Origin of the sequence: Microcoleus sp. T3_A4 (genome assembly GCF_036700465.1) — a bacterium.
In the GTDB taxonomy this organism is placed as follows: Bacteria; Cyanobacteriota; Cyanobacteriia; order Cyanobacteriales; family Microcoleaceae; genus Microcoleus.
Genome location: NZ_JAUBOY010000005.1, coordinates 1 through 54,645 on the forward strand (window position 1 = coordinate 1; position 54,645 = coordinate 54,645).

64 protein-coding genes and 4 pseudogenes are annotated in these 54,645 nt (G+C 46.7%); 17 read left to right on the top strand and 51 right to left on the bottom strand.

Features of this window, described 5'->3' with window-relative positions; genetic code table 11:
- The first annotated feature begins 231 nt into the window (after window positions 1-231).
- Window positions 232-1,459, top strand: a pseudogene (locus QUA07_RS03980) (ISAs1 family transposase).
- A gap of 107 nt (window positions 1,460-1,566) precedes the next feature.
- Entirely contained in the window at window positions 1,567-1,935 is a 369-nt protein-coding gene (locus QUA07_RS03985; protein ID WP_333322831.1) for a GUN4 domain-containing protein, read from the top strand.
- Between the two features lie 291 nt (window positions 1,936-2,226).
- On the opposite strand, the gene QUA07_RS03990 is transcribed toward QUA07_RS03985, so the two are convergent.
- The 3 genes and pseudogenes from QUA07_RS03990 to QUA07_RS04000 form a co-directional block, all read right to left on the bottom strand.
- Window positions 2,227-2,463 carry an element excision factor XisI family protein gene (locus QUA07_RS03990; protein ID WP_333322832.1) on the bottom strand — a complete coding sequence of 79 codons (237 nt, stop codon included), beginning with the start codon at window positions 2,461-2,463 and terminating at the stop codon, window positions 2,227-2,229.
- Window positions 2,464-2,640: 177 nt separating this feature from the next.
- A pseudogene (locus QUA07_RS03995) lies at window positions 2,641-2,993 on the bottom strand (element excision factor XisH family protein).
- Between the two features lie 166 nt (window positions 2,994-3,159).
- Window positions 3,160-4,176: pseudogene (locus QUA07_RS04000) on the bottom strand (IS701 family transposase).
- Between the two features lie 524 nt (window positions 4,177-4,700).
- Between QUA07_RS04000 and QUA07_RS04005 the strand changes: the two are divergent.
- The gene (locus tag QUA07_RS04005) at window positions 4,701-6,401 is read left to right on the top strand and encodes an ABC-F family ATP-binding cassette domain-containing protein (RefSeq protein ID WP_333322835.1); all 1,701 of its coding nucleotides are present in this window, start codon (window positions 4,701-4,703) and stop codon (window positions 6,399-6,401) included.
- Window positions 6,402-6,514: 113 nt separating this feature from the next.
- Here QUA07_RS04005 and QUA07_RS04010 read toward each other — a convergent pair whose 3' ends face one another.
- Both QUA07_RS04010 and QUA07_RS04015 read right to left on the bottom strand, forming a co-directional pair.
- A complete protein-coding gene (locus QUA07_RS04010; RefSeq protein ID WP_445305867.1) occupies window positions 6,515-6,781 on the bottom strand; it encodes a transposase in 267 nt (88 codons plus the stop codon).
- Between the two features lie 34 nt (window positions 6,782-6,815).
- Window positions 6,816-7,955 carry a transposase gene (locus QUA07_RS04015; protein WP_333322837.1) on the bottom strand — a complete coding sequence of 380 codons (1,140 nt, stop codon included), beginning with the start codon at window positions 7,953-7,955 and terminating at the stop codon, window positions 6,816-6,818.
- A gap of 328 nt (window positions 7,956-8,283) precedes the next feature.
- Between QUA07_RS04015 and QUA07_RS04020 the strand changes: the two are divergent.
- A pseudogene (locus QUA07_RS04020) lies at window positions 8,284-9,356 on the top strand (IS630 family transposase).
- On the opposite strand, the gene QUA07_RS04025 reads toward QUA07_RS04020, so the two are convergent.
- From QUA07_RS04025 to QUA07_RS04045, 5 genes are all read right to left on the bottom strand, one after another.
- On the bottom strand, window positions 9,353-9,934 hold the full coding sequence (locus tag QUA07_RS04025) for a hypothetical protein (RefSeq protein ID WP_333322838.1): 582 nt from the start codon (window positions 9,932-9,934) through the stop codon (window positions 9,353-9,355). The pseudogene QUA07_RS04020 and the gene QUA07_RS04025 sit on opposite strands and share 4 nt — an antisense overlap.
- A 102-nt stretch (window positions 9,935-10,036) precedes the next feature.
- Complete coding sequence (locus QUA07_RS04030; RefSeq protein WP_333322839.1) at window positions 10,037-10,225, bottom strand: type II toxin-antitoxin system RelE/ParE family toxin; 189 nt, start codon at window positions 10,223-10,225, stop codon at window positions 10,037-10,039.
- A complete protein-coding gene (locus QUA07_RS04035) occupies window positions 10,222-10,473 on the bottom strand; it encodes a hypothetical protein (RefSeq protein ID WP_333322840.1) in 252 nt (83 codons plus the stop codon). The genes QUA07_RS04030 and QUA07_RS04035 overlap by 4 nt, the downstream gene beginning before the upstream one ends.
- A gap of 204 nt (window positions 10,474-10,677) precedes the next feature.
- Window positions 10,678-10,818: a hypothetical protein gene (locus QUA07_RS04040; RefSeq protein WP_333322841.1), complete on the bottom strand. Its 141-nt coding sequence runs from the start codon at window positions 10,816-10,818 to the stop codon at window positions 10,678-10,680.
- Window positions 10,819-10,860: 42 nt separating this feature from the next.
- Window positions 10,861-11,226, bottom strand: a complete 366-nt coding sequence (locus QUA07_RS04045; protein ID WP_333121186.1) for a helix-turn-helix transcriptional regulator — start codon at window positions 11,224-11,226, stop codon at window positions 10,861-10,863.
- A gap of 138 nt (window positions 11,227-11,364) precedes the next feature.
- Here QUA07_RS04045 and QUA07_RS04050 point away from each other — a divergent pair, with 138 nt between their 5' ends.
- Window positions 11,365-11,802 carry a hypothetical protein gene (locus QUA07_RS04050; RefSeq protein ID WP_333322843.1) on the top strand — a complete coding sequence of 146 codons (438 nt, stop codon included), beginning with the start codon at window positions 11,365-11,367 and terminating at the stop codon, window positions 11,800-11,802.
- Between the two features lie 15 nt (window positions 11,803-11,817).
- Here QUA07_RS04050 and prfA read toward each other — a convergent pair whose 3' ends face one another.
- The 31 genes from prfA to rplC form a co-directional block, all read right to left on the bottom strand.
- The gene (prfA, locus tag QUA07_RS04055; protein ID WP_333039635.1) at window positions 11,818-12,912 is read right to left on the bottom strand and encodes a peptide chain release factor 1; all 1,095 of its coding nucleotides are present in this window, start codon (window positions 12,910-12,912) and stop codon (window positions 11,818-11,820) included.
- A gap of 346 nt (window positions 12,913-13,258) precedes the next feature.
- Window positions 13,259-13,567 carry a 50S ribosomal protein L31 gene (gene rpmE, locus QUA07_RS04060; protein WP_333059812.1) on the bottom strand — a complete coding sequence of 103 codons (309 nt, stop codon included), beginning with the start codon at window positions 13,565-13,567 and terminating at the stop codon, window positions 13,259-13,261.
- A gap of 211 nt (window positions 13,568-13,778) precedes the next feature.
- A complete protein-coding gene (gene rpsI, locus QUA07_RS04065; protein ID WP_194067224.1) occupies window positions 13,779-14,192 on the bottom strand; it encodes a 30S ribosomal protein S9 in 414 nt (137 codons plus the stop codon).
- Complete coding sequence (rplM, locus tag QUA07_RS04070) at window positions 14,192-14,647, bottom strand: 50S ribosomal protein L13 (protein ID WP_015178725.1); 456 nt, start codon at window positions 14,645-14,647, stop codon at window positions 14,192-14,194. The genes rpsI and rplM overlap by 1 nt, the downstream gene beginning before the upstream one ends.
- A gap of 153 nt (window positions 14,648-14,800) precedes the next feature.
- The gene (gene truA, locus QUA07_RS04075) at window positions 14,801-15,643 is read right to left on the bottom strand and encodes a tRNA pseudouridine(38-40) synthase TruA (RefSeq protein ID WP_190745434.1); all 843 of its coding nucleotides are present in this window, start codon (window positions 15,641-15,643) and stop codon (window positions 14,801-14,803) included.
- 29 nt (window positions 15,644-15,672) lie between these two features.
- Window positions 15,673-16,023: a 50S ribosomal protein L17 gene (rplQ, locus tag QUA07_RS04080; protein WP_242719721.1), complete on the bottom strand. Its 351-nt coding sequence runs from the start codon at window positions 16,021-16,023 to the stop codon at window positions 15,673-15,675.
- A gap of 125 nt (window positions 16,024-16,148) precedes the next feature.
- Window positions 16,149-17,093 (bottom strand): DNA-directed RNA polymerase subunit alpha, encoded by a 945-nt coding sequence (locus QUA07_RS04085; RefSeq protein ID WP_202798589.1) that lies wholly within the window; start codon window positions 17,091-17,093, stop codon window positions 16,149-16,151.
- A 174-nt stretch (window positions 17,094-17,267) separates the two neighbouring features.
- A complete protein-coding gene (rpsK, locus tag QUA07_RS04090) occupies window positions 17,268-17,666 on the bottom strand; it encodes a 30S ribosomal protein S11 (RefSeq protein ID WP_006634980.1) in 399 nt (132 codons plus the stop codon).
- Window positions 17,667-17,750: 84 nt separating this feature from the next.
- Entirely contained in the window at window positions 17,751-18,134 is a 384-nt protein-coding gene (gene rpsM / locus QUA07_RS04095; protein ID WP_006634981.1) for a 30S ribosomal protein S13, read from the bottom strand.
- A gap of 83 nt (window positions 18,135-18,217) precedes the next feature.
- On the bottom strand, window positions 18,218-18,331 hold the full coding sequence (rpmJ, locus tag QUA07_RS04100; RefSeq protein WP_015178722.1) for a 50S ribosomal protein L36: 114 nt from the start codon (window positions 18,329-18,331) through the stop codon (window positions 18,218-18,220).
- 367 nt (window positions 18,332-18,698) lie between these two features.
- Window positions 18,699-18,923: a translation initiation factor IF-1 gene (gene infA / locus QUA07_RS04105; RefSeq protein ID WP_006276978.1), complete on the bottom strand. Its 225-nt coding sequence runs from the start codon at window positions 18,921-18,923 to the stop codon at window positions 18,699-18,701.
- Between the two features lie 293 nt (window positions 18,924-19,216).
- Window positions 19,217-19,801, bottom strand: a complete 585-nt coding sequence (locus QUA07_RS04110) for an adenylate kinase (protein WP_333322845.1) — start codon at window positions 19,799-19,801, stop codon at window positions 19,217-19,219.
- A 5-nt stretch (window positions 19,802-19,806) separates the two neighbouring features.
- Window positions 19,807-21,111: a preprotein translocase subunit SecY gene (gene secY, locus QUA07_RS04115; RefSeq protein ID WP_333082087.1), complete on the bottom strand. Its 1,305-nt coding sequence runs from the start codon at window positions 21,109-21,111 to the stop codon at window positions 19,807-19,809.
- A 102-nt stretch (window positions 21,112-21,213) separates the two neighbouring features.
- Window positions 21,214-21,660: a 50S ribosomal protein L15 gene (gene rplO, locus QUA07_RS04120; RefSeq protein ID WP_006634984.1), complete on the bottom strand. Its 447-nt coding sequence runs from the start codon at window positions 21,658-21,660 to the stop codon at window positions 21,214-21,216.
- Window positions 21,661-21,806: 146 nt separating this feature from the next.
- On the bottom strand, window positions 21,807-22,355 hold the full coding sequence (gene rpsE / locus QUA07_RS04125) for a 30S ribosomal protein S5 (protein WP_190745441.1): 549 nt from the start codon (window positions 22,353-22,355) through the stop codon (window positions 21,807-21,809).
- Window positions 22,356-22,517: 162 nt separating this feature from the next.
- Complete coding sequence (rplR, locus tag QUA07_RS04130; protein ID WP_006634986.1) at window positions 22,518-22,880, bottom strand: 50S ribosomal protein L18; 363 nt, start codon at window positions 22,878-22,880, stop codon at window positions 22,518-22,520.
- Between the two features lie 2 nt (window positions 22,881-22,882).
- Window positions 22,883-23,431, bottom strand: coding sequence for a 50S ribosomal protein L6 (gene rplF / locus QUA07_RS04135; RefSeq protein ID WP_333322847.1), 549 nt, complete (start codon window positions 23,429-23,431; stop codon window positions 22,883-22,885).
- 123 nt (window positions 23,432-23,554) lie between these two features.
- Window positions 23,555-23,959: a 30S ribosomal protein S8 gene (rpsH, locus tag QUA07_RS04140; RefSeq protein ID WP_332978141.1), complete on the bottom strand. Its 405-nt coding sequence runs from the start codon at window positions 23,957-23,959 to the stop codon at window positions 23,555-23,557.
- A gap of 22 nt (window positions 23,960-23,981) precedes the next feature.
- Window positions 23,982-24,527: a 50S ribosomal protein L5 gene (gene rplE, locus QUA07_RS04145; RefSeq protein ID WP_333082089.1), complete on the bottom strand. Its 546-nt coding sequence runs from the start codon at window positions 24,525-24,527 to the stop codon at window positions 23,982-23,984.
- Between the two features lie 160 nt (window positions 24,528-24,687).
- A complete protein-coding gene (gene rplX, locus QUA07_RS04150) occupies window positions 24,688-25,050 on the bottom strand; it encodes a 50S ribosomal protein L24 (RefSeq protein ID WP_333212630.1) in 363 nt (120 codons plus the stop codon).
- Window position 25,051: 1 nt separating this feature from the next.
- Window positions 25,052-25,420, bottom strand: a complete 369-nt coding sequence (gene rplN / locus QUA07_RS04155) for a 50S ribosomal protein L14 (protein ID WP_006634991.1) — start codon at window positions 25,418-25,420, stop codon at window positions 25,052-25,054.
- A gap of 116 nt (window positions 25,421-25,536) precedes the next feature.
- Complete coding sequence (rpsQ, locus tag QUA07_RS04160; RefSeq protein ID WP_006634992.1) at window positions 25,537-25,785, bottom strand: 30S ribosomal protein S17; 249 nt, start codon at window positions 25,783-25,785, stop codon at window positions 25,537-25,539.
- A gap of 37 nt (window positions 25,786-25,822) precedes the next feature.
- On the bottom strand, window positions 25,823-26,134 hold the full coding sequence (gene rpmC, locus QUA07_RS04165) for a 50S ribosomal protein L29 (protein WP_333082090.1): 312 nt from the start codon (window positions 26,132-26,134) through the stop codon (window positions 25,823-25,825).
- A gap of 160 nt (window positions 26,135-26,294) precedes the next feature.
- Window positions 26,295-26,714: a 50S ribosomal protein L16 gene (gene rplP, locus QUA07_RS04170; RefSeq protein ID WP_333082091.1), complete on the bottom strand. Its 420-nt coding sequence runs from the start codon at window positions 26,712-26,714 to the stop codon at window positions 26,295-26,297.
- A gap of 115 nt (window positions 26,715-26,829) precedes the next feature.
- Window positions 26,830-27,558, bottom strand: coding sequence for a 30S ribosomal protein S3 (gene rpsC / locus QUA07_RS04175; RefSeq protein WP_242719701.1), 729 nt, complete (start codon window positions 27,556-27,558; stop codon window positions 26,830-26,832).
- 114 nt (window positions 27,559-27,672) lie between these two features.
- Window positions 27,673-28,032, bottom strand: coding sequence for a 50S ribosomal protein L22 (gene rplV / locus QUA07_RS04180; RefSeq protein WP_190657986.1), 360 nt, complete (start codon window positions 28,030-28,032; stop codon window positions 27,673-27,675).
- A gap of 96 nt (window positions 28,033-28,128) precedes the next feature.
- A complete protein-coding gene (gene rpsS, locus QUA07_RS04185) occupies window positions 28,129-28,410 on the bottom strand; it encodes a 30S ribosomal protein S19 (protein WP_006634997.1) in 282 nt (93 codons plus the stop codon).
- 114 nt (window positions 28,411-28,524) lie between these two features.
- The gene (rplB, locus tag QUA07_RS04190) at window positions 28,525-29,388 is read right to left on the bottom strand and encodes a 50S ribosomal protein L2 (protein WP_333057787.1); all 864 of its coding nucleotides are present in this window, start codon (window positions 29,386-29,388) and stop codon (window positions 28,525-28,527) included.
- Window positions 29,389-29,563: 175 nt separating this feature from the next.
- Entirely contained in the window at window positions 29,564-29,872 is a 309-nt protein-coding gene (locus QUA07_RS04195; protein WP_006634999.1) for a 50S ribosomal protein L23, read from the bottom strand.
- Entirely contained in the window at window positions 29,865-30,497 is a 633-nt protein-coding gene (rplD, locus tag QUA07_RS04200; protein ID WP_190657994.1) for a 50S ribosomal protein L4, read from the bottom strand. Before rplD ends, QUA07_RS04195 begins: the two co-directional genes overlap by 8 nt.
- Before the next feature lie 190 nt (window positions 30,498-30,687).
- On the bottom strand, window positions 30,688-31,323 hold the full coding sequence (gene rplC, locus QUA07_RS04205; protein WP_333322851.1) for a 50S ribosomal protein L3: 636 nt from the start codon (window positions 31,321-31,323) through the stop codon (window positions 30,688-30,690).
- Window positions 31,324-31,754: 431 nt separating this feature from the next.
- Here rplC and QUA07_RS04210 point away from each other — a divergent pair, with 431 nt between their 5' ends.
- From QUA07_RS04210 to QUA07_RS04220, 3 genes are all read left to right on the top strand, one after another.
- A complete protein-coding gene (locus tag QUA07_RS04210; protein ID WP_333290963.1) occupies window positions 31,755-32,231 on the top strand; it encodes an NAD(P)H-quinone oxidoreductase subunit N in 477 nt (158 codons plus the stop codon).
- A 118-nt stretch (window positions 32,232-32,349) separates the two neighbouring features.
- Window positions 32,350-32,955: a VWA domain-containing protein gene (locus QUA07_RS04215; protein WP_333322852.1), complete on the top strand. Its 606-nt coding sequence runs from the start codon at window positions 32,350-32,352 to the stop codon at window positions 32,953-32,955.
- 72 nt (window positions 32,956-33,027) lie between these two features.
- Complete coding sequence (locus QUA07_RS04220; RefSeq protein ID WP_333322853.1) at window positions 33,028-33,534, top strand: salt stress protein, Slr1339 family; 507 nt, start codon at window positions 33,028-33,030, stop codon at window positions 33,532-33,534.
- 243 nt (window positions 33,535-33,777) lie between these two features.
- Here the strand turns inward: QUA07_RS04220 and QUA07_RS04225 are convergent, their stop codons facing one another.
- The 3 genes from QUA07_RS04225 to QUA07_RS04235 all read right to left on the bottom strand — a co-directional run bounded on the left by QUA07_RS04225 (window position 33,778) and on the right by QUA07_RS04235 (window position 36,564).
- Complete coding sequence (locus QUA07_RS04225; RefSeq protein WP_333322855.1) at window positions 33,778-34,317, bottom strand: dCMP deaminase family protein; 540 nt, start codon at window positions 34,315-34,317, stop codon at window positions 33,778-33,780.
- Window positions 34,314-35,864 (bottom strand): thymidylate synthase, encoded by a 1,551-nt coding sequence (locus QUA07_RS04230; RefSeq protein ID WP_333322857.1) that lies wholly within the window; start codon window positions 35,862-35,864, stop codon window positions 34,314-34,316. The genes QUA07_RS04225 and QUA07_RS04230 overlap by 4 nt, the downstream gene beginning before the upstream one ends.
- A 76-nt stretch (window positions 35,865-35,940) precedes the next feature.
- Window positions 35,941-36,564 (bottom strand): Uma2 family endonuclease, encoded by a 624-nt coding sequence (locus tag QUA07_RS04235; RefSeq protein WP_333322859.1) that lies wholly within the window; start codon window positions 36,562-36,564, stop codon window positions 35,941-35,943.
- A gap of 145 nt (window positions 36,565-36,709) precedes the next feature.
- Here QUA07_RS04235 and QUA07_RS04240 point away from each other — a divergent pair, with 145 nt between their 5' ends.
- The 3 genes from QUA07_RS04240 to QUA07_RS04250 all read left to right on the top strand — a co-directional run bounded on the left by QUA07_RS04240 (window position 36,710) and on the right by QUA07_RS04250 (window position 39,222).
- Window positions 36,710-37,279, top strand: a complete 570-nt coding sequence (locus QUA07_RS04240; RefSeq protein ID WP_333322861.1) for an HD domain-containing protein — start codon at window positions 36,710-36,712, stop codon at window positions 37,277-37,279.
- A gap of 50 nt (window positions 37,280-37,329) precedes the next feature.
- Window positions 37,330-38,463: an ABC transporter ATP-binding protein gene (locus QUA07_RS04245; RefSeq protein WP_333322863.1), complete on the top strand. Its 1,134-nt coding sequence runs from the start codon at window positions 37,330-37,332 to the stop codon at window positions 38,461-38,463.
- A gap of 354 nt (window positions 38,464-38,817) precedes the next feature.
- Window positions 38,818-39,222 carry a hypothetical protein gene (locus tag QUA07_RS04250; RefSeq protein ID WP_333322865.1) on the top strand — a complete coding sequence of 135 codons (405 nt, stop codon included), beginning with the start codon at window positions 38,818-38,820 and terminating at the stop codon, window positions 39,220-39,222.
- A gap of 86 nt (window positions 39,223-39,308) precedes the next feature.
- Here QUA07_RS04250 and QUA07_RS04255 read toward each other — a convergent pair whose 3' ends face one another.
- The 3 genes from QUA07_RS04255 to rbfA form a co-directional block, all read right to left on the bottom strand.
- Window positions 39,309-39,542 (bottom strand): DUF4327 family protein, encoded by a 234-nt coding sequence (locus QUA07_RS04255; RefSeq protein ID WP_333057778.1) that lies wholly within the window; start codon window positions 39,540-39,542, stop codon window positions 39,309-39,311.
- Between the two features lie 365 nt (window positions 39,543-39,907).
- Window positions 39,908-41,530, bottom strand: a complete 1,623-nt coding sequence (locus QUA07_RS04260; RefSeq protein WP_333322867.1) for a glycoside hydrolase family 3 N-terminal domain-containing protein — start codon at window positions 41,528-41,530, stop codon at window positions 39,908-39,910.
- Between the two features lie 92 nt (window positions 41,531-41,622).
- Complete coding sequence (rbfA, locus tag QUA07_RS04265) at window positions 41,623-42,060, bottom strand: 30S ribosome-binding factor RbfA (RefSeq protein WP_333322869.1); 438 nt, start codon at window positions 42,058-42,060, stop codon at window positions 41,623-41,625.
- 535 nt (window positions 42,061-42,595) lie between these two features.
- Between rbfA and sipA the strand changes: the two genes are divergently transcribed.
- On the top strand, window positions 42,596-42,835 hold the full coding sequence (gene sipA, locus QUA07_RS04270) for a regulatory protein SipA (RefSeq protein WP_333058291.1): 240 nt from the start codon (window positions 42,596-42,598) through the stop codon (window positions 42,833-42,835).
- Between the two features lie 122 nt (window positions 42,836-42,957).
- On the opposite strand, the gene QUA07_RS04275 is transcribed toward sipA, so the two are convergent.
- Window positions 42,958-46,323, bottom strand: coding sequence for an EAL domain-containing protein (locus QUA07_RS04275; protein ID WP_333322870.1), 3,366 nt, complete (start codon window positions 46,321-46,323; stop codon window positions 42,958-42,960).
- A 531-nt stretch (window positions 46,324-46,854) separates the two neighbouring features.
- Here QUA07_RS04275 and QUA07_RS04280 point away from each other — a divergent pair.
- Entirely contained in the window at window positions 46,855-47,295 is a 441-nt protein-coding gene (locus QUA07_RS04280; RefSeq protein WP_333322872.1) for a pentapeptide repeat-containing protein, read from the top strand.
- Between the two features lie 152 nt (window positions 47,296-47,447).
- Here QUA07_RS04280 and crtH read toward each other — a convergent pair whose 3' ends face one another.
- Complete coding sequence (gene crtH / locus QUA07_RS04285; protein WP_333322873.1) at window positions 47,448-48,992, bottom strand: carotenoid isomerase; 1,545 nt, start codon at window positions 48,990-48,992, stop codon at window positions 47,448-47,450.
- Between the two features lie 485 nt (window positions 48,993-49,477).
- Here crtH and upp point away from each other — a divergent pair, with 485 nt between their 5' ends.
- The 3 genes from upp (at window position 49,478) to QUA07_RS04300 (ending at window position 51,175) form a co-directional block, all read left to right on the top strand.
- Window positions 49,478-50,128 (top strand): uracil phosphoribosyltransferase, encoded by a 651-nt coding sequence (gene upp / locus QUA07_RS04290; protein ID WP_333323037.1) that lies wholly within the window; start codon window positions 49,478-49,480, stop codon window positions 50,126-50,128.
- A 225-nt stretch (window positions 50,129-50,353) separates the two neighbouring features.
- Window positions 50,354-50,821 carry a TMEM165/GDT1 family protein gene (locus tag QUA07_RS04295; RefSeq protein WP_333322875.1) on the top strand — a complete coding sequence of 156 codons (468 nt, stop codon included), beginning with the start codon at window positions 50,354-50,356 and terminating at the stop codon, window positions 50,819-50,821.
- Window positions 50,822-50,881: 60 nt separating this feature from the next.
- A complete protein-coding gene (locus tag QUA07_RS04300; protein WP_333082112.1) occupies window positions 50,882-51,175 on the top strand; it encodes a TMEM165/GDT1 family protein in 294 nt (97 codons plus the stop codon).
- 435 nt (window positions 51,176-51,610) lie between these two features.
- Here QUA07_RS04300 and QUA07_RS04305 read toward each other — a convergent pair whose 3' ends face one another.
- Window positions 51,611-52,117: a hypothetical protein gene (locus QUA07_RS04305; protein WP_333082113.1), complete on the bottom strand. Its 507-nt coding sequence runs from the start codon at window positions 52,115-52,117 to the stop codon at window positions 51,611-51,613.
- Window positions 52,118-52,437: 320 nt separating this feature from the next.
- Here QUA07_RS04305 and QUA07_RS04310 point away from each other — a divergent pair, with 320 nt between their 5' ends.
- Window positions 52,438-53,697: an MFS transporter gene (locus QUA07_RS04310; protein ID WP_333322877.1), complete on the top strand. Its 1,260-nt coding sequence runs from the start codon at window positions 52,438-52,440 to the stop codon at window positions 53,695-53,697.
- A gap of 217 nt (window positions 53,698-53,914) precedes the next feature.
- On the opposite strand, the gene hisIE is transcribed toward QUA07_RS04310, so the two are convergent.
- The gene (hisIE, locus tag QUA07_RS04315) at window positions 53,915-54,565 is read right to left on the bottom strand and encodes a bifunctional phosphoribosyl-AMP cyclohydrolase/phosphoribosyl-ATP diphosphatase HisIE (RefSeq protein WP_333322879.1); all 651 of its coding nucleotides are present in this window, start codon (window positions 54,563-54,565) and stop codon (window positions 53,915-53,917) included.
- Between the last annotated feature and the right edge of the window lie 80 nt (window positions 54,566-54,645).

The following is a 54,645-nucleotide window of genomic DNA, read 5'->3' on the forward strand; positions in this document are numbered from 1 at the left end:
TTTTGAAAAGAGCTTTTACTGACGGAAAATATCGCTGCTGTTTTTCTGATCGACAGCTTCTGATCTTGATGAGCTGCCAGGGTAAGCGCACGTTAAATAGTAGCTCAGGATACAGATTAATAAGCCAGATCCTGAAATTAAAGGTGCAATGCTAAAGGTTTGTGAGATTTCCCCGCTTGGAGGCTGACACAAGGTGACACTGGAGGATGTTCCCACATCTTGGTTCCCGTTATGTCTCAAGGATTTGCGCCCGCTGTTGAACTGACCACACCTCGTGCGGTTCCCTTAGAAATATCAGCCTTAAGCCAAGGCTTAGTAGATTGTTTCAAATCAGTCGCAGATCCCGCCCGTCGAACGGGGACAATGGCATCATTTATCCGATATTCTCATCATTGCGATTCTCTCCACAATTGCAGGCGGACAAGGCTGGGAAGCGATGGAACTCTATGGCAGCGGCAAACAAGCTTGGCTTTGGACCTTCTTGGCACTACCCAATGGCATCCCCAGCCCAGATACCTTTCGGCGGGTGATGGAACGTCTTCACCCCAAACAGATGGAAGCCACGTTCGAGAACTGGGTTCGCACCTTAGTCACGGACCTCGGCGTTCAAGTCATTGCCATTGATGGCAAGCAACTGAGGGGTTCCTATGATCGCCACAATCGAAAAAAGTGCTTATATTTGGTCAGTGCCTGGGCCGCAGACCATCGCTTGGTCTTAGGTCAAACGAAAGTCCGGCATAAATCCAATGAAATCACGGCTATTCCCGCCTTGCTCGAACTGCTGGATATTACAGGCTGCATTGTCACCCTGGATGCCATGGGCACTCAAAAAACGATTGCAGCGCAGATTCAAGGGGCAAACGCCGACTACATCCTCTGTTTAAAAAAGAATCATCCGACCCTCTTCCAGCAAGTTCAGACCTGGTTTGAGACGGCCCAGATTGAGAACACCTTACCCAAAAGTGCAGACTACACGGTGGAATCCGGCCATCACCGCATCGAAAAGCGGCAGGTGTGGACCATTCCCCTGAACGCCTTTGCCTCAGTGCATGAAGCCGATGGCTGGGTAGGATTGCGGACCATTGTCATCGTTGAACGAACCCGTCAGTTGTGGCATAAAACCACCCATGAGATCCAGTTTTACCTCACGAGTCTGGACGCCGATAACCCGCGCATTGGCGGTGCCATTCGACAGCACTGGGGCATTGAGAACTCCCAACATTGGGTTCTCGATGTCACCTTTGGTGAAGATGCCTGTCGGGTGCGGTCGATGCACGGTCCCCAGAACCTGGCGGTTTTACGACGGTTCGCCCTCAATGCCCTCAATCGAGAATCCACAGGCAAAAAACGCAGTTTAGTCCAGAAAACGAGACTGGCTGCGATGAGCGATGACTATATGGTGAAGGTATTAGTCGCAGCACTCCCTGAACTCTCTCAAAGTAGCAGTCCTACAACCTAGATGGCAACTGCGTTTGAGGTGCGCTTACCCTGGATGAGCTGCTACTATTTTTGTTCGCAAATCTACTGAATATGCTTTCATTGGTGTATTATTTTTAGTTGATTCTATTGTACCTCATAACATCCGGAAGTGCTGTAACTGCTAAACACACCCCCTGTGAAGACATTTGTACTATAGATCGACTTTGGCTTAAATATAGCAATGGTCGCTTTGGGTTGAGTGTACAAAGGCGAATTCTGTTAGGAATACGAGAGGATGCACTATTTATTCTGCTTCGTCTACAAGGAAATTACTATGAAGAGATGAAGAAAGAAATGGAATTAGAAAGTAACTTTAATAAACTCATAGGATGGTTCGCTCCTTACGATGACGGCAGTAGTGGTCTAAAAAGTAGTTATAACATCTTACTTTTTCAATCCAGGCTCCATATGGACATCTTCCCACAGCGAACCCGGCAGGAGGATATCCTGGGTTAAGGGAAAATAAAATCAATAATCTTATTGTACTAAATTTATTAAAGCGTTTGTCAGATTGCGGTATTGCTGTGTAGTCAAAATCCTGGTCACATAAACTTATTGACACACTTGTAGAAAACAGGAGATTGAATTATGATCGCCCTTTCACTCCTAAAAGCTAGCACCTTCTCACCCTCACTTTTCTACAACCTTCTCCTATCGCCTGCTTTAAAAGTTTTTGAAGTACGTGAAGCGAAGCTATCCCGTAGGGACTCGCCTTCCCACTCAAATCGCTTCCACTCCATCATACTTTCAAAGATTCTCGCTGCTGCTCCCTAGTAGCACTCCATAAGCAGTATGAGGTCTAACATCAGGCGGTTGAAGCCCCAAAACAATTGATTTGGCCGGAATTCCCGCTGCAACTAGCTCCTCAGCAATCAGGCGATCGGTATTATTTGCTTGAATCCACACCTGACCGTCAATAATATCAATATAAATCACGAAATGGTAAATACGCTGCTCATTCAACCAACCTATATTTATTAACATATAACGGTCATTTCCCAAATCAAAAATTATTTAATTTTGAGTCCCACTGTCACAAACGGGAATCTCAGCGTATTCAGTCAGAAGCTGATTAACAAATTTGCGATAATTATTTAAGGTACCCATTGTACTATTTACTCTATTTTTTGGTTGAAAACCACCAATCTAGGCGGTTATTATCTAGCAATATCTGAGAGATTTTTCTCCTTCAAAAAGCTCTGTAAAAGCATTTAGTGGCATAGCAAGATACAGTTGTCTTTCGGATTCCGTCCGTTTTAAGATGTCATAGTAAAGAGTATATTGACCCAAAGCTTGCTCTAAATCTGCAATTCTCGACTCTCTGATAAAACTTTTAACTTCAACGGCTATCTTGCGCTCGTTGTTCTCAGCAGCTAATAGCTGTTCGGCACCAATATCGATAGGTTTCTCTTCGCCCAAGCCAAGGGATACGGATCATGGGTAATTGTCCAGCCAGCCTTAATGAGAGCCTGTTTGACAACTTGATGATAAATGCCTCTTGCTGGCACGATCACTCTCTTTTGTGATCGAGGTTGACACTGACTATTATAATGTCAGGACTTACGCATGAACGCTATATGTAGGGTTTGGCTTAAGAGAGAAGGCTAAGCCTTTCGGACTGGATACAGCTTTAAAACCCACGCTCATCAACCCCAGGAAATTGAAATATAAAAGCCCAAACTAGACCAAGGTCATCTTAAGAGTGGGGGTTTGTAGTTCCCGACTTAAATAGTCTGATAACAGTCCAAGTTTATCGTTGATAGATAGTCAAATTCATCTGATTGGCGAGGTATTTTAACCTCAGCCAGACTAGAATAGCGCACCCAATATGATTTCTTTGAATCCGGGCTTTTCTACACTGGCACTTGTCAACTCCAGTCAGTTGTTTCAGTTCTCTGTGAAACTCCTCAATTTTCCATCGATTGGCGCATAAATCTTTAACGTCATCCGTAGAAAACTGAGACATATCGTTGGTAGCAACATATTCCGTGTCACCGTTTGAGGCAACTACCCGAAATAATTTCACTTTTTTAAGCTTGGCAAATCCTTTAATTTTTACAATTTTACCTGACTCATTTTCAGCATTACTCCACGTTAAATCTTCAATTCGTTTGTACTTTTCTACCCCTCCTGTATCATCAACTAATCGATTTCTTTTAAGCGGACAGTAGTAAAACTTACCCAAGCTATCAATCAACAGCATTAAATCTTTTGTAGCATACCAACTATCCATGGCTGACGCTCCCAAAAGGCAATTGCTTGTGATAGACTATACCTTTGAGCATATCTTCTACATGGTCTAGTTTAGTCTTTCCGTCTCCATCAGGGTCATAAATGCGGTAATCCACTATCCAAAAAAGCCCTTTTTTGGGATTGACATAGATGCAAGTAACTAGACCAATCCCCCGAATTACCCGTTTTTCGTTTCCACTATATTGTCGGCGAGTCAGCTCGATTTTAGTGGCAAATCTTTTATCAATAACTGTGTCGTCAAATAAAAGATAACCTCCTTCATCAGTTTGGATAATCAGCTTAACTTGCTTCCAAAGCATCCGGGAAGTAATTTTTTCAGTTTTTAATAATAAATTAATAGTATCGTGGCTGCACCGCTTGAGATGGTCAGCCAGATTGGTCACCGTATAATTAATTTGACTGCGAGCGTAAATATTGACAGTAGTCAAGCGTAGTAAATTTCATACGCAATAGATTTTTTTGCTCGTCTGCTATTTTACAGCCAAGCTTTTCTCTTAAGTCCCCTCCATCCAGAAAAAAATCTTATAAAAAAAATAAAAAATATAAAATCTAGCAATAGTTCAAGCGATTTTCTAGCCCGGGGTAGCGTCAGGAATCGCTCTAGTTAGTCTGGGAAGAGGGTACGCTATATATAGCGTTCGTGCGTAAGTCCTGAATGTGCAGAAGTCTCAACCATTATGCGAGAAATTCAATCTGAAACAACACGATCGCCCGTTAGCGAAGCCCTCGAAGAGGATCGCCCCACCCAAATAGTCCTGAACCCACATCGAGGCCAGAAACCGGGTTTCTTCCTATATCTCTAGCCCAGAATCTGCGATTTTTCAGAGAACCCCGTTTCTTCGCGTAACTCCTACCAAATCAAAATATGGCAATACACTAAATATAATTAAAATTTGTTAAGATTAACTCGACCTCAGCGCCGGCATCCCATCCGCCGCTAAACCTGCCCTTCCCCAGTCCCCACAACAATGCTGCGACTCGAACACATCAGTAAAATTTACCCCACAGGCGTCGTACTCAAAGATGTCACCTGGGAAGTCAAGCCAGGCGATCGCATCGGCTTAGTAGGCGTCAACGGTGCCGGCAAATCCACCCAACTCAAAATCATCGCCGGCGAAATCGAACCCACCGCAGGCGAAGTCATTCGCCCCGCCAGCCTCCACATCGCCTACCTCTCCCAAGAATTTGAAGTAGATCCGACTCGCACCGTCAGAGAAGAATTTTGGCGCGCCTTCAGCGAAGCCAACGAAGTCCACGAAACCCTGATGCAAGTGCATCGAGACTTGGAAGCCTCCACCCCAGAAAATCTCGACGAACTGATCCACAAAATGGATCGGCTGCAACGGCAATTTGAAGGCTTAAACGGCTACGGTTTAGAAGCCCAAATCGAGAAAATTCTGCCCGAAATCGGATTTGAACCCGAAGACGGCGATCGATTAGTCAGCGCCTTCAGCGGTGGCTGGCAAATGCGGATGAGTTTAGGCAAAATTCTCCTGCAAAAACCCGACATCCTGCTGCTAGACGAACCTACTAACCACCTCGACTTAGAAACCATCGAATGGCTGGAAGTTTACCTGAAAGGGCTAATAACCCCGATGGTAATCGTATCCCATGACCGGGAATTTCTTGATCGGCTCTGCACGCAAATCGTCGAAACCGAACGCGGTGTTTCCAGCACCTACCTCGGCAACTACTCCTCCTACCTGCTGCAAAAAGCAGAAGCCAGAGAAGCCCAACTCAGCGCCTACGAAAGCCAGCAAAAAGAACTCGAAAAACAGCAAGCATTCGTTGAAAAATTCCGCGCCAGCGCCACTCGCAGCACCCAAGCCAAAAGCCGCGAGAAACAGTTAGACAAAATCGAACGCATCGAAGCCCCCACCGGCGGATTAAAAACTTTGCATTTCCGCTTTCCCCCCGCACCCCGCAGCGGTCGCGAAGTAGCAATAATTGAAGATTTGGTACACACCTACGGCGAAAAAATCCTATTTTTGGGAGCCGACTTATTAATTGAAAGGGGCGATCGCATTGCCTTTCTCGGCCCCAACGGCGCGGGCAAATCCACCCTGCTGCGGATGATTATGGGCTTGGAAAAGCCGACTGAAGGTACGGTCAAATTGGGAGGTCACAACGTCATCCCCGGTTACTTTGAACAGAATCAGGCAGAGGCCTTAGATTTGAATAAAACCGTGATGCAAACCATTCACGACGAAGTTCCCGACTGGAAAAATGAAGAAGTTCGGACTTTGTTGGGCCGTTTCTTATTTACGGGCGAGACAGTATTCAAACAGGTTGGCGCTTTAAGCGGCGGCGAAAAAGCCCGCCTAGCTTTGGCAAAAATGCTGTTGACTCCCGTGAATTTGCTGATTTTGGACGAACCGACAAATCACCTCGACATTCCGGCGAAAGAGATGATGGAAGAGGCGATTCAGAATTATGACGGTACCGTAATTATCGTTTCGCACGATCGCTATTTCATCTCCCAAGTCGCTAACAAAATAGTCGAGATTCGAGACGGAGAGTTTCGCCCTTATTTGGGAGATTACCACTACTATCTCGATAAAATAGCTGAAGAAAAAGAGCTAGCCAAGTTAGCCAAACTTGAAGCAGAAAAAGCAGCTAAAAAAGCAGAAAAAGAAGCCAAGAAAAAAGCTGCGGCTAAGCAAAAATAAACTTGCGTCCCTCGCAGATAAACCTTAAATCCGCGTTTATCTGCGTGCATCTGCGGTGAAACAAGAATCTGATTCTTAACTAGGGCTTGCTGAACAGGGTAAGAGCATCTCAATCAGTCTTGACAAAAGGATTTGAGAAGAAGCATGATGTATTCATCATTCATTGCAGCCCGTTTCCTTTTCTGTCGCAAGCTACGCTTGAGAGTGGTTTCTTGATTGACAGCATTCAGGGACATCCGTCTGATCACAGTCCAGTTCCGAGGGCTATTCAACGACCGAATGCGACATAGATCTTCATTGAAAGTGACATCTAAAACCCCATGTTCTTGATTTTCAATACTCCAATGTTGGCGAATAGCGCGACCATTCCGCTTTAGCATCTACGGGTAAAGAACCTGATTGACTGACAAAAGTTTAATTAGCCCAAACTACAGTGGTAGCTTGAAACTCAATTCGGTAAGTTCTTTGCTGATGTTGTAAACGAGAAGCCTTGACTGGTTCGGGGTCAATATTAGTAGAAAAAGAGATAACAGAAATTAAATTCCAGCCCTTGTTCAGAGCTTGTTTGACCCAACTCCAGCCAATTTTCAAGTAGCTAGCACCCCGATACCAATGTGGCTCTACACAGCGACGCTGACCTAAAATGACAACTTCAACACCTTGAGCAGTCAAGAACAAAGTAGTCATCGCTAACACCAAGCACAGTCGAGAAAGAGCTGGAGCGGAACGGAGTTTAGAGTCTTCGAGATTGAATCCAGAGGATTTATCATCCAGAAAATTTTCCTCAATGGTAAAGCGTTGGCCATATTCCCGAAAAGTTTGGAGATTAGTAGGTTCAGTACTAATAATGTACCAGTGTTCACCATTCGTAGATTCCCACGCAATTGCTAGATGGACATCTGTGAGCGAGTTACATTTGTGAATTTGAACGTTGTGGATCAGTTTTGCCTCGCCGATGGCTACCGGAAATTGACTCACTCGCTGCCACCCCTGCCGTGGATGACGCAGCCAAAAATTGCCTTTAATCCGGATTCGACAGTGCCAGCCTAATTTTCTGACATAACGGACTAATTCGGCATTGGCAAACCCCCTGTCAGCCAAGAGAATGACTTTGACATCGACTGGTAGGAGCCTAGAGACACGCTTGAGGAGGTCCTGATAAGTATCGATTTTGACACTACTACTTTTGTGTTTGAGTACTCGCCAGCCCACCGGAATCGCTCTGCCCAAATGTACAACACAGATCCGAATTATGCAATATTTATCCCATAACATACTGGTATCAAAACTCAGATAAATTTCTGAGTCTTTCCAGTTGGCAAAGGAGGCCTTCACTACAGGACTATAAAGTTTTGCTGGGTTGATGCGAGGATTATTTACCCATCGAGACAATCTTCGTTGTGTGCTTTGGGCTATTTGTGCTTTGGTGCAAACATGGTCGAGCCATTTGGTTAGATTTACCTTGCCTTCTACAATCAAACCAACCATCATCCAACACATCACTCCTAGATGTCTTAAATCTGACCACTGACTGTATTGACCTGCGAATTTCATTAGTTTATGATGAAGATGAGAGGGGCGATCGATCATTTCGATTCATACTGGTTTTTTGGTTAAAAACAGTTTATCCCTCTTTTTCTCTTTAATCCAGTCTGGGTCAGCTTTTATCCCGATCTTGACTGACTTTTGTCAGTCAACCAGGCTTTTACACTCTTGGGCACATCCATACTCGCTATCAAATAAAGCGATTGGTCGATGTTGAAGCTTTTGACACACTTGTGCCAATTGTTCAGCACCTTTAGCGATCGGATTTTCCCAACTCGTAATACCATTTTTTTAAAGATGTGATAGACTTGTGTTAAAAGTAAAGGAGACAATTACAATGTCTGGTCGTCCTCATATAAAGATTACCGAATCTGTAGAAAATTTACGAGAAATCCTCAAACAGCAAAAAAGAATCCTAGCTTATAACAAAGTTCAAATGCTTTATTTATTTCAGTCAAAACAAGTAAAAACTGTGCGGGAAGTATCCGCACTTTTAGGTAAAAGTGAGGCAACAATTCATCGCTGGCTCTCTCAATATAAAGAGGGCGGTCTGGAAAATTTGTTAAAAACTCGGCAGGTTTTTGGCCGCCCAAAAAAGTTTTCAGTTGAAATAGCAGCGACCTTGCAACAAGAGTTGAGAGACCCCGAAGGATTTCGGAGTTACCAAGAAGTTCATCTCTGGCTCTGGTTGATTAAAGGAATAGCCAGTAGTTACCAGGCTGTATATTCTTTAGTTAGGGGTGAATTAAAAAGTAAATTAAAAATTCCCAGACCTCGCAGTATTTCTCAGAAATCTACGGCAATTAATTAATTTAAAAATAACTTACATCAACAGATAAAAGCTTTACTAGACAAAGCTTTACCTCAAGTAAACAAATATAAAAAAGTCAATTATTGGTGAGCGTGATGAAACTCGTTTAGGGCTGCATACAATTCGTCGGCGTAAGCTGACGCTTTCAGGCGTAAAGCCAATCGGAAAGCATCAATGGAAGTTTGAGTGCTTTTGGCTGTATGGAGCCGTATTGATCGCTAATGGAAAAAGTTTTTTTTGGGAGTTTTCGCATTTAGACAAAGTTTGTTTTGAAGCATATTTACAACTTTTGTCAAGACAATATCCTGCGGAATGACACATCATTCAAGTTGATAACGCACCCGCTCATAATTTAGGCTCATCTGAATTACCAGACAATGTTATTTTACTATTTCAGCCTCCGGCTTGTCCCGAAGTAAATCCCACAGAAAGAGTGTGGGAATATCTCAAAGATTCTTTAGCGAAAGTCGGTGTTTAGTAATCTTGACGAACTCCGCACAAAAGTCCAGGAAATTTTGGCATCTTTCACCGATCGCGTCATTGGTTTTCTCACCGGATGGTCTTGGATTTTACATTCTTTATCTCTATCACATCTTTAAAAAAATGGTATAATACGTTCGTGTCTCAAAGGAAGTGCCCAACTGCCGATGCTCGAAGGTATCCACGCGAGCGTACTATATCCCTGACCGATACCGACAGGTATGCCGTAAGGCAAAGCGGTGGGTTGATGTTCGTAAGTACGCTCTTTGAGGGTAGGTGCATAGGGTCTCAACCATGCTGTATGATCGATCACCAATACTGGGCGTTCCACTTCTGACATCTGTTGGATGTATAGTTGCATCAATTTTTCTGGGTCTGGTCTACAATCTTGCATAGCTTCATAGACACTCGACCACTCACGCCGAAATAAAGGACTGAGAGCAAAATCTCCTAAACATGAGACGTGGCGCGTCGTCATTACGGCATCTGCCAGTTCAAAGGTGGCATCTTTAGCGTTGCCAAGGTATTCATAAGCAAGTTGACGAAATTCGTATAATTGTTCAAACTTCCTTGCAGGTAGATTTGAGATTTTTTGCTGAATTCTCAATCTTCTACCCTTACGCTGTCTGTTGAAACTATCGCAGACAGTTTTTTTCTCTTGTTGGCAGTCAAAGAGAACGTCAACGGTCGCTGGCATCTATCTTATGGTTGAACCTGATAGCTTGTCGCCAGCGACCGTTGCCGTTCTTGATAAAAGTTCGTCAGTCTCACAGCGAGCGCACTTTTTGACCTGCTGAGTCTAAACTCCAAAAGAAACCAATCGCACGACTTTTCCCATTCCCGGTATCGTGGCTAATTGGGCAAAAGTGGCTTCGGCTAACTCCAGAAATCGCACGGGGGCACGAGCATTTCCATTGACCAGAATATAGTTTGCCTGTTGTCTGAGATCCTGCGTGGCACGATTTTTGACAATTAATCGATCGCTCATACTGGTTGTGAATCGCCACCCAAAACCGATTCCCGCAAATTCTGCCAGTACGCAGCCGTAACGGGTTCCCCATCCGAGTCTAAACCCTCTTGCAGTAAACCTTCTAGTTTGGCTTGCGCCTGTTTTCGCTGGCGATCTTGCTGCACCAAATGTAGAAAATACTCTACCGCACTGGCATAAGCCCCTGCCTGAATTTGAGCCTCAATATAGGTTTGCAGCTCTTCTGGTATGGCAAGAATAACGTTCATCGTCTACACAGATTTAGGATATCTATCATTGTATCGATCGCCGATCGGGCAGCACCATAAAAATTAAAATTTGCAGCTTGAACATCGGTATAAAGTTAAACATCCGATCGCATTGTCCAAGAGTTTTTAGACATATTGAGTCAGGGATAGGGCGAGTGGTTTTCTGATAAGGGCGATCGCATAGGGGCCCAGAAACCGGGTTTTTTAGGATAATACTTCGTTGTATCCCGCAGATTCGGTAAAAAACCAGGTTTCTTTGTCGGAGTGCGTCAGTCGATAAGGGCGATCGCACTCCGTAACAAAGTAGATTTGACCTTGACAAATTCCTCGGTTTGTGATATGCACGAGTGGTGGAAATTTTTAAGGGCGATCGGGATTTGTACCAGATCAACCATACTTCCCAGAAGCTACAGCAGCAGCAGCCAGTCGCTCCATACCAGCTCGAACAATCACTGCTAAGTCACTCAGTGGCATACATTGGATTTTCTTAAGCAGCTCGTTGGTATCCAGAGGTTCCTGCACCGGCTTGCCTTCGAGGTGAGCCATGAGCTCTTCCATCGTAAAGCCTGCTCTTGTCGCAATCTGAGTCAAATTTTTCGTATCTGGAATTACCTGCCCCTTTTCCCAATACAAGACAGAAGCAGCAGAAACTCCCAACAGCTTGCCAAAAGCAGTCAGACTCATCGAGCCCCGCGCTAATTTAACAACCTCACTCAGTTTTTTCTTAGCTTCTGCGTCCACGGTATCAGCCACGAGATAACCACAATTCCTAGTTTACTTGTGTACCAACAAATTTACCTGTCTTGCTTGACAGGAGAAGATTTAACAGATATTCTTTTAATTAGATTTAATTTTTTAATTTTAATGAAAACGGATTTAGGAGAAATAGCAATGACCAAGAGACGGACTCAAAAAACTCACAAGCCCAGCCACACCCGTCAAAGCCTCACAGCCTCCGGTTGGCTAAAACCCCAGCGCTGGCAAATCTCCAAAATAGAAGCAGCCGAAGCCCTGAGAATGCCCGTAAAACACATAGTCAAAGTTTACCCCAAACAACATCAAGTAATAGTCGTTTACCTGAACAAGAAAGGACAAAAATGCAGTTCCTTTTTCAGCTACAGACTATTTGCCAGATGGGAACAAGAGGCGAACGCAGCAATTGCCAGTTGTCGAAACCAGCAAATCCTAGCACCCCTAGAAGTCATTGTACAATACGACCTCGAACATTTCAAATATCCAGTGGCAATCGCCGATGCAATTTGGGAAGCCCTACTCAACCAGATCTCCCGCGTAACAAGGGAACTGAGGCTGAGCAAACAATGCGCCTAGCCCCCCACCACTCCATCAATTAGTAGAAGCAGCCAACTCAGCCAAACGTTCCTGCTGATCCTGAGAAATGCAAGTTTGAATAATCCCCTCAATATCCCCTTCCAAAACACTATTGAGCGAGAAATTCTCCCCCAAACGGTGGTCCGTAGCCCGATTGTCCTTATAGTTGTAAGTGCGAATCTTCTCCGATCGCGAACCAGTACCAACCTGAGCCAAACGCCGCGACTTCACCTCATCCTGCTGCTCCCGCAACTTCATCTCATAGAGCTTAGCCCGCAAAATCTGCATCGCCCGCTCCTTATTCTGCAACTGACTGCGCTCCTCAGTACAGAAAATCCGAATTCCCGTCGGCTTGTGAAACAAATCCGCAGCAGTTTCCACCTTGTTCACATTTTGACCGCCAGCGCCGCCCGATCGAGCCGTACTCATCTCAATATCCTTCGGATCGATGTGAATCTCCACATCATCAACCTCCGGCATCACAGCCACCGTCGCCGTCGAAGTATGCACCCGGCCGCCAGCTTCAGTCACAGGCACTCGCTGCACCCGGTGTACCCCAGCCTCAAACTTCAGCTTGCTGTAAACGCTGTCGCCTGTAACTTCCAGAATCACTTCTTTAAACCCGCCCATTTCCGCCAGCGACTCGCTCACCAACTTCACCTGCCAGCCTTGAGTTTGAGCGTAACGGGAATACAGCCGCAGCAAATCTCCCGCCCAAATACTAGCCTCATCACCGCCAGTACCGGCCCGAATTTCCAGCATAATATTCTTGTCATCGTTCGGGTCGCGGGGGAGCAGCAAAACCTTCAAACGACTTTCCAAACTCTCCAGCTTCGCCTCAAGTTCCTGAACTTCCAGCGCAGCCATTTCTTGCATATCTCGATCGCCCGCGGCTTCCTTGAGAACCTGTCGGGCACCTACTAAATCTTCCTGAGTGGTTTTCCACAAAGCAAAAGTATCGACCACTTCCTCCAAGGACGATCGAGCTTTCGCTACCCGTTGAAACTCTTGATTGTCCCTAGCCACATCCGGGTCAGCCATGCGGCGAGTCAACTCATTAAAAGTTTGCTCTACCGACTTCAATTTATCCAGCAAATAAGATTCAGCCATTGTCAGTTGTCCTTTGTCAATCGATTTTAGATTTTAGATTTTAGATTTTAGATTTTAGATTTGAAGAACAGTTGGGATAGAATCTCGATAGAACTCAACTGCCTGCATAGCGAAGTCTTCGATCTAAACTCTCCCATCCGAGGGCGGATCGATTTTAGATTTTAGATTTTAGATTTTAGATTTTAGAACTCAAGAGCAGTTAGGATAGAATGTCGATCAAACTCTACGCGATCAAACTCTACTGCCTGCATAGCGAAGTCTTCAATCTAAAATCTAAAATCCGAGGGCGGTAAGTTGCCAGTAGAAAGAACTACTCTCAACAAACAGCGGACAAATGACAATCCGGCTACTTCTTCTTTTTGCCTTTACCAGCAGCCTTAGCAGCATCTGCTTTCGGATCTTCCATTTTCAGCGGTCCAGAGGAAGCATCTGCCTTCGGCATTTCTACCTCGGTCATGCCGTATTTCCGCATAAAGCGCTCCACACGACCTTCAGTATCAATAATCTTCTGAGTGCCAGTATAAAAAGGATGATTTCCCGACCAGACATCAACTTGAAGCTTTGGTCTAGTTGAGCCCACAGTCATCACAAGTTCCCCGTTGCAATAAACCTGAGATTCGGGATACCACTCAGGGTGAATGCCATCTTTTGCCATTGTTTTTACTCTCTAGTTTTTGACTTTACAACCATTTTAGCTGCCGCAGGACTTGTACACCAACAACTGCACGAATTTTGCCTTATATCTGTTGGAACCAGGAATCAGGAATGGGAAATAAACTTCAAAAAAAGGCCAATAAAATCTGGATAGATAATTTTTGCCTTTTCCTTCTTCCTTCTTCCTTCTTCCTTCTTCCTTCTTCCCTCGATTACCGCTTCGAGTATTGAGGAGCTTTGCGAGCTTTCCGCAAACCGTACTTTTTCCGTTCTTTTGCCCGCGGGTCGCGAGTCAAATAGCCCTCAGTCTTCAGAGGCTTGCGGTTGTCCGGGTCTAATTGACAAAGTGCTCTAGCGACACCCAAGCGAATCGAGTCAGCCTGACCTGTTAAGCCACCGCCTTCGACTTTCACCAAAATGTCGTACTCATTTTCCAGACCCAAAGTTTCCAGAGGGGCCTTAGCCAGAGCCAAATAAGTAGGGTTGAATTGCAGGTACAAATCCCCCTCTTTACCATTGACTGTCAGTATGCCAGTGCCGGGAACCAAGCGCACCCGCGCTACGGAACACTTGCGGCGGCCGGTACCCCAGTACACAGCGCGACCGGATGTATCTGTTGCTTGCATTACTCATTTCCTCCCGGAATCGTGTGAACAATTAATTCTTCTGGTTTTTGAGCTTGGTGCGGGTGGTTGGGGCCAGCGTACACCTTCAGTTTAGTAAACAATTGTCTGCCAAGAGAAGTGTGAGGCAGCATTCCTCGTATCGCTTCTTCGACAATTCTTTCGGGCAAACGTGCTTGCAATTTGGCAAAAGTTTCTGTTTTCATGCCGCCCGGTCTTCCAGAATGGCGGCGGTAGATTTTCTGGGTGCGTTTTTTGCCAGTAACAGCGATTTTGTCAGCATTGATGACTATTACGAAGTCGCCGGTATCCATAGAAGGGGTGTAAGTCGGTTTGTGTTTCCCCCGGAGGTACATGGCAACTTCAGTTGCCAGACGGCCCAGCCGCTGGTCGGCGGCATCGACCACGTACCACTTGTGCTCTAGGGAGTCTTGAGTAGGGACGTAAGTTTTGTTCATTGTTTGTTGTTAGTTGTCTATTAACTGTTAACTGTTGTTAGTTGTCAGTTGTCAGTTGTCAGTTGTCAGTTTTTAATTGTTAGTTGTCCTTAGTTTTTTATTAGTAGTTACCTAATGACTAATGACTAATGACTAATGACTAATGACTAATGACTAATGACTAATGACTAATTTTGGCTGAGTGTCGTACCACACATCTGGGGGGAAGGGAAATTCTGAATAGCCAACCCGCAGCAGGCACAAACCTTGAGCGGGAGCGGCATATTTTACCATTTCTCGGCGTTCGTTGACCCAGATATCTGTGAAATTGTCGATCGGCCTTTCCCCGCGACCCACCTGCACCAGCAACCCCACCAGCAGCCGCATCATCCCGTACAGAAACCCGCTCGCCTGAACCTCAATATAGATAAGAGGCCCAGAACGCTGACACTCGGCCGCTTGCACGTCCACCCAGGAATGGGGGCGGGCAGATCCCGCGCGGTGGAAAGCAGCCAGGTGATGCCGCCCGATGAGCGGTGTCAAAGCTGTCTGAATCAAAGATTCATCCACAGGGGCGTGATAGCAGTGCCAAGCAAAAGGACGCACAAACAAATTAGGGGTCGGGTCTGTATAAAGGGTGTAGCGATAGCGCCGCCAACTGGCTGAGAACCGAGCGTGCCAGGTAGGTTCCACCTTTGCCGAAGCTCGAATTAAAATATCTTTTGCCAGTCGAGAGTTGAGAACGCTTGCCCAGCGGTGAGCCGGAATTGGGCCGTGGGCATCAAAATGCGCTACTTGAGCAGCGGCGTGAACTCCCGCATCGGTTCTCCCAGCAGCGTGCAGCGTTACCGGGCGTTCCAGAACAGTCGATATTGCTGTTTCAATTTCTTCTTGTACTGTACGCTGGTTCGGCTGTCGCTGCCAACCGTGAAAGTTAGTGCCGAGGTATTGGATTACTAGAGCAACGCGCTGTATCGATTGGGGATTTTCGATTGGGGATTTTGGATTGTCAGTCATAAATCACAAATCTCCAACCCAAAATTGAATTAAACCAGTTCAACGATCGCCATTTCGGAATTGTCTCCCTGACGGGGGACTGTTCGCACGACGCGGGTGTAGCCGCCGTTGCGCGATCCGTACCGTTCTTGTGCCGCCTCAAACAGGGCGTGTACTAACTGTTTATCGTAGATATAGCCCATAGCTTGGCGGCGAGCGGCCAATGAGCCATCTTTGGCCAGGGTAATCATCCTGTCCGCCTCTGAGCGTAGCGCTTTGGCGCGGGCTAGAGTGGTAGTGATTTTACCGTGGCGGATTAATTCGGTGGTCAGCGAGCGCAGTAGGGCGCGGCGCTGGTCAGCCGGTTTGCTGAGTTGGGGAACGCGACAGCGGTGACGCATAGCAGTTGGTAATTGGTAATTGGTAATTGGGTGCCGGGATAGTCCGCGAGTTTTGAGCGGTGATTTCTTTAACTTAAAAACTCACCTACTTAAAATTCAGAACTTTTTTACCCGTTACCCGTTGATTAACTTTTAGCTGATTTTTCCTGTGGCAAGGTAATGCCCAAGCGTTTTTGTAAAGCTTCAATCACTTCTTCGGCAGACTTCTGCCCGAAGTTCTTGATCTCGAGCAAGTCTTCTTGGGTATAATCCAATAAGTCTGCGACTGAGTTGATCTGAGCCCGCTTGAGACAGTTGTAAGCCCGGACGGACAACTGCAATTCTTCGATCGGAATTTGGCTAGTAGGATCGGCTTCACCTGGATACTCTGGTTTGAGAGAATCTTGGGTGATGTCTTTGAGAGGTGCAAATAAATCTACCAGGATGTTGGCAGATTGACTCAAAGCTTCTTGAGGAGTCACGCTGCCATCAGTCCAGATTTCCATAATCAGCCGGTCTTTTTCGACCGTACCGCCTACCCGAGCATCTTCAACGCTGTAGTTGACTCGGCGAATCGGCATAAATATGGCGTCAATTTGGAGAAAATCCAAAGCCGATCCATCATCCCGACTGCGGTCTACTGCTCTGTATCCGATGCCTTTTTCAATTCTGAATTCCATTTCCAGAACTGAACCTGGGGAGAGAGTTGCAATGTACTGGGATCGATCGATCAATTCCACCTCTGAGGGCAAATCGAATCGATCGGCCGTAACTGTTACAGGCCCCTCAATCCGCAACCTGCCGATTTGCGGCTGCTGAGAATGAGTTTTGAGGACCACCTCTTTCATGTTCAGGAGAATTTCTAGAACATCCTCACGTACCCCTTCGATCGTGGCAAACTCGTGATTGACGCCCGCGATTCGGACTGAAGTTACTGCCGTTCCTTCTAAGTTTGACAGCAGAACTCGCCTCAGCGCATTCCCAACAGTTGTTCCCTGACCGCGATCGAGCGGTTCCAGGACAAATTTTCCGTACTGACTGCGGTCTTTGTCAGTGTTAGACTCTATACATTCAATTTGAAACTGCGCCACGGAGTGACCTCCCTTTTCCACTTTGGATTTTTGATTTTGGATTTTAGATTGCAGAGCATACCCCTGAACGGATTTCGGATTTTGGATGGACGGGGCAACAGTTAGAACCATTAGTTTTTGACTTTAAGCAGTTAGCCATTATCCAAAATCTAAAATCTAAAATCTCAAATCGTTTTAGACTCTACGCCGCTTGGGAGGGCGACAGCCGTTGTGAGGAATTGGGGTAACATCTCTAATCAGGGTGATTTCCAGTCCCGCCCCTTGCAGCGCCCGGATTGCAGTTTCTCTACCTGCTCCAGGCCCGCTCACCATTACTTCTATTTGGCGCATTCCTTGGTCGTTGGCTCTGCGGGCAGCACTTTCTGCTGCTGTTTGAGCTGCAAAGGGAGTTCCCTTTTTAGCTCCTTTAAAACCGCTGGAACCTGCCGATGCCCAGGATATCACTTCGCCGTTGAGGTCGGTAATAGTTACTATCGTGTTGTTAAAGGTAGACTGGATGTAGCCTACCCCATTGGGTACATTCCGTTTCTGCTTTTTTGCACCAGATTTCTTGCCTGTTTGTTGTCGCGCCATATTAGTCTCTTTAACGTTTCTCTCAACTAATGTCCCGAAGCGCTAGGAGCCAGCAGCCCCCAGCGTATTTTTCCCAAAAAGATGTTACTTCTTGGAAGGTGCCTTTTTCTTGCCCGCAACTGTTCGGCGGACGCCACGACGGGTTCTGGCGTTGGTACGGGTTCGTTGTCCCCGCACCGGCAGACCCAAACGGTGACGCCGACCGCGATAAGTTCCGATGTCCATCAGGCGCTTGATGTTCATTGACTCCCAGCGCCGGAGGTCTCCTTCGATTTGGTATGTTGTTTCTACATGAGCCCGCAGAGCTGTCACGTCGGCCTCTGTTAAATCCTTGACGCGAGTGTCAGGATTTACGCCTGTTGCAGCGATAATTTTTTGGGCCCGCGACAAGCCTATTCCGTAAATGTATGTCAGACCTATTTCGACGCGCTTATCGCGTGGAAGGTCTACCCCGGCAATCCGTGCCACACTTTTTGTCTCCCTAGTTTTCCTGTTTGGCTACAATGTTCAATTAGGATGCACCTGCGTGCATTGCCCAATCTTGCTTTTTTCTAACCTTGGCGCTGTTTGTGTTTCGGGTTAGTGCATATCACCATCACTCGACCGCGACGGCGGATGACGCGACATTTCTCACAAATTTTTTTGACAGATGCTCGAACTTTCATCTTTCTTCCTGCCTGGAGAACCCCGCTCTAGCGGAGAACAGGCACGCTGGGACTGCCCGTAGAGCGGTGGGAGGAGAGGCTGGGCAAGGTGTAGGCCTCTCCTCGATTAAATTGTATAAAGTGCGGGTTGTTTCATGAAGGAGCCCGCTTGCACCCACTCCCATTGCTGGGTAAAGTTCGCCTGCGCCAAAGTGTTGGCGAGCGATACTTTTACGGTGTAACAATGACTTAACCCGGTACACCGGTGGGTTGTTGACGCCCTTCTCGGCAACACTACAAACGTAGCATTATAGCATAAATTTGAAGCTTTTTACCAAATTCTCTCTAATTAAACTTAGAATTAGTTTTTAGAAAGTTTTATCTAAGCCTATTTTTTCCGAAGGCGATAAGTAATCCTGCCTTTGGTCAAGTCATAGGGAGTCAATTCGACTTTGACGCGATCGCCAGGCAGAATTTTGATGTAGTTGCGGCGGATCTTGCCGGAAATGTGAGCCAGCACGTTAAACCCATTATCTAGGTCAACGCGAAACATCGCATTGGGCAGGGATTCCGTCACTGTCCCTTCCATTTCAATTAAATCTTGCTTAGACAATTTGGTATTTACCTCAACTCTACATTTGATTAACTAGGAGTGTCCCGGCGTTGGCCTCAAAACCTATTTACTGGTAGGAGTCAAACGGGAACGGGGGGCAATAATTAGGGCGACTCGATCAACTTAAAGACTCAATTAACCGCTCACTTTGGCTTTACTTGAGTAAAGTTCTGGCAATTAGTATCGAGTTCAATCCGGTCTCTAGCAACCCTCACAAAACCTGATAGCACAAAAAGCTCCTAGTTAACATATCTTAGCAAAAGCTTGTGAGTAACAAGCTGTCTTGAGAGGGTTCAAGAGTCGATCGAGAGAGCTTGCTGCAGTTCTGCGGTGATTAATTCCATGTCGCGATCGCCATCAACCGCAACTAACTGTTGGCGGGCGCTGTAAAACTCAATCAAAGGCTCAGTTTGCTCGCGATAAACTTGCAACCTGCGGCGGATCGTCTCCTCATTGTCATCGAGGCGGCCCCGCGACAGCAGGCGTGCCACCAAAATGTTGTCAGGCACCTCCAAATTGACAGCTCTGAGATCGCAGTCCTTACCAGACGTACTTCCCCCAGCACCCCTAACATCACAAAGGAGTTTGTCAAAAAACGCTGCCTGTGCCACAGTGCGCGGAAAGCCGTCCAGAATCCAACCAGCACTAGCATCTGGTTGATTCATGCGTTCTTGCACGATATCCATCAATAACTCGTCGGGAACCAACTCACCAGCATCCATGTAGGCTTTCGCCTTTAGACCCAGGGCAGTTTTGGCAACCACGCAGGCGCGCAGGATATCGCCCGTAGAAATGTGGGGTATTTTCCAGTGAGCGGCTAATATCTGAGCCTGAGTTCCTTTTCCCGCCCCTGGAGGCCCCATAAAAATCAATTTCATTGCGATTACTTCACCATTCCTTCATATCGCTGGGAGATGACGTAAGTTTGAATTTGCTTAGCAGTTTCGATCGCCACACCTACTAGAATCAGTAGGGAAGTTGCGCCAAAACCTCTAAAAGTTTGCACACCGATCGCGCTTTCTACAGCAGTTGGTACAATGGCCACCAGACCGAGAAATATCGCTCCCAAGAAAGTCAAACGGTTCAAAACCTTCTCCACATAATCACTCGTTTTCTGACCCGGACGAATTCCAGGAATGCTAGCGCCCATTTTCTTCAAGTTCTGAGACATATCTACGGGGTTGACAATCAACGAAGCGTAGAAATAGCTGAAGAACAGAATCAAAGTTAGATAAAACAGCGCGTAAGCCCAAGGGGCAGGGCCGTTCGGACTCAAAACATTAGCAACTTGAACCAAAAACGGGTTATTGAGAGACTGAGCGAGGAAAGAAGGCACAATCAAGACCGAAGATGCAAAAATAATCGGCATCACTCCACCTTGATTCAAGCGCAGGGGCAGATAACTCCGGCTCTCCCGATAAACTTTGCGGCCGACTTGGCGACGTGCCGAAATAATCGGAATGCGGCGAGTACCTTCCTGAACAAAAACAATCCCAACAATCGTTACCAAAAAGACCAGCAGCAGAACGACTACGCGGCCGACAACTTGCGTGTCCCCGCTTTGAGCCAATTCAAAAGTTTGTCCCAAAGAGCGGGGCAATACCGACACAATATTGATAAAAATCAGGAGCGACGCTCCGTTCCCGATACCTCGTTCCGTCACCACTTCCGATATCCACATCACAAACATTGAGCCGGCTGTCAGAGCCAAAGCAGTTTGTGCTATGAATAAAGGCGCTGGAGATTGAGCAAAAGGGCTGACCCAAATCGCAATGCCAATACTTTGCAGAATTGCCCAGCCCAATGAAACGTAGCGAGTAATTTGAGAAATTTTGCGTCGCCCTGCTTCTCCTTCATTTTTCTGCAAGTCTTCTAAGCTTGGCAGAGCCGCAGTTAGAAGTTGCACAATAATTGAAGCATTAATGTAGGGCAAAATCCCCAACGCGAAAATCCCCAACGCTGACAAGCCGCCTCCTGAAAACAAGTCCAGAAAGCCAATTAAAGGGCTATTTTGGACGTTTTGGGCAAAGGCGACTCGATCGATGCCGGGGACTGGCAAGTGGACACCCAGGCGTACTAAAATCAGTAAACCAACTGTTACGAGGATGCGGCCTCGCAAACCAGCAGCTTGAGCCATCTGCATGAACGTCTCTTGTGCAGTTGGCGCTTTCTCTCTACTAACGTCCATAGTTACGATTTTGGATTTTAGATTTGGGATTTTCGACTAAATCATTTTCTGATAGCAAGCTTGAGGATTTGAGATTTGGACAGACTCTCAAACCTCAAATCTTCACGCAACTAATTCGCAACTTCCGCCTGCAGCTTCAATTTTGGTGCGAGCACCTGCGGTAAAAGCCGAGGCGCGCACTTGCAAAGGTACATTCAGTTCGCCATCTCCTAAGATTTTCAGCGGCCCGTCGTCTGTGGTGACAATTTTTGCTTGGATCAGAGAGGTGAGAGTAACTTCGGTGTTTGCTGGCAGCGATGCTAATTTACTCACATTAATGGTAGTGTACTCTTTCCGGTTCACTAGAGGGAAGCTTTTCAACTTGGGGAGACGGCGGTAGAGAGGATTTTGACCTCCTTCAAAACCGGGTCTAGTGCCGCTACCGGCTCTAGATTTTTGACCGCGCATCCCTTTGCCGGAGCTCGCGCCTTGACCGGCAGAAATACCTCTGCCCAAGCGTCGGGGGCGCTTTTGGGAGCCTGCTTTGGGTCGGGCGTCTTGCAATCTCATAGTTTTAGTAATTGGTAATTGGTAGTTGGTATTTACAGAGGGGGTACGCAGTAGTTTTGAGTGCGTGAGTTTTAAGTTGCGGATTTTTTTATTTTCACCGCAAGCACTTAACACTCAAAACTTACAGTTTCCCATCCTCGCGTGCCCTAACCGTAGAGATTTTCTACTGGAATTCCGCGCTCTTGAGCAACTTCGGACAAGGTGCGGAGGGTGGAGAGGGCATTGACTGCGGCTCTGGCGTTGTTTAAGGGATTTCCAGAACCTAGCTGTTTGGCTAAGATGTTGCGGACTCCTGCTAGTTCGAGAACTGTTCGCACTGCTCCCCCTGCAATTACCCCGGTTCCGGGTGCGGCCGGCCGCATCATCACTTTAGCTCCGCCACCGTCACCGTTGATGGGGTGAGGGATGGAGTTAGATTTGGTGAGGGGGACTTCAATTAGGTGCTTTTTGCCGTCAGCGACGCCTTTTTTAACGGCACCGATTACGTCGCTCGCTTTTCCGACTCCTACTCCAACTTGACCGCGTTCGTTGCCAATAATGACTATGGCGCGGAAGCTGAGTTTTTTACCACCTTTGACTACTTTGGTAACGCGCCGAATCTGAACAACCCGTTCTTGCCATTCGGATTCTTTTTCGCGCCCTTTGTTGTTGCTGCTGCTTTTTTTCTTGTTGCGCTGTTCTTTTTGTTCTGCCATAGTTTTGTCCTGTGGGAATTAGTAATTGGTGAAAGGCGATCGGCAAGTGGTAATTGTTTGAGTAAAAAGTAAAAATAGAAGAAATCTGGATTTTGCCTTTTAACTTTCAACTTTTGACTTTTTACTTTTTAATTACTCATTACCCGCTACCCATTACCCCCTCTAGAAGTCTAACCCCGCTTCGCGAGCTGCTTCTGCGAGGGCTTTGACACGACCGTGATAGAGGTTGCCCCCCCGATCGAATACGACTTTGACTATGCCAGCGCTGGAACAGCGTTTGGCAATCAACTGACCGACTTGCACGCTCGCGGAGCAGTTGCCGCCAGAACTGAGAGTTGACTTCAATTCGGGATCGAGGGTTGACGCGGCGGCCAAAGTGTGCTGGGCGGTGTCGTCGATTACTTGAGCGTAGATGTGCTGCTCTGAGCGAAATACCGCTAGTCTGGGACGTTCGGAGGTGCCGAACACCTTGCGCCGAACGCGGCGGTGTCTGCGCTGGACTGATTCTTTGCGAGTAAGCTTCATTGTTACTTCTTACCTGTTTTGCCTGTTTTACCAGCTTTGCGCCGGACGACTTCGCCGCTGTAGCGAATGCCTTTGCCCTTGTAGACTTCGGGCGGACGCACCGCGCGGATGCGGGCTGCTGTATTGCCTACGAGTTCTTTGTCAATGCCGGAGACAATGACGTTGGTGTTGCCTTCAACTGCCATTGTGATGCCTTCTGGAGGGGGCATTTCAACGGGTTTGCTGTAACCGACGTTTAAAATCAGGTTCCGTCCTTGAACCTGTGCCCGATAACCTGTGCCGATAATTTCGAGACGCCGCTGAAAACCTTGAGATACACCTTCGACCATGTTGGCGACTAGGGTGCGGCACAAGCCGTGCAGTTGTCTGGCGACGCGAGATTCGTCTCGGCGGGTAACGAGTAAAGTCTCGCCTTCAATTCCCATGACGATTTCGGCTGGGATAACTCGGGAAAGTTCACCTTTAGGGCCTTTGACGGCTACTTTTTGACCGTCTAGGGTGACGGTGACTTTCGTGGGGATGCTAATCGGACGCTTGCCAATTCGCGACATAGTTTTTTTGTCCTTTGTTTTTAGTTATTAGTCCTTGATTATTAGTGCTTAGTTATTAGTCCTTAGTTATTGATTTTTGAGTCTCTTGCCAACGACCAGTGACTAATGACTAATGACTAATGACTACCAAACATAACAAAGCACTTCACCGCCCAAACCTTGGCGTCGAGCTTCTCTATCCGTCATAATGCCACTGGAGGTGGAAATAATGGCTATGCCAATTCCGCCTAATACTCTGGGCAATTCTTTACGGTTCGAGTAAACGCGCAGTCCTGGTTTGCTGACTCGCTTAAGTGCCGTGATAATGGGCTTGCGAGTTTTACCTTTGTACTTTAGAGAAAGCACTAAATGTCGCTTGATCCCTTCTGGTTCTGCTTCTTCAAATTCGCTGATAAAGCCTTCACTTTTGAGGACTTGGGCGATGCTGCGGGTCATTTTTGTAGCTGGAATTTGCGTTGTTTGGTGGCGCGCCATGCAAGAATTGCGAATGCGCGTCAACATATCTGCTATGGTATCGTTAGCTGCCATCTTTTGCTTCTTACTCTAGTGCTTAGTTGTCCCGGAACGGCATTCCCATTTCTTTAAGCAAGGCGCGTCCTTCTTCGTCGGTGTTTGCTGTGGTGATAATTGAAATGTCCATGCCTCGAATTTGATCGATGCGGTCATATTCTATTTCTGGAAAAATTAGCTGTTCTCTCAGACCCAAGCTGTAGTTGCCGCGCCCGTCGAAGCTTTTGGGGCTGATGCCGCGGAAGTCGCGAATTCGGGGGAGTGCGAGGTTGATCAGCCGATCGAGAAAATCGTACATCCGATCGCCGCGCAGCGTCACCATAACGCCGACGGGTACTCCTTTGCGGATTTTGAAGCCTGCGATCGCTTTTTTCGCCCGCGTTACCACTGGTTTTTGCCCGGTGATGATGCTAATTTCGTTGATCGACGAATCCAGTGCCTTAGCGTTTTGAGATGCTTCTCCCAAACCTCGGTTCACTGTGACTTTGACCAGTTTGGGCACCTGATGGATATTAGTATATTTAAACTGATCCATCAGTGTGGGAACGATTTTTCCTTGATAAAGAACTTTGAGTTTGTCCGGCATAGTTTTTGTGTTTCGTTAACTGTCCCTGGGCTTGGTCAGGGAATTATTAGTAGTCAGTTGTCCGTTGTCAGTTGTCCGTTGTCAGTTGTCCGTTGACTGTTGTCAGGAAAGCATTTGTCTAATGACTGATGACTGATGACTAATGACTGATGACTAATGACTAATTATCGAGGATTTCTCCAGTTTTTTTGAGCTGTCGCAGTTTCCGGCCATCTTCGCTAAATGTATAGCAAACGCGGCTAGCTATTTTTTCTTTTTCGGAATAGTGCATGACATTTGAGCTGTGAATGGGAGCCTCAAATGTGAGTATTTTCCCGGACTCTCCCTCTTGCTGGGGCTTGACGTGCTTTGTTCTGATGTTTACACCTTTAACAATTACTTTGCTGACTTTAGGATATGTCTTTAAGATTTCTCCGACTTTTCCTTTCTCTTTGCCAGTAATTATTTGCACGGTATCGCCTGCTTTGACGTGCATTCTGTAGCGCTGCGGCTCGCTAGTTGGTTTACCCTTTTTTCCGTACATTTTAAAGTACCTCCGGGGCTAAGGAAACGATTTTAGTAAAGTTTTTGTCGCGCAATTCGCGGGCGACGGGGCCGAAGACGCGAGTGCCTTTGGGGTTGCCGTCTACGTTGATAATAACGGCGGCGTTATCGTCAAAACGAATGCTCATGCCACTGTCGCGGCGCAAACCTTTGCGGGTTCTGACAATGACAGCCCGAACGACATCGGATTTTTTGACGGCCATATTGGGGATGGCGTCTTTGACGACGGCAATGATGACATCGCCGACTCCGCCGTAGCGACGGTTGCCGCCTCCCAATACGCGGATGCACATCAGTTTGCGGGCTCCGCTATTGTCGGCGACATTGAGGTATGTCTGGGGTTGAATCATGGTGATTGTTGACTGTTAACTGTTGACTGTTAACTGTTGACTGTTAACTGTTGACTGTTGACGGCTAATTGATTAATCAAGTACCGATCGGGCGAGCGCGAGATCGCAATTAACTGTTAGCCGTTTTTTGTCCCGAAAATCTCAGCAACCGTCCAACGTTTGGTTTTGCTCAGTGGGCGAGTTTCAGTGATGCGGACACGATCGCCCGATTTGCACTGATTTTCTTCGTCATGAGCTTTGTACCGCTTGGTGCGGACTACGATTTTGCCGTATTTGGTGTGGGAGGAGCGGTTTTCGATTGCTACCACGACGGTTTTATCCATTTTGTCGCTGACTACTACGCCAACTCGTTCTTTAATTGCCATAGCTACCTATTTTTGTTGTGCAATTGACTGTTTTTAGCTACTGTGCGATCGTCGGCTCGGCTGCTTCTGACTCTTGGCTGACTGCTGCGGTTGCAGCAGGCTGTGCTACCTGTTTAGATGCGGCTAATTTTTCTGCCACTTCTTTCTCAGCAACGATTTGGCGCTCGCGTTCAACTGTCATCAATTGAGCTAGCCGATGTTTGGCGTGCTTGAACAGGTGAGGCTTTTCCATGCGGCCGGTAGCTTGCTGGAGCCGCAATTCCATTAGTTGGCGCTTGACGGCTAAAATTTGCTCTGCTACGGCAGCATCGCTTAATTCTCTAGCTTCTTTAATCTTGGTCAAAGACATAATTGTGTGCTTTCTCGTTAGCGAGCGGTATGACAGAAGACAGAATTGTCTCGCTTGGCTGAAGGTCGAAGGAAAGAAAAGTTATGAAAGCCAGATTTTAAATTGCTGTAGCCGTTTAAAATGCTGATTAAGACAGACCTAATTCTACCTTCGCTCTTCGCTATGACTGGTCTTCTTCGCGAGTGATGAACTTGGTTTTAATTGGTAATTTGAAAGATGCCAAACGCATTGCTTCGCGGGCAGTTTCTTCACTTACGCCGCCAATTTCAAACATTACCCGGCCGGGTTTGACCACAGCAACCCAAAACTCAGGATTACCTTTACCGGAACCCATCCGGGTTTCTGCTGCGCGCTGGGTGACTGGTTTGTCGGGAAAAATGCGAATCCAGATTTTGCCGCCCCGGCGGATATAGCGGGTCATGGCGCGCCGTCCGGCTTCTATTTGGCGAGAAGTGATCCAGGCGGGTTCGACGGCTTGGAGCGCGAAGTCGCCAAAGCTAACTGTATTGCCGCGGGTGGCAATACCGCTCATTCGCCCGCGCTGTTGTTTGCGGAATTTGGTTCTTTTGGGGCTTAACATGGCGAAAGGGAGTTGGGTAATTGGTAATTGGTAATTGGTAATTGGTGATTGCTAATTGCTAATTGGTTTGGAACAACTGACAATTAACAAGTGACAACTAACAGTTAACAATTAGCTAGCCTTCGTTCGATCGATCTTCAAAGTTCTGGCGGCGGCGCTTTTGTTTGGTGCGGGGCACTGCTGCATTTGGTGCAGCCTCTTGTTCCTGTCCGGGAATAATTTCGCCTTTGAAAACCCAAACTTTAATGCCCAGAATACCGTAGATGGTTTGAGCAGTGCAGTAGGAGTAGTCGATGTCTGCCCGCAGCGTGTGCAAGGGGACTCTTCCTTCCCGTGTCCATTCGGTACGGGCAATTTCTGCACCGTTGAGGCGTCCACTGACTTGAATTTTGATGCCTTGGATGCCGACTTTTTGGGCGCGGGTGATTGCTTGGCGGACGACTCGGCGGAAGGATACGCGCCGTTCTAGTTGCTGAGCGATGTATTCCGCGATGAGTGTGGCATCGGCGTCTACTCGCTGGACTTCGACGACGTTGATGCGGATTTGGCGGTTGCTACCGAGTTGCTGCTGCAAACCGACGCGCAAGGTTTCGATGCCTGCTCCGCCGCGGCCTACGACAACGCCTGGTCTGGCGGTGAACACTTCTAGGTCGATTTGATCGGCTTTCCGCTCAATTCTGACCGAGGAAATCCCAGCATTGCTGAGGGTTTTACGAACGTACTTGCGAATTTTATAGTCTTCTTGCAAGAGTTCTGGATAGTTTTTAGGATCGGCAAACCAGCGAGAGCGGTGCTCTTGGGTAATGCCGAGGCGAAAACCAATTGGATGTATTTTTTGGCCCATAATAGTTGATGAGTTAATTGGTAATTGGTAATTGGTAATTGGTAATTGGTAATTGGTGATTACCCATTTTTTTCAACTTTAAGCTGTTTATTACCTCTTACGTTTTTCCCTGGTTTAGTTTTCTACGAGCGGAGCTACTACTACGGTAATGTGACAGGTTGGCTTGCGGATTTGGTAGGCGCGACCTTGAGCGCGGGGTCTAAAGCGTTTGAGGACTGGGCCTTGGTCTGCGTAAGCTTGAGACACTACTAGCTTGGATTTATCCAATCCTGCGTTGTGTTCGGCGTTGGCTACTGCCGATCGCAAAACTTTGACGATTGGTTCGCAGGCGCGGTAGGGCATGAATTCGAGTAAAATCAGCGCTTCTTGGTAGCTTTTGCCACGAATTTGGTCGAGGACTCGGCGCACTTTGAAGGGGGATGTCCGGATGTAACGGGCGATCGCCTTAATTTCGGATGTGGTATCTATAGCCATTTCGATTTCGGTAATTGGTAATTGGTAATTGGGCAAAAGGTAATTGGTAATTGGTAATTTTTTTTCCTACTACCTATTACCTGTCACCTAATTCGGCTATCTTTTCGCCTTTTTATCACCACTTTTCGCGTGACCTCTAAAGGTGCGAGTGGGGGAAAATTCTCCGAGTTTGTGACCTACCATTTGGTCGGTGAGGTAGACGGGTACGTGCTGTCTGCCGTTGTGAACGGCGATCGTGTGACCTACCATTTGGGGCAGGATTGTGGAAGATCGCGACCAAGTTTTAATTACTTGTTTTTGGCCGGCGGCGTTGAGTTTTTCGATTTTTGTCATCAGAGCATCTGCGACAAAAGGCCCTTTTTTTAGCGATCGAGACATGATTTTTTTAGTAATTCAGGAGTCATTAGTCAGAATTAAGCAGTCATTGGTCATCAGTCCTCAGTCATTAGTTAGCAGTTAATAACTAAGCACTGAAGACTGCTGACTGATAGACTAGCTTTGTCTGCCGCCCTTGCCGCGCTTGGAAGCTTTGCGGCGGCGCCGGACGATTAAAGCGTCGCTGCGCTTGTTTTTGCGTCGAGTTTTTGCACCCAATGCTGGTTTACCCCAAGGAGTGACAGGCCCCGGACGTCCGATGGGAGCTCTGCCTTCGCCACCGCCGTGCGGGTGGTCTACCGGGTTCATGACGCTACCGCGAACGGTCGGTCTGCGACCTTTCCAGCGGGTGCGACCTGCTTTGCCGAGGCTGATGTTTCTGGCGTCGGTGTTGCCGACTTGACCGATGGTGGCGTAGCAGTCGGCGCGGACTTTGCGCTGTTCACCGGATGGCAGTTTGAGGGTGACGTAGCTACCTTCTTTTGCCATTAGCTGAGCGCTGGAGCCGGCGGAGCGAACGATTTGTCCGCCTTTTCCAGGTACTAGCTCGACGTTGTGGATGCTGGTACCAAGGGGAATGTTTTTCAGGGGTAAGGCGTTACCGATTTCGATCGGCGCGTCTGGGCCTGAGACAATTACTGTACCGACGTTTAAGTTGAGCGGGTGCAGGATGTACCGTTTTTCGCCGTCTTTGTAGAACAGGAGGGCGATGCGTGCGTTGCGATTGGGGTCGTATTCGATCGCCTTGACGGTAGCGGGAATGCTGTGTTTGTCGCGGCGGAAGTCGATGTCTCTATACAGCCGTTTGTGACCGCCTCCCCGGTGGCGACAGGTGATGACGCCTCGGTTGTTGCGGCCTTGTTTGGTGTGCTTATTGCTGGTTAGAGACTTTTCTGGCTCTGATCTGGTAATTTCAGCAAAGTCCGAGACGGTTTGTTCTCGGGTGCTGGAGGTATAAGGTCGGTAAGAACGGATGCCCATAATCGATCTATTTTAGATTTTGGATTTTGGATTTTGGATTTGACGTTTATCGATTTTAGATTTTAGGTTGAAGATTGGCGATGTTTGGTTAACTTACGAGTTTTCTGGTTCTAGAATTTCCACCAGTTAACCGCAATTTAAAATCTAAAATCTAAAATCTAAAATCCAAAATCGTCTAGACTTCTGGGAATAGGAGTTTGCGGATCGAGTCTCCGTCGGTCAGAGTTACGGTTGCTCGCTTGTAACAAGGTTTAAAGCCGACGAATTTGCCAACTCGACGCTTTTTACGCGGCGGGTTTTGGGTGTTGACGCCGATGACTTTGACCTTAAATAGTTCTTCGATTGCAGCTTTGATTTGAGGCTTCGTCGCTTTGGGGGCTACGTCGAATGTGAATTGATTTAATTCCATCATTCGGGTAGCTTTCTCGGTGAGAATCGGACGCTGGATCAAATCTGCGTAGTCGCGGGGGTCGATTTTACTCACCGTAAATCTCCTGAATTTTAGCTATGGCTGTAGATGTGACGATAATTTTGTCAGCCGCGAGAACGTCGTAAACATTCAGGGATGTTGCCAAGATGACGTTTACTAATTCGATGTTGCGTCCGGATAAGTAGACGTTTGGTTGCGGTTCTGGCAAGATTAACAGAACTTTTGTATCGGGTTCGATGCCCCAGCGGGCGATCGCACTCAGCAATTCTTTGCTTTTCGGTCTCGGAAATTGCTCTGCAAATTCTTCAACCACAATGATGTCTTCGGTGCGACTTTGGAATGCTGTCCGCAAAGCGAGACGGCGTTCCTTTTTGTTCATTTTGACTTCAAAGTCTCTCGGTTTTGGCCCGAAGATGACACCGCCGCCCCGCCACAGCGGAGAACGGATAGAACCTGCTCTGGCTCGACCCGTGCCTTTTTGACGCCAAGGTTTGCGGCCACCGCCTCTGACTTCCGATCGAGTTTTGGTGCAAGCATTTCCTTGACGAGCGTTATTCAGTTGCCGCGTCAATGCTCTGTGAACGATGTGAGACGCATTTTCTTCTTTGGCTACGCGCAGTTCTAAAGTTGTTTCTCCAACTTCTTCACCTTGCCAATTTCGCACTACACAGTTAACCATATCTTTTGTCCTTTGTCTTTTGTTAGTTGTCTGTTGTTAGTTGTCTGTTGTCTGTTGTCTGTCGTCTGTTGTCTGTTCTCAGGTCTTAGTTTTCAGCTCTTAGTTTTCAGCTTTTAGTTCTTAGTTATTGCTTGCTACTAACGGCCAACCACTATCTACTGACTGCTGACTACTGACTACTTACTACTGACTAACGTCCTACTTTTTTCTCAGGTACAACATTGACTAAGGCGCCAGCTTTGCCGGGAACTGCTCCCTTAATTAGCAGCAAATTCTGCTCTTTATCCACCCGGACAATTGTTAGTTTGCGGACGGTGACTTGAACGTTGCCCATACGTCCTGCCATTCTTTTCCCAGGATAAACGCGACCGGGAGTAGTTCCAGGTCCGATCGATCCAGGCTCGCGGTGGTTCTTGGAACCGTGAGACATTGGGCCTCGTTTAAAGTTGTGGCGCTTTTGAAAACCTGCAAAACCTTTACCGATGCTGGTACCGATGACATCTACTATTTGTCCCGGTGTAAAAGTATCTGCTTTTAGTTGTTGACCTAATTCAAAGGAACTGGTGTCTTCCAATCGGTATTCCTGCAAGTGGCGCAATGGATTCGCCCCCGACTTGGCAAGGTGTCCTAGTTCTGGCTTGTTGAGAGCCTTTGGTTTGACTTCGTTGTATCCAACTTGAACGGCACCGTAGCCGTCAGTTTGTTTTGTTTTGATTTGAGTTACTGTACAAGGCCCTGCTTGTATGACGGTGACGGGGATGGCTCTCCCTTCGGCGTCAAACACTTGAGTCATGCCTAGTTTAGTGCCAAGAATGCCTACAGACACGGATTTTCTTCCTTTTATTTACGCAAGAGGTTTCGGATTGCGAAATTTACGTCAATCCGCTTGCTCTTGTGCAGAAACATTTATTTCAATGTTCCTGCAATTAACTGTTATCAACCAACAGCCTTCCTCGGTGTTTAAAATTTGAGTTTTAAATTTGGGAGCGAGCTTGTGGAAGTCTTGCAAGGGTTGAGATTCGCGGCTTTTTACCGGCTAGATCTCCGAGTTTTGTCTCGGTCTTGCTTGTTTGTGCCAGGACTTGAGCAGCAAACCACTCAGTATCCTTTACGGCGACAATTCACAATAGTACATGAAGTGTTTGCCGTTTGTCAAGGCCGGGATGAGAATTTTTAGGCTCAACTTTAAGATTTATAATATTTCCAGCTCGCAAGCAGCGATCGACCAAATTTTGATACAGCAGGAAACACAAATTTATGGGACTGATTACGACGGGATCTGATCTGATTCGGGATTTGGAAAAGTCGGGGTCGCTGGCCCTGTACGTTCCTTTAGAGGGCGGATTTGAGGGGCGCTACCTCCGCAGGCTGAGGGCTGCGGGCTACGGTGCGTACACGATTTCGGCGCGGGGCTTGGGTGATTTGGCGATGTATTTAACGGGGGTTCACGGCGTGCGACCGCCGCATTTGGGCAAGAAAACTACTGGCAACGAAGCGGCTGTGGGTTATACATACTACGTGCCGCCGATGTTGAAGACTCAATTAGACAATTTGCCACCTAAAGCAAAAGGACTGGTGCTGTGGATTATTGAAGGGCAGATTTTGTCGAGTCAGGAGATTGAGTATTTGACTGTTTTGCCGACGTTAGAACCGCGAGTTAAAATAGCAGTGGAGATGGGGGGCGATCGAGCTTTTAGCTGGAAGCCACTTAAAGATGCTTTAGTTGCAGCTTAAATTCCGGTATTTGCGATCGCAAATCAACTAAAAAACGCAGCGAGCAACTAAAGCTCAACAGCTTCTGCTCGCTGGTTTTGATATTTTTGGGAAAAACTTAATTAACAGGAAAAATCTTATGCTTCAGAACCGCGATTATACCATCATTATTGACAAAAGCGGCAGTATGTACACAAAAGACCAAATGGGCGGTAAAACTCGGTGGGCGCTCATGCAAGAATCGACGATCGCATTAGCGAATAAATGCGAAGAACTTGATCCTGATGGCATAACAGTTTATGTGTTTTCCGGTCGCTTCAAGCGCTATGACAACGTAACATCAGCTAAAGTCGTGCAAATTTTCCAAGAAAACGAACCTTCGGGAACTACGAATTTAGCGGCTGTTCTGCAAGACGCTCTGAACAGTTATTTTCAGCGCAAAGCATCCGGTAATACCAAGCAAAATGGGGAAACAATATTAGTGGTGACGGACGGGGAACCGGACGATCGCAAAGAAGTGATGAAAACGATTATAGAGGCTTCTCGGAAGCTCGATCGAGATGAAGAGTTGGCGATTTCTTTCATTCAAGTAGGAAATGCGCCGGAAGCTACTAAGTTTCTCAAGATATTGGATGACGAACTGCAAAGCGCCGGGGCTAAATTCGATATCGTTGATACTGTCACGATGGATGATATTGAAGGAATGACCCTGACAGAGGTATTGCTGAATGCAATAACTGATTGAGGAGGCGGGCGAAGTTCACGCGATTATATTTGTGCTAGTTGGGCCAGCAGCATTTTTTAGGGGGTTTAAGTTATGGAATCTATCGAGCGCCTGTTAGGTGAACTTAAGGCAGAGTATCAAGCATCTCAAAAAAATGCTGAGTTGAAAAGTCAGGCGCCGGCGCAAGCACAAGCGCCTGTACCACAAGCAGCAGTGCCGTCAAATCAAACATTTAAAACATCAGATATAAATTTGTATGCTAGTCCTTTGGATAAGGATTTAGCTCAAATTAAGGCTGAGTACGAAGCGCAAAATCAAGCTCATGCAGTCGCTTCACAGCAACCGCTTAAGCCTGAGCACGAAGCGCAAAATCAAGCTCAGGAAGTAGCTTCACTGGAACCGCGGCCCGCAGAAAAAGTCGCGGGGCCGCAGTTGGACGTACAAACGCACAGACAGAAAGTTAGGCAAGCTCAGGTTTGGCTGAAAAAGTTGGATAAAAATTCCGATGAGGGATATTGGTTCGATCAGTTTGCTTTTAAGTATTCTTCGAGGATAGATGCGGCGATCGACTATTTGCAAGCGGTGAATGAGTTTGATTGATTGAACTACACGGTATTCACAATTAGTCAGGACGTTTTTTGGTTAATTGCCATCTCTATTTGTTGTAAGGGTATGGCAGTGCTGTGTCTTTGCAAGACGTACAATAAATATCCTTTGTATCACGCGGTATTTAGGAAATAACTGTGCCGTATCCCTACAAATTGCCAGCACATAAATATCATTTATAGGGACACAGCACAGTTATTTCCTGTGGCTGCGACAACCACGGGGAGGATTGAGCCCCTATACTAAATTTTTGGCCACAGATGTAGGATGCAATAAAAACAAAGCTGCCTTTTTTGCTGTATCTTCAGATAGCTGAATTTGTTTTAACTCAACAATACCTTCACTGATAAAAGTATCTCTCAAAGCAGCTTTTTCTCCGCTGTTAAAACTCGTTTCGTAAAACACTTCTCTAATTCCAGCGGCAATGACTAATTTCAAACAATAGATGCAGGGTTCTAAAGTGACGTAAATACTAGCCCCAGCAGTAGATATACCGTGTTTAGCAGCTTTAGCGATCGCATTTGCTTCCGCGTGAACCGCCCTTGATGGCAAAGTTTTGCTGGCGTCGCAACTACTCAAACCAGGATAGCAGAAGCCTTGAGCAGTACAGTGTGCCGAACCTGACGGCGAACCGTTGTAACCCGTTGCTAAAACTTGCCTGTTTTTAGCTATCACCGCGCCTACAGGAAAAGCCAGACAAGTCGATCGAGTAGCGGCCAATTTTGCTAACATTAAGAAGTATTCGTCCCAAGTCGGTCTTTCTTCTTCTAGATTCATTTTCTATCCTGAATGTATTGGTTGCTGGTTTTCAGACACTCGGCCGCCTTTTGCAATTCTATTCCCAAATAACCAATATGCTCGGGTTGGATGGCAGGGGAAGCCGCACAAATTTCTCGCACTAACTTGAGAGGGTTTTTTCCAGAATAACAGGTGACAACTTCGCCGCTGCCCGGGGTGGTTTGCGTGACTACTATCTGATTGTCGGCTACTTCAACTAAAAAATTGCCCGCTGCATCGAAAAAGTCTCGATCTTCGCAGATTTTAGCATATTGGGTTTGAATTAGTCGATCGGCATTTTCAAAGGTATCGTCATACAAGTGAGCCGATTGACTCAACGTTACCAACGGGCCCATTGTCAAATTATAATCGGAACGCCTCGCAATTTCATCGCGAATGTGCTGCTGCAAAGCCCGCAAACCCATTGCATTAGCCGGCCAAGCCGCAAACATATCGTTACTGCGGAGAGTTGCAGTTAGCGATATTTCATCATCTACAACTCGCACCCAAATGTGATTTAAACAAGGACTGCCGCTGTGCTGGTGGTCTGATGAACCGTCAGGCCTTCTGTTAATATTTCCGCCGGCATCCCATAAACTAATTACAGCACTTGCCGCGTCAATTTCCTTAATTAGTTTGGCAATAACTTCTTCAATTTGATCGCGTCCAAACCACGACCGCATCCGCTGTGCGTAGGTATATTTAATGCCTTCGCTATATGGGGCATCTTCGAGCATTTGCGGTTTGTACTGTTCGAGGAAATCGCGGTCGATTGGTAAGTAATTCGGTTCTGGAAAATAGAACTCCGCAGGTTCATCTGTAATCACTGCCATCAAGTCGATTAATTCTTGCCACTGTCCGTCGTAACCAGTCGGCCGCAGGGTGCCGGTGGTCTTAATTCGGTGGATGATTTTTACCCAAGTTTCGGCTATAGTTTTGCCTTCGATTCTATGTCCGTATTTCTGACCGGGGAGTACAGTCGGGACGATTTCGACTAACGGAAAAGTTACGGTTTCTCCCCAAGGTTCAACCACTGCTTTTTCGGAAAAAGACTTGACAAGAGTCACTGTTTCTGCTATATTTTTGGCTTCTTTCCATTCTATTGAATGACGCAATAGTTCTAAGGCTTCTGCTGCTATTTCAATATCAATGTAGCCAAATATTGAAGATTTAATTAGCCAACAATCTCTACCAGTATCGCTTTTGCCGGCTTCAAAGCCGTTGCGAAAAAAGTCTAGCAAGCAAGTTGCGGCACCGGAGTTGCGGTCTTCTTTGGTAGCGTTGAGAATTACTAAAAAGCGGACGTGGGGATTGCACAGCAAGTTTCTAATTAAGAAGTTGATGCCGCGAGTAGGAGAGTATAGTTGTCCGATGACAGCAAATTCATTGGGTTGTAATTTTTTGCCGTTAGCGCAGCCCTTGGAAAGGATCGCACTTTTTACTGTCCAGCCGCTGACAATGGCTGTTTGCCCCGTTCCGCAAATTAATTGATTTGGTTTGTATAGGGGTTTGTACTCAAATTTATTGACGAGATTTTTGGCTGTCATGGCTTACCGTTTTTTGCACCGCGTACTACTATATCAATACTGCAGAATCTTTGATAATTTTGTTTGAACAAATTCCTCAAGCCAACAATTCACTCACAGCTACGCTAAAACCTGCAAGCACACTTTGAGTGTTAACAACTTCATCGGCATTAAACAACCGCCAGCGTTGCCCTGCATTGACAAATATTAATCTAGCTTCAGGAAACAGCAACCAAACTTCTAAACATCCCGATTCCAAATATTCCTGAGCTTTGGCAAATAACTCTTCGCCACTATCTTCGGGAGAAGCAACTTCCGCTATCAAGGGAAAACTTTGGGAAAAGGCTGTAAAATTGCCTGATTGTGGCAGCAGTTCAGGAGTAATGTAAGCAACATCGGGACGGCGGCCCTGTTTGCTAGTGCGGCAAAGGACTTCTGTAAGAACTTCTCCTCCCTGTCCGCTGGAATGTTTGTAATTTCTCCAGGATGTAGATAATTTAGCTTGAGCGAGACCGTGCTTGAATGTCCTTCCTGTTTTCTCAACTAAGTTGCCGTCAACCCATTCCATTCTATCAGGAGGCTTGACTAAAAACTTTTCGAGAGATATGACTTTTTTATGCTCAGATTGTGCCAGAATTTCTGCTACATTTTCTAATTTTTGCGGTAGTTCTGGCTCTGAGTTTTGGTCGCCACTGTTTGGTATAATTATAGTAGCTGTCATGCTATAAACATCTCTTTAACGATTAGAATTGTACAATCGATCGCTCTCGATCGCATCTTTATGATCTTATGGAATTTGGTAGATTTTGTCTTTTCCACTTAGCCCGACAATTTATATATCATAGCAATTGACAAAGGTGACTTTCATGATTCTCTCAAACCGTTTTTCTGAAGCCCTCACCTATGCTGCCGAATTGCACGCTACCCAAGTTCGCAAAGGTTCTGGCGTTCCCTACATTGCCCATTTGTTGGGCACTGCTAGTATAGCTTTAGAATATGGGGCAAATGAAGATGAGGCGATCGCAGCTTTGCTTCACGATGCGATCGAAGATCAAGGCGGCGCCACCACCCGCGAAGCCATCCGCCACCGCTTTGGCGATACCGTCACAGCGATTGTAGACGGCTGTACCGACAGTGACGTGACGCCGAAACCGCCTTGGCGACAGCGAAAACAAGCTTATATCGATCGCATTTCTACAGCTTCTGGCTCAGTCAGATTAGTCTCGGCTGCTGATAAACTTTATAATGTTCGATCGATCCTGAAAGATTCCCGTCAATTAGGAGATACTGTTTGGGAACGCTTCAAAGGTGGCAAAGATGGTTCTCTCTGGTATTATCGTTCTTTAGTAGAAGCATTCCGCCAAACAGAGTTAACGCCTATAGTTGAAGAATTAGACCGCACAGTTTTAGAATTGGAACAGTTTTCTGAAGGCTGACGGCTGAAGGTAAAAAGCACTAATTATCAATTACCAATTACAATTAAAAAATGGCAAATGTTCGCTTAGAAAATATTACCCGACGCTACCAAAACGTCACCGCGATCGAAAACATCAGCTTCAAAATCCCGGACGGGGAATTTTGGGTATTAGTCGGGCCCTCCGGCTGCGGGAAATCCACAATTATGCGGACAATTGCAGGTTTAGAAACCGCAAGTTCCGGCAATCTTTACATCGGAGATAATTTAGTTAACAACATTCCTGCTAGACAGCGGGATGTAGCAATGGTGTTTCAAAATTACGCGCTTTATCCGCACATGACTGTCGGCGAAAATCTGGCTTTTGGATTGCGGATGCGGAATGTTGACCCGACTAAAATTCAAGAACGAGTCGAAACAGTAGCCCGATCGCTCTCGATCGACCACCTCCTCAAGCGCAAGCCCAAACAGTTATCAGGCGGACAGCAGCAGCGGGTAGCACTAGGAAGGGCGATCGCCCGCGAACCGAAAGTATTCCTTTTAGATGAACCGCTTTCTAACCTCGATGCTCAATTGCGAGACGACACTAGAGCAGAACTTAAACAACTGCATCAAAGGCTAGGAATTACGACAATTTACGTCACCCACGATCAAGTGGAAGCGATGACTTTAGCTGATAAGATTGTAGTCTTAAATGGGGGAAAAATTCAACAAATTGGAGACCCGCAAAGCATTTATGCAAAACCAGCTAACCGCATGGTTGCCACATTTTTAGGCAATCCCGCCATGAACATTTTTCCTGCAATTTATACTAACGAATCCTTTCAAGTGGGAAATCAATATTTACCCTGTCCGCCCTCGATTCAGAAAAAATTGCAGGCGAGAGAAGGACAAGGATTTGATTTGGGCATCCGTCCAGAAAATATAGAAATCTTTACGCCACAAACAGTAGAAGATGATGATTTGAAAACCGATGTTTGGGCACTAGAAAAAGTCCCCCTCGATCTAGAGGTAAAAGTAGTGGAACCTCTGGGGCGAGAAACTTTAATTCGGGCGAGTTTGCCGTTGTTGAGTGCTGAAACTACTGTACAGTTACAAATACCTGCGAGTGTTCGCTTGCGATCGGGCGATCGACTGACGGTACAGCTTGACTTCGATCGACTATTTATATTTGACCCTTCCACCGGGGAAGCGTTGTATCCTTAACTGGATTGAACAGGACTTACGCACGGGTAATCAGCCACCGGGGTTTTTTAGTCGCAGGGCCTAAGTCCTGTTCAATCTAAAATCTAACATCTAAAATAGACTGATCCTTCCTGTGCGAAAGTCTCGATTCGTAGTTACAAAAGTTTACACTTGACATTTATTAATTTACGGAGTAATGATACGATTAGTATTGGCACAACGGTAAAACGTCCCCCCAAAAGCTGATATTTCCTGAATCGGGGCGATCGCTACCCAGAAGGCAAGCATCTTTTCCCTAAGAAGCGGCTTGACGCCCCGACTGGGGAGCAATTAGCGAAGCAAAAACTCAGAAAAACGTTCTAGCGGCATTTTTAGATGAATCCCGACAACCTGCCTCAAATGCTGCAAACAGGATTTCACCTAACTTTAGGTGCAACTTCCTTTTTAATTGAGACATTGCAAGATCCTCTGAAGCGAGAAGAAAATCTTGACAAACTGAAGTCTGATTTGGGGTTACTCGCCGATGAGCTGCTGGAAAAAGGAGAAATGACTGAGCGAGAAGCCCGGAATTTTGTAGATACTATTTTCTCTCAACCGGGCGATCGGGAGAATGCAGACAGTGAATCTGTCTCGCCCAAGCAATCAGATGCAGCGACTGATGCTCCTCCCGAGTCGGTTGTACAGCCTAACGTAAAGCTAGAGATTCAAGAATTAACTGCACAGATGGCAGCGCTGAGGGCCGAGCTGGAAAATTTGCGCGCCGAAAATTCCCAGTATTAAAGAATCAAGAGTCTTTAACACAGCCGGAGTTGACTTGGAAAATTACTTGCAAACTTATTTGCAAACTTATTTAAGAGAACCAAACTTTAGTCATTGTCCCATTTTTCAGAACCGATCAGGTCGGCAATGCGATCGCGCAGCAAGAAGTCGCATTTTTCTAATTCGCACTCTACACAGGCCCATTCCCGAGGCGGAATGAATTGGCAAAGCGTGTAGATAGGCTGTTGGCGGCTCAGCACGCCCTCGTGGACAAGGTGACGCGCTTCATCTTGGATCACATCTAAAGAGTATTGGATTTGGGGAATAGTGGAGTGAATCATAATGCGCCCTCAATGTTTTACTAAAAAATTTTATGGCCCTGGTAATAATATAGTCCAAACTTACGAATATGGAAGTTAAATTTTGTCCGTATCCAGCTATACAATTCACTGCCGTAAATAAAAATAAATTATACGAATCATCAGTAAGTGATGGGATCTGTCTTAGGATATTGATAAACAGCACATTTTCCTGACTAGGAAGCGGATCTGCTGGAAAGCTCAATTCAGAACTTAGGAACCCGCATCGGATTCCCGGTTTCTGGATGCTTTGCCACCAAAGGCAACATTTCCGGCGAGAAACCGGGTTGATGAATTTAACTCCTAACACAGCAAGCAGCAAAGGAAAGATTCAGAAGTCGGGCAACTCAAGCATTACCAGTTCCGTCAATGCCGAATAGCACTTCTAGAACGAGAGATTGCGCTGCAGGCATCTGCCCAAAACAAAATACATAAGGAATACTCGGAGGCAATTGTGGCAAAAATTGCTCTAAAACGTAGGGACTGCCGTAAATTAACACAGCTTGCAGTTCTCCCGTCTTTAATAATTTCTTAAACCAATCTTGAGCTGCTTCGGTCAAACCAGCACTGCCTCGGAAGCAATTGCCGCGAATGAAAATTTGCAGCAGTGTCGGAGAAAAATGCTCTGCACCTGTATTATCAGCGATCGCCCCTGTGCGATCGTCAATCAGTTGCAATTCGTAACCAAACTGTTCAGGAAGGGCGATCGCCGGAGTGTGGTTGCCCAAAAACTCGCACCCCAAAACATCATCTACAACAATCAAATTCCGCAAAAGCTGGTTTCCTGGGGGTTTTGCAACCTGCAAAGGTAGATTGCCACCAAATTTCAAAGAATCTCGCAAAATATCGGCAGCAGTTGCCCTGGCATCAGGAGTTGCCAGCAAACTTAAGTCGATCGACTTGATCGATGTTGAATCTACTGCTTTTTCCTTTTCCTTTACTAACAAACCGACTTTAGCTTTAGCCGACCAAATCCGCTTGACAGATTCCTTAATTTGTGAAATTGGAATCCTCCCTTGAGTGACCGCTTCGCAGACAGCGAGAATCGCCCCTTCCGGGTCAAGCGGCATCAGCAAAACATCAGCACCAGCCTCAGCAGCCCAAACAGCAGCTTCATTAGCGCCGTACTTATTGGCGATCGCGCCCATCACCAAAGCATCCGTCACAATCAAACCTTCAAATCCCAACTCTTCTCGCAGCTTCCCAATCAAAATTCTGCGAGAAAGAGTAGCAGGAAACTCGGCATCCCAACCCGGAATCAGCAAGTGAGCACTCATCACAGCATCGACCCCAGCAGCCATCGCCTCGACAAAAGGAGGTAACTCAACCTCAGTCAATCTCGCTGGCGAATGCGGCAAAACCGGTAATTCCAAGTGAGAATCAACCGCCGTGTCTCCGTGGCCGGGAAAATGCTTAGCTGTAGTCAAAACCGGGTGTTGGCCTGCGCCGCGAATAAAAGCAGCGGCTAATTTCCCGACAATTTCCGGTGTCTCGCCAAAAGCGCGGACGTTAATCACAGGATTGTCGGGATTGTTGTTAACATCAACCACTGGTGCGAGAATCCAATTTAGACCGATCGCCCTAGCTTCGATCGCAGTCACCGCGCCCATTTGTTCAGCATATCGATCGGCTTTACCTGCATAGTGTCGCGCCACTTCAGCAATCGCCATCGGCGGCCCGAACCAAGTCGCCCCTGCGAACCGCTGGCCGACACCTTCCTCAATATCAGCCGCCAGCAGTAGCGGAAACTTGGCCCAAGACTGCAATTGATGCGATCGAACTGCCAACTCCGCAGCACTTCCCCCGACCAAAATCACCCCGCCGACGCCCAACTTTTCCAGATAATAGCGGAGTTTGCTAGCAGTTGGTTCCCATTCGGGATAGCGAATTTGGTGGTCGAACAAGCAGCCAGAAGCGCGCACCACGAACATCTGGGCCACCAGTTCGGGTAAGGAAAGATTGTCAATCATGGGAAATTAGGAATTGTTTGTTGACTGTTGACTGTTGACTGTTGACTGTTGACTGTTGACTGTTGACTTTGGGCTGTTGACTACCTTCAGACCTAATCCTCGTCTGCTTCTAAATCATCATCATCATCATTTTCATTGCCATCGGCCAATTCTTCGTCATCAAACATACCCGGTTTGCGATCGGCAGAAAGCTGATTCAGCAGTATCAACATTTTATCGCCCCGTTCCAAAGAACGGTCTTCCAGAAAAATCACCTCCGGCGTCCGGCGCAGTTGCAATCGTTGGCCCAACTGGTTGCGGACGTAGCTAGTAGCAGATTTCAACCCTTCCATAGTTTCAGCCTTCGCCTCATCAGTACCGTAGATGCTGACAAAAATTTTTGTATGCTGAAGGTCTCCAGAAACAATTACGTCGGTAACGCTAACCATACCGGCACCTACCCGGTCGTCCTTGATTCCATTCAGCAACATCAGGCTGACTTCCCGTTTAATCATTGAAGCTACACGCTCAATGCGACGACTTGTAGCCATAACACCTACTCCTCTACTTTCCTAATCAGCCATTTTCATCCCGATTGACAATTGTAGCGCGATCGGTCAGGGGTGTTACGGGCGATCGTCCGAGTTAGGGGTGAGATACAGCTTAGAGGAAAAAAATGTTTAATTGCCATAGGCGAATATATAGCTAATATAGAGATGTAGAGTGAGAGACAGCTTAGAGGAAAAAAATGTTTGATTGGATTGTCAAAACCGTAGCCGATGCTTCAGGGATAACTAACCAGCTAAGGATAGCTGAATGGGCCAGATTGAACAGGACTAACCCTTTCGATATGGGAGCCAAAAACTACCAACGATGTATTCATGACTTAGGGTTAGGGGGAAAATATCATGAACTTGAATATAACGAAGATGGAAGCCTAAAATATCAATAATTTAGCCGTAATTCCCTTGACAATGATCCATGATTCCCCATTTTATTATCCATCCCTAATCAATCAATCAATTAAACAGAAACATTTCTTGTCAAAATTCCTTTATCGCTGTGTTTTTTTAGGAAATAAAACTCATGGAAAAAGAATTTACAATCGGTCAAAAAGTCAGAGTTGTGGCGATGCCGCCTTACGTCAAAACTGCCGAACCGATGCCGATGCTGCGGCCTGCGAATTTAATTGCCATCGGCGCTGAAGGCGTTGTGATCGATCGGCGTCCCGGCAATTATTGGGGAATTCGCTTTGAAAAAGGTGCTTTTCTGTTAGACAGTCAGTACATTGAAGCAGCGGAAACAATTGTAGAAGGTAATGGGTAATGGAAAAAGGGGGAATGGGGAATTGAGATCACCACTTAACATCTCCCTTTTCCTTGTTCCCTCAACATCTCTTCCTTAAATCGGTTAAATCCTCTTGCTTGATCGTTGCCGAACTTCCTTATTCAACAAGCCAGCTTAGCCTCAAAAGCCAAAGAATTAACAGGAAACTCCCCCAAAAATTCCTCTAAAATAGGAGATGTGAAGTTACAAGGTTGAGGCTTTCCCAAATGATAACCTTGAGCGTAATCTACCCCAAGTTCATTGAGTTTATCCATAATCGTTTGATTTTCAACATACTCGGCAATAGTTTTAATTCCCATGACGTGAGCGATTTTGGTAATAGCTTCCACCATTGCGACATCAATAGGATTGTCTACAATATGCTTAATAAAATTGCCGTCTATTTTGAGATAATCAACCGGCAAGCTTTTTAGGTAAGCAAAGGAAGACATCCCGCTGCCGAAGTCGTCCAAGGCAAACTGGCAGCCTAGTTCTTTGAGTTGCCAAATCAAGCTGGCTGCCTTGCTGAGATTACCGATCGCCACGGTTTCGGTAATTTCAAAACAAATTATTTGTGGCGGTATTTGATGGATGGAAAACTGTTCCTGAATAAACTCGATAAACTTTTCTTCGTTGAGGCTGTCCCCAGAAAGGTTGATGGAATAAAGGCTGGGATATTTGCCAAAGGAGGATTGCGGATTAGACAAAAGAGAGCAAGCAGGGAAAGTAACTATTTTATCGCTGTCTACCTCGGGGTTTTGGACTAATAAATTTGCCGTGAAAATTTTAGATAAATTGCTAAATAAAGTACGAATTACCCAGCGGTCGATCGCGTGCATCAAGTTGTAGCGTTCTGCAGCCGGAATAAACGCCATCGGCGACACCAACTCACCAGTTTCCAACTGGAGGCGCAGGAGGATTTCGCAGTGGGTTCCGGTGGTTGGAGAGTTAAGCAAAGGTACGATCGGCTGAGAGTACAAGCAAAAGCGATTCTCTTCTAAAGCTTGATTAATTTGCACCACCCACTGCGTTTCGCCGTGCTGTTTAATTAATTCTTGATCGCCGGCTTGATAAATCTGCACCCGGTTGCGGCCTTTATTTTTAGCAGCGTAACAGGCAATATCGGCCGCGCTCAAAATCGCCGATGTGGATGCTGTTTTGGGATTGATTGCTACCAAACCGATACTGACGCCGATCGAAAAAGTTTTGTCCTGCCACGCAAAGCGGAATGCCTGAATGCTTCGCAGCAGCGTTTCAGCCACGTTCAATCCTCGTTCGACGGGACAGTGGTACAGGAGTACGGCAAATTCATCGCCACCCAGACGTGCCAAAATATCGGTTTTGCGGATACTGCTTTTAAATAGCTGGCTGACTTGGCGCAGTAGTTCGTCCCCAGCAGCATGACCGCAGGTGTCGTTAACTATTTTGAAGCGATCGAGATCCAGGTAAAGCATCACGTGTTCTTGCCCGTAACCTTGAGCGCCGTGTAGGGCGTGCTCTAGCTGGTACTCAAATTCTCGGCGGTTGACTAATTGCGTCAGGGGGTCATGAGTTGCCTGCCAGGTGAGTTGCCGCGCTTGAGTTCGCACTTGGGTGACATCTCGGAACACAACGACGGCGCCGACAATTTCGCCGCTGCTAGCGTGGATGGGGGCGACGCAGTGGTCGATCGCAAATTCGGTGTTGTTGTGGGCAATCAGCAAATTGTTGCGTCCTTGGTCAACAATCCGACCTTCGGACAAAGCGATTTCGGCGATATTTTCGATCGGCAGCCTGGTAGTTTCGTCAACTATTCTCAGCACGCTGGCGAGGGGCAAACCTTTAGCTTCCAATGTAGACCAACCCGTGAGTGTTTCGGCAACTGGATTCAGGGTGGAAATGCAGCCGTCGGCGTCAGTAGTAATGACGGCATCGCCGATCGATTGTAGTGTTACCTGAGCGAGTTCTTTTTCTTCAAAAAATGCTTGTTCCATGCGCTTGCGATCGGTAATATCTCGCTGCACCGACACCCAGTTGGTAACGTTCCCGGAGGTATCGGCAATGGGTACACTGTTGAGTTCCACCCAATAAGTTGAACCGTCTTTGCGGTAGTTAATCAATTCCAGGCGTAGGGGTTCTCGGCGAGAGAAAGCACGGCGAATTTTAGCGACTTGGGTGGGGTCGCTTTCTGGGCCGCGCAAGCAACTGGGAGTTTGTCCGATGATTTCTTCGGGTAGGTAGCCCGTCATTTGGGTAAAAGCTTCGTTGGCATAGATGATGGTGGGGTCGGAGATATCGCTGTCTCCGGCATCCATAATCACGATTGCGTCGTTAGCGTTCACTACAGCAGATTCTAAAAGGTGGAGTCTGGCCTCGGCCCTAACGCGGATAGCAATTTCGCTTTCTAGTCTGGCGTTAGTCAAGCTGAGGGATGCGATCGCTTGTTGCAATTCCCTAGTTCTTTCTGTCACTGAATCGTGCAGAACATCGATCGCCCCGGACATTTCCATCGGGTCAAGTACGCGCAGTATGTTGGTTTGAGTAACTATTCCCAGGAGTTCTCCATGTTCCCCCGTTACTACCAACCTACGGACTAAACGCTGGTGCATTTCCTGATGAGCTACCCACAGCGAGTCTTCTTGCTTGAGGCTAAATAAGGGGGTACTCATCACAGTTTGGGCGATCGTTTGCGACAAATCTATATCTAAAGCTTGAAATTCGACAATATCCCGTTCTGTGACTATACCTACTGGAATTGGGAACGGTAAATCCCTCGATAATTCTGTTGATTCCGTAATTACTACGCAGCTAACGCGGTGCTGCGCCATCAACTCGGCTAAACTCCTAACTGACGCGGAGCGAGGCGCTTGAATGACTTGTGCGGTCATTACTTCTTTCACGCGCCGCATTTTTAAGATATTTGCCGGTTTAAGCATGGCTTGGCGAATGCTTTCCGGCGTAATTACTCCTAATAGTTGACCTTCACTATCCAATATTGGCAAATGCTTAATTCTTCGTTGCCCCAGCAGAATTAGGGCGCTGAAAATGTCTTGAGTCTCGGATTTTGTCAGAGTTGCTGTCGGCTGCCTCATCACTTGTGCGATGGTGACACCTTTTAAGTTTTTGCCCGAGGCAATCAAATCGACAAGATCCCTTTCTGTGAAGATTCCTTGCAATTGAGAAGGTGGATCAGAGTGCGAGGATAATTTTAAGAGTGATTTTTCCACGACAAAGACGCAGATACCTGTCGCGTCTCTGAATGCACTTGAGGTGGGCGGATTTACGATTTCTGTTAGTGGCTGATAGATATCGGTTGGTGGAATGACTGCGTTTAGAGAGCAACTTGGGCGCCGTTGGCCCATCAGGGTAATTACTTCTGCTAGTGGGGTATCGGGCGCCACTGTCAAGGGGTAGCGGTCTATTACTTGAGCTAAGGTTGGCAGATACTTGGATGAATCGTTTTTGAGCATATTTAATTGAGTTTTGCGATCGCGTGGACTCTGCGACATTCCAAAAAAGTGCTGATTTCCAAGCACTAGGTGGATTTTTACGGCGCTGGTGAGACCTAATTAAAATTTATTGTTAAAAATGCAGCAGAGCTCGGGCTGGGGATCGGGCCAGTGACTGCTTTTCTTCTACCTATAAAGTTAGAAGCTTATCTTTATTTTAAGTTAAATTTTCTATCCCGTGACACATTTATTAAAAATAATGTATTTGTTGTGAACTTTTTGCGATAAGATTATCGGCTAAAATCATCCATAGCATTGCGAATCATCTCCCTCTTCAGAAAGACGCATCTGTTTGCTGTATTAGCTAACCTAGAAAAGGTTACTACAAAAAGGCACTGTATTAAGTTCGGCAGTGTTAAGTTTTGCGAAATTATGTTTTGCGAGCTTGTCGAGACCATGTATGCGTTGTTGAGGGCAATCGATATCACAGCCAATGTGTGAATTAGATCGCAACTTGCGAAAACAACCGTGGTAAGATTGTAGATATCAAGACAAGAACTTGAATACAGAGTCTGGTGAGGAAAAGAGATTATGAAACGCAATCTATTAGCCGCTACTTTTTTAATTACTCCCCTACTGTTGGCAGGCCCGGCTCGCGCTGAAAATCCCGTTCACGTCGAACAGTTATTGTCAACCGGGCAATGTTTTAAGTGCGACTTGTCTGGAGCAGATTTAAAGGGAGCTCATTTAATTGGTGCTGATTTGAGAGAAGCAAATTTGCAAGGAGCAAACCTATCTCAGGCCAACCTCGAAGGTGCTGACTTGACGGGTGCTAACTTGACGGGTGCTAACTTAACCGCAGTTTTCCTGACTAATGCCAGTTTAAATGACGCAGACCTCGATCGGGCAGATCTGACCGCGGCCATCATTAACACCGCTGACGTATCCGGCGCCTCAATGGAAGATATGACCATCACAGATGCGAAAATCTACAATACCCAAATCGGCGTCGGCGGCAGCTACGACCAGTAAACTCATTAAAAGAATGGAAAACACTAATTTTGAGGTTAAAAACCCGGTTTCTCTCCAGAAACCGGGTTTTTAGTCTTTTTGGAGGCTGCCCCGGAGCGTCACATTTTGTGTCGTATTTCAAGCGAACAATCTGACGCACCCTACTACTACCACTAAAAACCCAAATCAACCGCTATTCGGTGCGCGCAAGCAAACCCAGAAAACGCCACCGCATTTAAACCCTGTCCGGGAAACGTACTGTCACCCACACAATACAAACCAGGCATAGAAGTTCGATTAAACGGCATTCCCAGCAAACCCATTAGCTTCTGTCGCGGAATCGGCCCGTAAGTTCCATCTTCGCGCCCCAAAAAGCGGCGGTGAGAACGCGCTGTCCCAACTTCCATATAATCCAAACCGGCGTCTAAACCGGGAAAAATCTTTTCTAATCTTTCAATAATTCTCCCTGCCGCCTCTTCTTTTTTATCCTCATATTCCTGCTGCGAAAGTCCTTCCCACTCTTCCATCCAACTCGAAGTAAAAGCGTGAACGATGTGATATCCTGCAGGAGCTAAATCCGGGTCGAGTACGGTCGGAATTGACACCAAAACTGTTCCCTCCGGCGCTTCCATTTTGTCCCACTCTTCTAACAAAATGTGGTGGCAGGCGCTACCAGCAGGGATTACGCTTGCTTCCACTCCCAAATGCAAACTCAAGAAACTGGGGGCTTTTTGATAGCGCTGCTGCCATTTCTTCTCGCTAGCGGGCATCTCTTCGGCCGGCAGCAATTTCTCAAAAGTATCCCAGCGCGTGGCGTTAGAAACTATGCGCTTTGCCCGGTAAACTTCGCCGGTTGCTAGCTCGACTCCGACAGCGCGGCCGTTTTCTGTGATAATTTTTTTCGCCTTAGCTTTGTATTGAATTTTCCCGCCGCATTTTTCTAATCCTTCTACTAATTTTTGGGCGATTTGACCGACTCCGCCTTTGGGATAATTTATGCCACCGTAATGTCTGTCGGAAAATACCATTCCGGCATTAATCATCGGCGTCAAGTCGGCAGGTACTACAGACCAGTAGTAGCATTCCATGTCGATAAATTTCAGCAAAGTAGGGTCTTTTATGTAGCGCCGCGCAATGTCGCCAGTATTTTGAGGCAGATATTTTACTAATCCCAAACAGGCTAAAGGATTCTGAAAAAAGACTCGAACGAGATATCCAGGTTCTTCTAGAGATAGCAATTCCATGCCGTTGAGGCAGTTGAAGACGTTCCAGCATTCGCCGTAAAATTTTTGGATTCCTTCGCGTTCGTGAGGGAACCTGTCTGTTAATTCTTGCAAGTATTTGTCATAAGGCTGGGGAACTTCAAGTTCCAAGCCACTGGGTAAGTGATAGTGAAGCTGTACGGGGTCGGGAATGGTTTCTAGGGTGACGTTGACTGCTTTCAGGGCGCGGGTGAGGAGGTTGGTGGTGCCCCGCTGTCCGAAACCAAAAATCATGGAGGCGCCGACATCGAATCTGTAGCCTTCTCGATCGAAATATCCAGCGCTACCCCCCGGAATTGTATAGCTTTCGAGCACTAAAACTTTGGCTTTCTTAGCGGCTAGCTGGGTGGCTGTCACCAGTCCACCAATGCCGGAACCGATGACAATTACATCAAACTCTTGCTGTGTAGGGCGGGAGTTGGGAGAAAATAACTGGGATTGGGTAGGAGCTGACATTCGGTTAAAAATCTTAATATTTCTATGATTTTACAGTCGATCGCTCCCGAAGCAAGAAGTTCGGCAAGAGATTTGTAGCGGATGTAACGGATGTCAGGAAGACCGAAGTTCGGCAATGCCCAATGCCCAATATCCAATCCCCAATGCCCGACGCCCAGTGCCCGATGCCCCTGCTCCGCAAAAAAATGCGGGAACAGTCTACCATTGCCGACTGCCCCCGTCTGCCGATCCTTTGAGAGGAGAACACTAAAAATCACTATAGCCTTGTTGCTAATTAATGTCAATACTATTGGAAAAATATTTCAATAAGCTGATGGAGGTCGATCGGCGAATGGGTTCTAACTCAATCTCTGGCTTGTATGCGCCCTCAAGGATGTGATAAGTTGCACAGAGCGATCGCTGGATCGATCGTTGGCGAAGCCCTCGAAGAAGATCGATCGCACCGCATAAAATCCCTCAAACCTAGCAATCTCCCCAATTTCCTAATGTCCCTGCAACTGCGCGTTTACGTTCCTCCACATCCATTAATTAAACACTGGCTGGCTGTTGCCCGCGACGCCGCCACCCCCTCGGTACTTTTTCGTTCTGCGATGACAGAATTAGGAAGGTGGCTGGCTTACGAGGCGATTCGAGAATGGCTGCCGACAGTGGAAACAACAGTGCAAACGCCTTTGGCAGAATGTCCGGCAACTTTTATCAACCCAGAAGCTCCGTTAGTTGTGGTACCGATTTTGCGGGCGGGTTTGTCACTGCTCGAAGGAATTCAGACGGTTGTACCGCTGGCTTCGGTTTACCACCTCGGCATGGCAAGAAATGAGGAGACGCTGGAACCGACTTGTTATTTGAACAAATTGCCGGCGCAGTTTAACCCGGAAACGCGGGTGATAATTAGCGAGCCGATGCTGGCGACTGGCGGGACGATTATAGCGACTATGCAGGAATTGACTGCACGGGGAATTGACCCAAACTTGATTCGGATTATCTCTGTGGTGGCTGCTCCTCCGGCTTTGAAGAGGCTGAGTGCAGAGTACCCGAGTTTGATTATTTATACGGCAACGATCGACGAAATAGTCAACGAACAGGGCTTTATTGTACCTGGTTTGGGAGATGCGGGCGATCGAACTTACGGCACATAAACCAGTCAGCCAGTCAATTTTAGATTTGAGATTTGAGATTTTAGATTGACTAGACTGATAAATCTGGGGGCTTGTATGCCTTTGTGGGTGCGGTGAGTGGTTCTAGGAATTAGTTGCTGAAATATCGGGGGAAAAAGATGACCCTGGTTTGGTAAAAGCAGGCACCGAGAGAGTTAGAATCAAAAGTACAAGTCAAAAATAAATAGCTTTTAGCACTCATTGCCCGTGAAACTTGATTCTGTTCCGCCAAGCTTGTCTGCTTCTGACTCAGTAAACCTCAATTATGATTTGCCACAACAGGTACAACTACAAATAAAAGAGGTTACTGAGATTTGTGCTGCTTTAACCCCGGAGCCCGCTGAAGTCTCAGTGACTCTAAATCCCGATATTTGTCAGGAACAAAAGAAACTGAAGCCCAAGCACTGGGCAATTTTTGCTTCGACTTTTGCAACTATTTTTCTAGCTGAAATTGGAGACAAAACTCAGCTCGCGATTTTGCTGATGACGGCTGAATCTCGAAATCCTTGGATCGTGTTTGCGGGTGCGGGTTCGGCTTTGATAGCAACGAGTTTGCTGGGGGTTTTGCTGGGAAGGTGGCTGGCTAGTCGGATTGCCCCGAGAACTTTGGAGAGAGCAGCCGGAGTGATTTTACTCGCGATTTCGGCGGTTCTGCTGTGGGAAGTGCTGGGTTAATTGTCTGCTTTGTCGGTAAGTCCTAGATTTCTACAATAGCTAACTAAGAACTAAAAAAACATGGACTGGCAACTTTTGGGAATCAGTTTTATTACAGTGTTTTTGTCAGAATTGGGAGACAAAAGTCAATTAGCTGCGATCGCCCTGGGCAGTAGTTGTAACTCGCCACGGGCTGTATTTTTCGGTACAGCGTCGGCGCTGCTGCTGGCGAGTTTAATCGGTGTGGGCATTGGCTTCAGCACTGCAGAGGTGTTGCCGGAACGACTGGTAAAGGGACTCGCGGCGATCGGATTTGCGGTAATGGGCTTGCGCTTGCTGTGGCCAAAAGCAGATTTACCGGAAGCATCCGAGTAGGGCTTGGCGTCAGTCGATTTTAGATTTTAGATTTACTCTACAGATGAATCTGGGAGTTTGAACAAGAGTCTAAAATTTTGAGCTCTCCACCACAGGAGTCGTTCGCAAGTATCCGTTTTTGGGCGGGTCAGGAAACTTGACAGTATAGTTATCTCAAATCTGTTAGCCTCGGAGTTTATTCATATCTCTCTTCTCGACAAGCGCGTGAATCAGCGTCAATCCATTGTCATCTGCGGCCCAAGAAATTCTCTTTTTTTAACCGCAGATACAGGCAGATAAACACAGATTAACGCCGATGAATACAGAAGGGCTGCAATTCATTCAAGCCTCGTTTTCGATAGCTAAAATTTTAAAAATTAGCGGGGGGCGTGACTTCACGCCCCCCGCTGCTGGTTGAGTTTTTTTTCTGCACTCAACCTCTGAGTATTGTGTCGATTAAACTTGGTTTTGGTAGCACCAGCCTAGCAGCGTACCGGCGACAGCCAACTTCAGAGCTTCCAATGCAAAATAGCCTTGGTGCAGTAGATTCATCCCGGCGGGCACTTCTGCTGCGGAATCGAACAGATTTAGCTGCATTCCCAAGGCGCTCATTTGGGGTGTCAGGGCGTAGGTGTCAATCAGGGCGATCGTCAAAAGTACCAATGATAATAAAATTGCTGTGCGGCTGCGCTTGCCGAAGTCACCGACTAAATTGCTCAAAACCATCAAACCCGTTGCCACCACGCCCGAACAGATTAACTCAACGCGGTTGAATCCCCAGAACATTAAATTCCCGGCAGTTGCAAACTCCGGTGATGTCGTCATGCCAGATACGTAGAGACTGGGCATAATTACTAGATCCAAAATCAGGCTAACGCTGAGCCAGAAAATTAGGGCAACCATGACAATTGCTTGCCAGCGCGGTTTGATTGATTCCACTCTTGATGTTGTAATAGCTGTCATATAATTAGACCCTCTAAAATTTTCTTCTGCCTTTTCTAGAGTTTAACTAACTTTTCTATAAAATCGTGTTAAGTATTTTTAAATTAATGGTAACTTTTCTGTAACAGACGCTGAAGAATTGTTAAGCTCACTTATGTTTGTCCTCACCTCGGTTAATTAATACTAATTCCGAAAAAGTACGGAATAAATTAATAATTACTCATAGGACTTATGCACTGCAACCAAAGACATCGGTTTTTGACCCTGATTAAACACAGTAACGTATTTTTTATAAAAAACCAGGTTTCTGCGTCCAGAAATAACTCCTAATTTAACTGTATATGCCTAAATTTCAATTATCCTCTTGGTTGCCCCGTCTCCCGCCTCAAGTCTGGATTCTTGCCGCCGGCAGATTCCTCTCCCAAAGCGGCACCGGTTTTACTTTATTTTACGCGCCGATATTTTTTGTTGATCGCGTCGGTTTATCTGCTACTGCTGTTGGGATTGGTTTGGGTAGTGGTTCAATTTCGGGAATTTTGGGCAGAATTTTGGGCGGTTCTTTTTGCGATTCTAAATTTTGGGGAAGGCGCCGAACTTTACTGCTGGCGACAATTATTTCGGCTGCTGCTTCTTTTGTACTGGCGGCGACTAATGATTTCGCTGGCTTAATTGTGGGCAATTTACTGATGGGTTTTGGTGTGGGTTTGTATTGGCCTCCAACGGAGACGATGGTGGCGGATTTAACTGAGGGCGAACAGCGACAGGAGGCTTTTGCTTTGACGCGGCTTGCTGATAATTTGGGTTTGCAAGTTGGGATTATTTTGGGCGGTTTGTTGATTGCTGTAACGGGGAATTATCGCTCGCTCTTTATTATTGATGGTATCTCGTTTTTAGTGCTGTTTGCGGTGGTGGCGATCGCGATCGTCGAAACCTACAAACCAGCTAATCCAGGGGATAGAGGAAAAAAAAATCGGGAAAATGGCTGGATGGTGGCGCTGAGAGATCGAAGTCTTCTAGTTTATGCTTTAGTAAATACCCTGTTCACATTATATATTTCCCAAATCCAAACCACAATGCCGCTGTACTTTAGCAAGTTTGTCGCGGTGGGGACATCGGGAAAAGGCTTTTCAACAGGTACAATTACCGTTTTGTTTGCTTTTAGTACGTTTTTAACTGTGGCTTTGCAACTGCCGGTTGTTAAAGCTTTGAGGCCGTTTTCCCATCCGAAAGCTTTGATGATTTCTGCGCTGCTATGGGGAATGGGATTTATCGCGATCGGCTTGACGGGAATAGCTGCAACTGGCAATCTATTTTTAGCTGTTTTAGGCTTGAGCTTTTTGTCGGTGGCGACTGTTGCTTATACGCCTTTTGCTTCGGCTTTGGTGGTGGATTTAGCACCGGAGTCTTTGCGGGGCGTGTATTTGGCCGTTAGTTCTCAGTGTTGGGCGATCGGCTATTTAATCGGGCCGCCGCTGGGCGGTTTGGCTTTGGATCGGGGTAAATGGGCGACGGATAATTTCTGGTTGGGTTTGGCTTTGAGTGTGATTGCGGCTGTGGTTATTTTGCAAAAGCTCGATCGAATGTTGAAAAGTAGAATCTAATATTCAGTTGTTCGTTTAGGACTAAGACCAAAAAAACCCGGTTTCTGCGTCAATATCTCTCGGTTCGATACCACCATTTTTCCGAGAAACCGGGTTTGTGACTCCGCGTGCGTCCAAGACTGTAGTTGTTAGGATTAACCGTCAACAGTCAACACTCAACACTCAACACTCAACAGTCAACACTCAACACTCAACAGTTAACCGTCAACTAACTAATTTATTTTCGTCGATCGCCCAATTTGCGGTAAACTTCTCTCAAATCAACTTGATGGTGAGCCAAAGCAACCAAAGCGTGATAAAATAAATCCGCCACTTCCCCAGCAATCCCGTCTTTGTCGTCATCTTTGCAAGCCATCACAACTTCCGCCGACTCTTCGCCAATTTTCTTGAGAATCTTGTTGTCGCCGCCCTCGAACAATTTGCAAGTATAAGAACTTTCGTTAGGATGGTCGCGGCGATCGCAAATTACCGCAAATAATTGAGATAACATATCCCCTGGCGGCGGTGAAATTTCCCCATCAACTTGGTGAAAACAACTTCTTTCTCCTGTGTGACAAGCAATATCTCCGACTTGTTCGACAGTGATTAGCAAAGCATCGCTATCGCAGTCGTAACGCAGCCCTTTGACATTTTGAACGTGTCCCGAAGTCGCCCCTTTGTTCCAAAATTCGGCGCGCGATCGACTCCAGAACCAAGTTTGCCCGGTAGAGAGCGTTTTTTGCAGCGACTCCCGATTCATCCAGGCCATCATTAACACCGTACCGTCCAAATAATCTTGGACGATCGCAGGCACTAAACCGCGATCGTCGTAACGAATCTTTTCAATTGGGATCGATCGGCTCAAACTCGATAAATCAGTAGTAGACATAATTTTATTTCAACTTGGTAATATAGATTAACGCTTTCCTGTCGGAGATTGTTTTTTATTAACCGCAGAGAACGCAGAGG

Excerpts from the sequence above, each read along its gene's own strand:
- sipA (WP_333058291.1), top strand. The coding sequence starts at position 42,596 with ATGGAAAAAGAATTTACAATCGGTCAAAAAGTCAGAGTTGTGGCGATG.
- hisIE (WP_333322879.1), bottom strand. The coding sequence starts at position 54,565 with ATGTCTACTACTGATTTATCGAGTTTGAGCCGATCGATCCCAATTGAA.
- rpsQ (WP_006634992.1), bottom strand. The coding sequence starts at position 25,785 with ATGGCAATTAAAGAACGAGTTGGCGTAGTAGTCAGCGACAAAATGGAT.
- QUA07_RS04255 (WP_333057778.1), bottom strand. The coding sequence starts at position 39,542 with ATGATTCACTCCACTATTCCCCAAATCCAATACTCTTTAGATGTGATC.
- rplE (WP_333082089.1), bottom strand. The coding sequence starts at position 24,527 with ATGCCGGACAAACTCAAAGTTCTTTATCAAGGAAAAATCGTTCCCACA.
- QUA07_RS04300 (WP_333082112.1), top strand. The coding sequence starts at position 50,882 with ATGGACTGGCAACTTTTGGGAATCAGTTTTATTACAGTGTTTTTGTCA.
- truA (WP_190745434.1), bottom strand. The coding sequence starts at position 15,643 with ATGACTGACAATCCAAAATCCCCAATCGAAAATCCCCAATCGATACAG.
- rplO (WP_006634984.1), bottom strand. The coding sequence starts at position 21,660 with ATGAGATTGCAAGACGCCCGACCCAAAGCAGGCTCCCAAAAGCGCCCC.
- upp (WP_333323037.1), top strand. The coding sequence starts at position 49,478 with ATGTCCCTGCAACTGCGCGTTTACGTTCCTCCACATCCATTAATTAAA.
- QUA07_RS04310 (WP_333322877.1), top strand. The coding sequence starts at position 52,438 with ATGCCTAAATTTCAATTATCCTCTTGGTTGCCCCGTCTCCCGCCTCAA.
- rpmE (WP_333059812.1), bottom strand. The coding sequence starts at position 13,567 with ATGGCAAAAGATGGCATTCACCCTGAGTGGTATCCCGAATCTCAGGTT.
- rplQ (WP_242719721.1), bottom strand. The coding sequence starts at position 16,023 with ATGCGTCACCGCTGTCGCGTTCCCCAACTCAGCAAACCGGCTGACCAG.
- QUA07_RS04215 (WP_333322852.1), top strand. The coding sequence starts at position 32,350 with ATGCTTCAGAACCGCGATTATACCATCATTATTGACAAAAGCGGCAGT.
- prfA (WP_333039635.1), bottom strand. The coding sequence starts at position 12,912 with ATGGCTGAATCTTATTTGCTGGATAAATTGAAGTCGGTAGAGCAAACT.
- QUA07_RS04250 (WP_333322865.1), top strand. The coding sequence starts at position 38,818 with ATGAATCCCGACAACCTGCCTCAAATGCTGCAAACAGGATTTCACCTA.
- rplF (WP_333322847.1), bottom strand. The coding sequence starts at position 23,431 with ATGTCGCGAATTGGCAAGCGTCCGATTAGCATCCCCACGAAAGTCACC.
- rpsK (WP_006634980.1), bottom strand. The coding sequence starts at position 17,666 with ATGGCGCGACAACAAACAGGCAAGAAATCTGGTGCAAAAAAGCAGAAA.
- QUA07_RS04035 (WP_333322840.1), bottom strand. The coding sequence starts at position 10,473 with ATGAACGTTATTCTTGCCATACCAGAAGAGCTGCAAACCTATATTGAG.
- QUA07_RS04260 (WP_333322867.1), bottom strand. The coding sequence starts at position 41,530 with ATGATTGACAATCTTTCCTTACCCGAACTGGTGGCCCAGATGTTCGTG.
- QUA07_RS04030 (WP_333322839.1), bottom strand. The coding sequence starts at position 10,225 with ATGAGCGATCGATTAATTGTCAAAAATCGTGCCACGCAGGATCTCAGA.
- QUA07_RS04050 (WP_333322843.1), top strand. The coding sequence starts at position 11,365 with ATGACCAAGAGACGGACTCAAAAAACTCACAAGCCCAGCCACACCCGT.
- rpsC (WP_242719701.1), bottom strand. The coding sequence starts at position 27,558 with ATGGGCCAAAAAATACATCCAATTGGTTTTCGCCTCGGCATTACCCAA.
- rbfA (WP_333322869.1), bottom strand. The coding sequence starts at position 42,060 with ATGGCTACAAGTCGTCGCATTGAGCGTGTAGCTTCAATGATTAAACGG.
- rplP (WP_333082091.1), bottom strand. The coding sequence starts at position 26,714 with ATGTTAAGCCCCAAAAGAACCAAATTCCGCAAACAACAGCGCGGGCGA.
- QUA07_RS04305 (WP_333082113.1), bottom strand. The coding sequence starts at position 52,117 with ATGACAGCTATTACAACATCAAGAGTGGAATCAATCAAACCGCGCTGG.
- QUA07_RS04225 (WP_333322855.1), bottom strand. The coding sequence starts at position 34,317 with ATGAATCTAGAAGAAGAAAGACCGACTTGGGACGAATACTTCTTAATG.
- rpsE (WP_190745441.1), bottom strand. The coding sequence starts at position 22,355 with ATGGCAGAACAAAAAGAACAGCGCAACAAGAAAAAAAGCAGCAGCAAC.
- QUA07_RS04005 (WP_333322835.1), top strand. The coding sequence starts at position 4,701 with ATGCTGCGACTCGAACACATCAGTAAAATTTACCCCACAGGCGTCGTA.
- rplD (WP_190657994.1), bottom strand. The coding sequence starts at position 30,497 with ATGGTTAACTGTGTAGTGCGAAATTGGCAAGGTGAAGAAGTTGGAGAA.
- rplR (WP_006634986.1), bottom strand. The coding sequence starts at position 22,880 with ATGAAGCTTACTCGCAAAGAATCAGTCCAGCGCAGACACCGCCGCGTT.
- QUA07_RS04235 (WP_333322859.1), bottom strand. The coding sequence starts at position 36,564 with ATGACAGCTACTATAATTATACCAAACAGTGGCGACCAAAACTCAGAG.
- QUA07_RS04280 (WP_333322872.1), top strand. The coding sequence starts at position 46,855 with ATGAAACGCAATCTATTAGCCGCTACTTTTTTAATTACTCCCCTACTG.
- QUA07_RS04245 (WP_333322863.1), top strand. The coding sequence starts at position 37,330 with ATGGCAAATGTTCGCTTAGAAAATATTACCCGACGCTACCAAAACGTC.
- QUA07_RS04210 (WP_333290963.1), top strand. The coding sequence starts at position 31,755 with ATGGGACTGATTACGACGGGATCTGATCTGATTCGGGATTTGGAAAAG.
- rplV (WP_190657986.1), bottom strand. The coding sequence starts at position 28,032 with ATGGCTATAGATACCACATCCGAAATTAAGGCGATCGCCCGTTACATC.
- QUA07_RS04025 (WP_333322838.1), bottom strand. The coding sequence starts at position 9,934 with ATGCCAGCGACCGTTGACGTTCTCTTTGACTGCCAACAAGAGAAAAAA.
- crtH (WP_333322873.1), bottom strand. The coding sequence starts at position 48,992 with ATGTCAGCTCCTACCCAATCCCAGTTATTTTCTCCCAACTCCCGCCCT.
- rpmC (WP_333082090.1), bottom strand. The coding sequence starts at position 26,134 with ATGTCTTTGACCAAGATTAAAGAAGCTAGAGAATTAAGCGATGCTGCC.
- rpmJ (WP_015178722.1), bottom strand. The coding sequence starts at position 18,331 with ATGAAAGTTCGAGCATCTGTCAAAAAAATTTGTGAGAAATGTCGCGTC.
- rpsI (WP_194067224.1), bottom strand. The coding sequence starts at position 14,192 with ATGCAAGCAACAGATACATCCGGTCGCGCTGTGTACTGGGGTACCGGC.
- QUA07_RS04015 (WP_333322837.1), bottom strand. The coding sequence starts at position 7,955 with ATGAAATTCGCAGGTCAATACAGTCAGTGGTCAGATTTAAGACATCTA.
- secY (WP_333082087.1), bottom strand. The coding sequence starts at position 21,111 with ATGGACGTTAGTAGAGAGAAAGCGCCAACTGCACAAGAGACGTTCATG.
- rplX (WP_333212630.1), bottom strand. The coding sequence starts at position 25,050 with ATGTACGGAAAAAAGGGTAAACCAACTAGCGAGCCGCAGCGCTACAGA.
- QUA07_RS04275 (WP_333322870.1), bottom strand. The coding sequence starts at position 46,323 with ATGTCGCAGAGTCCACGCGATCGCAAAACTCAATTAAATATGCTCAAA.
- rplB (WP_333057787.1), bottom strand. The coding sequence starts at position 29,388 with ATGGGCATCCGTTCTTACCGACCTTATACCTCCAGCACCCGAGAACAA.
- QUA07_RS03990 (WP_333322832.1), bottom strand. The coding sequence starts at position 2,463 with ATGTTAATAAATATAGGTTGGTTGAATGAGCAGCGTATTTACCATTTC.
- rpsS (WP_006634997.1), bottom strand. The coding sequence starts at position 28,410 with ATGTCTCGATCGCTAAAAAAAGGGCCTTTTGTCGCAGATGCTCTGATG.
- QUA07_RS04110 (WP_333322845.1), bottom strand. The coding sequence starts at position 19,801 with ATGAAATTGATTTTTATGGGGCCTCCAGGGGCGGGAAAAGGAACTCAG.
- rplM (WP_015178725.1), bottom strand. The coding sequence starts at position 14,647 with ATGAACAAAACTTACGTCCCTACTCAAGACTCCCTAGAGCACAAGTGG.
- QUA07_RS04010 (WP_445305867.1), bottom strand. The coding sequence starts at position 6,781 with ATGCTAAAGCGGAATGGTCGCGCTATTCGCCAACATTGGAGTATTGAA.
- QUA07_RS04230 (WP_333322857.1), bottom strand. The coding sequence starts at position 35,864 with ATGACAGCCAAAAATCTCGTCAATAAATTTGAGTACAAACCCCTATAC.
- QUA07_RS04240 (WP_333322861.1), top strand. The coding sequence starts at position 36,710 with ATGATTCTCTCAAACCGTTTTTCTGAAGCCCTCACCTATGCTGCCGAA.
- QUA07_RS04220 (WP_333322853.1), top strand. The coding sequence starts at position 33,028 with ATGGAATCTATCGAGCGCCTGTTAGGTGAACTTAAGGCAGAGTATCAA.
- rplN (WP_006634991.1), bottom strand. The coding sequence starts at position 25,420 with ATGATTCAACCCCAGACATACCTCAATGTCGCCGACAATAGCGGAGCC.
- rpsH (WP_332978141.1), bottom strand. The coding sequence starts at position 23,959 with ATGGCAGCTAACGATACCATAGCAGATATGTTGACGCGCATTCGCAAT.